Below are 56,530 nucleotides of genomic sequence, written 5' to 3'. Positions count from 1 at the left end.
CGTGCACGGCAAGACCGGCCTCGACGGCCCCGAACTCACCGAACCGACGATGGCGCTGCAGCCGGGCCATTCCGTCGACTTCATCATCGAGACGCTGCGCCGCGAGCCGGAAGGCACCGTGACGCTCTGCACGCTCGGGCCGCTCACCAATATCGGCATGGCCTTGCAGAAGGCGCCGGATATCGCACCCCGCATCCGCGAGCTGGTGATGATGGGCGGCGGCTTCTTCGAGGGCGGCAACATCACGCCGGCGGCCGAGTTCAACATCTATGTCGATCCTGAGGCCGCCGACATCGTCTTCCGCTCGGGCGTGCCGATCGTGATGATGCCGCTCGACGTGACGCATCAATTGCTGACCCGCAAGGACCGGGTGAAGCGCATGGCCGAGATCGGCACGGCGCCGGCACAGGCGATGGTCGAGATGCTGGAATTCTTCGAACGCTTCGATATCGAGAAATACGGCTCCGACGGCGGGCCGCTGCATGACCCGACGGTCGTCGCCTATCTGTTGAAGCCGGAGCTTTTCCAGGGCCGGGACTGCAATGTCGAGATCGAGGTCCGCTCTGAACTCACCGTCGGCATGACCGTCGTCGACTGGTGGCATGTGACGGATCGCAAGCCCAATGCCAAGGTGATGCGCCATGTCGATGCGGACGGTTTCTTCGATCTTCTGATCGAACGCTTCGCCCGCATCTGATCTTTGGTTTTCCTTCTCTCACAAGAGAGAAGGAAAACGACTTCAGGCGTCCTTCTCGTCGAAGACGGAATTGGTTTCGGCTTCGGCCGGCTTCGGGCCGCCCTTGGCGACACCGACCATGGCTGGGCGCAGCACGCGCTCGCCGATGGTGAAGCCCGCCTGCACGACCTGGACGACCGTGTTGTTCGGCACTTCCGGGTTCGGCACCTCGAACATCGCCTGATGGAAATTCGGATCGAACTTCTGGCCGACCGGCTCCAGCTTGCGCACACCATGGCGCTCGAGCGCCGACAGCATGGCACGTTCGGTCATCTCGACACCTTCGATCAGCGTGGTCAGGCCGGCATCGGCAGTGGCCTTGGCCTCCGGAGAGATGGCATCCAGCGCCCGGCGCAGATTATCGGAGACGGCGAGCATATCGCGGGCGAAACCGGCGACGGAATAGGACTTGGCGTCCTTGACCTCGCGCTCGGTGCGGCGGCGCAGATTGTCCATCTCGGCGGCAAGGCGCAGATAGCGGTCGCGCAGGTCGCTGTTTTCGGCTTTCAGAAGCTCAAGCGGGTCTGGCTGGGCGGTCTCTTCCTGCACTGTATCGTTCTCGACGTAGGCGGCGGCGTCGGCTGCGGCATCGGCCGCAGTTGCGTCAGGTCCGTTTTTCGTCGTTTCATCGGTCATGACGGTCTCCGGTTGGTGTCTTCAGATGCGCCCGATATCGAGGTTTGACCGAAAAAAATCAAGTCTGCGTGACAAAGAAGAGAAAATTCCGCGCCTTCTTCGGCGACGTTCTTAAAGCGGATTGCGCGAAAGGCGGGAGACGAGCTGGGCGGTGTAATCCACCATCGGCACGATGCGGGAATAATTGAGCCGCGTCGGGCCGATGACGCCGACGGCGCCGACGATCCGGTCGTCCTCGTCGCGATAGGGCGCGACGATCAGCGACGAGCCGGACAGCGAGAAGAGCTTGTTTTCCGAGCCGATGAAGATGCGCACGCCCGAGCCGCTTTCGGCCAGATTGAGGATCTCAATCAAGCTGTCCTTCTTTTCGAGATCGTCGAACAACATGCGCAGCCGGTCGAGATCCTCGGCGCCGCCAAGGCCTTCGAGCAGGTTGGCGCGGCCGCGAATGATCAGCTGGGCGGGCTTACCCTCATCAGGGCTGCCGGCCCAGACGGCAATGCCGCGCTCGACGAGATCGCGCGACAGCGCATCGAGCTCGTGTCGGACATCGTCCTTGAGCCTGCTCAATTGTTTGCGCAGCTCCGGCAGGGTCTGGCCGGACATGTGCGCATTGAGGAAATTCGCCGCCTCCGTCAGCTGCGAGGAGGTGACGCCGGCCGGCAGCTCGATGATACGGTTTTCCACCTGGTCATGATCGCCGACGAGCACGGCGAGCGCCTTTGTCGGCTCGAGCCGGATGAACTCGACATGCTTCAGCACTGGATCGCTTTTCGAGGTGATGACGAGGCCGGCGCCGCGCGAAATGCCCGACAGCATGCGGCTCGCCTCGTTCATCATCGATTCCACCGGATTGCCGCCGCTTTCCGCCCGCACCTGGCGGTCGATATTGGCGCGGTCCTCGGCGGAGAGATCGCCGACCTGCATGAAGGCATCGACGAAGAAGCGCAGGCCGATCTGGGTCGGCAGCCGGCCGGCGCTGATATGCGGCGAATAGATCAGGCCGAGCTCTTCGAGATCGCTCATGACGTTGCGCACCGAGGCCGGCGACAGCGACATCGGCAGGAGGCGTGACAGATTGCGCGAGCCGAGCGGTTCGCCGCTTTCCAGATACCCTTCGACGATGCGGCGAAAGATTTCCCGGGAGCGCTCGTCCAGCACGGCAACGGCATCCGAAACCGACGTCGACCTGATGCCCATGAACCTCTCGAACCCAAACTGATGATGCTTCCGAAAATATAGTCAAACTCGCCGCCGTGGCAAAAGGGAATTTGCAAATGGGCGCCGCCAATCGTAGAAGCGGTCAGCAACTCCAGGAGATAAGAATGCGGCCTTCAGGCAGAAAAACCGACCAGATGCGCAAGGTCTCGTTCGAGCGCAACTTTTCCAAGCATGCGGAAGGCTCCTGCCTGGTGAAGTTCGGCGATACGCATGTGCTCTGCACCGCAAGCCTCGAGGACAAGACGCCGCCGTGGCTGCGCAATACCGGCAAGGGCTGGGTGACGGCCGAATACGGCATGCTGCCGCGGGCGACCGGCGAACGCATGAAGCGCGAGGCCGCGGCCGGCAAGCAGGGCGGCCGCACCCAGGAAATCCAGCGGCTGATCGGCCGGTCGCTGCGCGCCGTCGTCGATCTGCAGGCGCTCGGCGAACGGCAGATCACCCTCGATTGCGATGTCATCCAGGCCGATGGCGGCACGCGGACCGCATCGATCACCGGCGGTTGGATCGCGCTTTACGATTGCCTGAAATGGATGGAAAGCCGCAACATGATCAAGGTCGACCGGGTCCTGAAGGATCATGTCGCCGCCATCTCCTGCGGCGTCTTCGCCAGCCAGGCGGTGATCGACCTCGATTACCTCGAGGATTCCTCGGCTGAGACCGATGCCAATTTCGTCATGACCGGCGCCGGCGGCATCGTCGAGATCCAGGGCACGGCCGAAGGCACGCCGTTTACCGAAGAGGAATTCACCTCGCTGATGGGTCTTGCCAAGAACGGCATCGGCGAACTCGTCGCCCTGCAGAAGCAGGCGATTGCGGGATGAACCCCATGCTGGAAGGCATGCTGGAAACGGCGCTCTATGCGCGGGATCTCGATGCGGCGGAGGTCTTCTACGAAGACGTTCTCGGACTTGAAAAGATCACCCGTGCGGCCAACCGGCATGTCTTCTTCCGCTGCGGCCCCGGCGTGCTGCTGATCTTCAACCCCGAGGAAACGGTAAAGCCGCCGGCGCCCAATGCCCTGCAGGTGCCGCCGCACGGCACGAGCGGCGAGGGCCATGCCTGCTTCCGGGTCGCCGGCCGCAATATCGATGCGATGGCCGAACGGCTGAAAGCGGCAGGTGTGGCGATCGAATCCGAGGTGCATTGGCCGAACGGCGGCCGCTCGATCTATTTCCGCGATCCGGCCGGCAACAGCCTGGAATGCGCGGAGGCCAAAATCTGGGGCATCGAACAGGATATCTGAATGCGCAAGCTTGAAACGAAGACCATCGTCGTCGCCAGCCACAATGCCGGCAAGATCCGCGAGATCCAGGAACTGATCGGGCCGCTCGGCTTCACCGCCAAATCGGCGGCCGAGCTGAATTTCGTCGAGCCCGACGAGACCGGCACCAGCTTCGAGGAGAATGCGACGATCAAGGCGGTCGCCTCGGCCAGTGCCGCCGGCATGCCGGCGCTGTCGGACGATTCCGGCCTGGTGGTCGACGCGCTCGGCGGCGATCCCGGCGTCTACACCGCCAATTGGGCGGAAAGAGCCGACGGCACGCGTGATTTCGACATGGCGATGGCGAAGGTGGAAAAGGCGCTGCAGGAAGCAGGCGCCACGACGCCTGAACAGCGCACCGCGCGTTTCGTCAGCGTGCTCTGCCTCGCCTGGCCGGACGGGCATACCGAACTCTTCCGCGGCGAAGTGGAGGGCAATGTCGTCTGGCCGCCGCGCGGCACGCAGGGCTTCGGCTACGATCCGGTCTTCCAGCCGGAGGGCTACGGCGTTACCTTCGGCGAGATGAGCGGCGAGGAAAAACACGGCTGGAATTTCGGCAAGCCGCAGGCGCTGTCGCACCGGGCGCGCGCCTTCAAACTCTTCGTCGAAACCTGCCTGGAGGCATAAGATCTGTTCGTGGGCAATTTCGATACGCCAGGCTCCTCGCGCGATGCGACGCTGCTGCCCGATACCGGCGAGCCCGGCTTCGGCGTCTATGTCCATTGGCCCTTCTGCGCGGCGAAGTGTCCCTATTGCGACTTCAACAGCCATGTGCGCCACCAGCCGGTGGATCAGGAGCGCTTTGCCGCCGCCTTCCTGAAGGAGACGGCGGCGGTGCGGGCGATGAGCGGGCCGAAGACGGTGACGAGCATCTTCCTCGGCGGCGGCACACCCTCGCTGATGCAGCCGGAAACGGTTGCCGCCATTCTCGACGGCATTGCCCGGCACTGGCACGTGCCTGATGGTATCGAGATCACCATGGAGGCCAATCCTTCCAGCGTCGAGGCCGAGCGCTTCCGCGGCTACCGGGCGGCCGGCGTCAATCGCGTCTCGCTCGGCGTGCAGGCGCTGAACGACCGGGACCTGAAATTTCTCGGCAGGCTGCATGACGTCGCCGATGCGCTGAAGGCGATCGTCCTCGCGCGCGACATTTTCCCGCGCATGTCCTTCGATCTCATCTATGCCCGGCCGGACCAGACGGTCGAGGACTGGGAAAGGGAGCTGAAGCAGGCGATCGCCTATGCGGTCGATCATCTGTCGCTCTATCAGCTGACCATCGAGGAAGGCACGCCCTTCTACGGCCTGCACAAGGCGGGCAAGCTGATCGTGCCGGATGGCGAGCAATCGGCCGTGCTCTATGAGGCGACGCAGGAGATCACCGCGGGTGAGGGCATGCCCGCCTATGAGGTTTCCAACCACGCCCGGCCGGGTGCGGAAAGCCGGCACAATCTGACCTACTGGCGTTACGGCGATTATGCCGGCATCGGGCCGGGCGCGCAAGGCCGGCTGACGCGCGGCCGCGAAAAAATCGCGACGGCGACCGGGCGCAAGCCGGAAGCCTGGCTCGACATGGTCGAGCGCGACGGCCACGGCATTCTCGACGAGGAGCGGTTAGGCTACGAGGAACAGTCCGACGAATTGCTGCTGATGGGGCTGCGGCTCAGGGAAGGTGTCGATCTCGCCCGCTGGCAGCAGCTTTCCGGCCGCGAGCTCGATCCGAAGCGGGAAGAGTTTCTGCTCGAACATAAATTCATCGAGCGGATCGGCAATTCACGGCTGCGCTGCACACCGGCGGGCATGCTGATCCTCGATTCCGTCGTCGCCGATCTCGCCTGCTGATATCGGACAACGGATTGTTTCCGGCGCGGCGATGACCTTACCGCCGCGCCGAAATCATCTTCAGCCGTGATTGGTAGCACCCGCCTTGAACAGGCTGCCGGTCGGCGTCTTCAGGAACATCTCCAGCGGAATATGCTCCTGATGCAGGAAGCCGGTCGCCGGCAGCAGCCCGTCACGGACCATCTCGATGACGGCGACGACGGAGGCCGACGTCGTCCAGGCGATCGCCGTGCGGCGCGCGCCGGCAATCTCGATCGGATAATAGGCGCGCACGAATTCCTTGCGGCGCAGGCTGCCATTCTCCGTCCCCTCGGCGGCGACGTGGACATAGACGACGTCGTCTTCGACGGGCGGCTTGGCATTGGTCAGAATCTCGCCGGCGAGTGCGCGCTTGTCGCGCATCAGAAGCTCATGGAAGAAGAAGTTCATCAGCTCCATATGGCCGGGATAACGCATGGTCTTGTAGTCGAGATTGTCGATCTTGCCGAGCATGGTGTCGCACATGGTGCCGAGGCCGCCCGAGGTGGTGAAGGCTTCGAGCTTGACGCCGCCGACATAGATGGTCTCGTGCCATTCCATCGGCGAGACCAGCTTGCGCACACCGCCCTCGATGACCTCGCAATCGTTCAGATATTCGTTGACGACGCCTTCCGGCGACCAGTTGAAGGCATAACCGAGAAGGCCGGTCGGATGCTGCGGCAGGGCGCCGACGCGCATGCGGATCGAGCGGCAGCGCTCGAAGCCGTCGGCAAGGCTTGCGCCGACGATGCCGACGAAACCCGGCGCCAAGCCGCATTGCGGCGCCATCAGGCCGCGGGCCGTCTTCGACAGTTCGATGATGAAGTTGGTTGTGGGAACGTCTTCGGTCAGATCGAAATAATGGATGCCGGCAAGATGGGCGGCGCGGGCCAGTTCGATGTTCAGATGGTAAGGAAGGCAGGAGAGCACCGCCTCGACAGTGGAGAGCAGTTCGCCAATCACCTGAGCGTCGGAAATATCGCCGGTGCGGCACTTGAACGGCAGATCGCCCAGCGGCAATTGCGCATCGACGCCGATGACGTCGAAGCCGCCTTCATGCAACAGCGTCGCCGCCAGCCGTCCGACCTTGCCCAGGCCGACAACGGCAATCTTTTTGAAACTCATGCATATCCTCCCACGCGCCCGCTTCGGCGCTTTCATTTTGTCCGATGCGCGCCGCTCCAAATCGGACGTGCACGGCATGGCCGGAGGTATAGAATAAAAAGCTTATAAAGGAAAACGGCCGGAATCGCTCCCGGCCGCCGAATGTCCTCGAAAATCCACCGCTTATTCGTTGATCAGCCGCTTCAGCAGCTCGATTTCGTGCGAAAGCTTGGTGTCTCCCGATATCAGCTCCTCGATCTTGCGCACGGCGTGCAGCACGGTCGTGTGATCACGCCCGCCGAAACGGCGGCCGATCTCGGGGAAGGAGCGCGGCGTCAGCGTCTTCGACAGATACATGGCGATCTGGCGCGGCTTGACGATGACACGGGTGCGGCGATTGGAGACCAGTTCCTGGCGCGAGACATTGTAGTGCCTGGCGACGATGCGCTGGATATCCTCGATGCGCACACGGCGCGGCTCGCCGGAGCCGACGAGATGGGCGAGTAGTTCGTCGACGCGCTCGATCGACAGGTTCGGCTCGAAGGAGCGGCGGAAGATCAGCTGGTTGAAGGCGCCTTCGAGTTCGCGGCCGCTGGCCGTGATGTTGCGGGCGACGTGCTGCAGCAGATCGGCCGGAATTTCGAGCGACGGATCCTCCAGGCGGGCGGCCGCAAGGCGCCGCTTGAGGATTTCGAGACGCATTTCGTAATCCGGCGCATCGAGTTCGATCGCCACACCGCCCTGCAGGCGCGAGCGGACGCGGGGGTCGAGCGATTCCAGCTCCCAGGGCGCGCGGTCGGCAGCGACGACCACCTGCTTGGCGCTGTCGAGCAGCATGTTGAGGAGATGGCAGAATTCGTGCTGGATCATCTTGCCCTGCAGGAACTGCATGTCGTCGATGATCAAGAGGTCGATGTTGCGCAGCGAATCCTTCAGCGTCAGCGCGTCGTTGTCGCGGATCGCGGTGGCGAAGCGCCACATGAAATATTCCGCCGTCAGATAGACGACGCGCAGAGCCCGCGGGTTCTGCACCGCCGCATTGGCGATCGCCTGCAGCAGGTGCGTCTTGCCGAGCCCGACGGTCGAATGGACGAAGAGCGGATTGAAGCGCACGGCGCCCGAACCGGCCTCAGCAATCGTCTTGGCAGCCGCAAGCGCGACGCGATTGGAGCTGCCTTCCACGAAGGTTTCGAAGGTGAAACGGCTATCGAGCGGCGAACCAAAGAGCGGCGAACCAAAGCTTGCCGGCCTTGCGGCGGCAACAGCCGAAACCGTCTGCTGGACGGCCTGGCCGGCCGGCTGGGCGCTTGGCTGGCGGCGCATCTGCGCGGGAGCAGCCGGCTCGGGCTGGACCACCTCGTCGGCGGCCTTCATGCCGCTGCGCGTCGCCGTGCGCACCAGGATTTCGATCTTCAAGATTTCCGGATCTTCGGCCTGGAACAGACCGGTGATGAGATCGAGATAACGATTGTTGATCCACGACTTCAGGAAGGTCGTGGGAACCGACAGGCGAACGACGCTCTTCGATACCGAATGCAGCTTCAACCTGGCAAACCAGCTGGCATAGACATCAGGGCCGACCTGGGCCTTCAAGCGCGCGCTGACGCGCTCGAACAAAATGCTCTGCTTCATTTCCGCCTTTGCTTCCCCCATTTCCAGGCGAATGGAGCCGAATGCCTGCGGTGCCGCATCCCCGTTGTCGTGCCCGCCTGCCGTCATCGTATTCATCTGCATAATGCCGCCTTTCAATTCCACCGGGCGGCCTCCGCTAAAACAGCCGCCCGAGCATTCCCCGCCTTTGACGGGCTGGCGGCATCCTCATGAAGCCACTCGCCTGCCGGTTCACTCAAACATGGCGCAGAACACCGGTGCAGGTACCGCGTTCATGCGGCAACCTTCATCGGCTTCCGTGCCAGGCTGGCGGTCGATCCTCGTTTTCGGCCGACCAGCCCGAACGCAATATTACTATCCCTATCCGGCAGCCTCACGTTAAACGTGTGGTTGCCATAGGCACAAAACATCCCTGCCCCGTAACAGCCACGTTACGGCTCAAATCCGTCGAGTGCTTGAAAAAACGGAAGCGCAAGGCTCCGTAACAAATGGCACAAACTTATCGCCCTGCCGACGTGGCAGTTAAGACCGAGCCTCTGCAGGTGATGTCCGCGCCCTTTGTTGGAAGCCATTTAGGCAGGATCAAATGGCAAGATCAACGATGAATTTTACGCAAAATTAAGATGCGGCCATTGACTCCGCCCGGCCTTTTCGGGCGTCACACCAGCGTCAAAAAAGAATCGCTTTTGAATCAAGGAGATTCCCCGTTCGGGCTATTTTGACACGCAAAGAAAGAAAAAAAATAAAAATCTTCTTGACTCGCCCAGGGTCCCCGGAGCGCAGGCCAGAGTCGCGCAGCGCGAAAGCATCCTTGCGCAAGCCATTGTTTTTTAAGGACTTTTCCTGTCATGGCGCTGACACGAAACAGTCGTGCGATTAACCATGAAGACGCCAATCAGCGGAATCGAAAAAGCCCGGTAAAATTACCGGGCTAATCATAACGAGGAGGTCGTTAACGGAAGATTACGCGGTCGCGGTGACCGAAAGAGCCTTCACACGAGCGGCCAGGCGAGAGACCTTGCGCGATGCCGTGTTGGAGTGCAGCACGCCCTTGCTGGCGGCGCGGGCAAGCTCCGGCTGAGCGGCCAGGAAAGCGGCCTTCGCCTTGTCGGCGTCACCGGATGCGATAGCCTCTTCGACCTGGCGAACGAAAGTGCGAACGCGCGAGCGACGAGCCTTATTGACGTCGGTACGGCGGGCGATCTTGCGGGTCGCTTTTTTCGCCGAAGTTGTATTGGCCATGGATGCCTCTCTCAAGAATTCGAACAAACTCCGCCATTACCGCGGGCCCTGCGGCCACAAAATCCAGCAATGCGGGAGCAATCGCGGAAAACCAGAGCGGCTTTCCGAACCGTGGGCGGGCATATAACCCTAAAGCCGGCCCACGTCAACGCGGATTTTCAAGCTTTCCAGCCGGAAGCACCGAAAACCATTCAACGGTGCTGAAAGGCAGGTTTGCGCTTCTCGACAAAGGCCGCCATGCCTTCTTTCTGATCATCGGTGGCAAAGAGACTGTGAAACAGGCGGCGCTCGAAGCGAAGCCCCTCCTCCAGCGTCGTCTCGAAGGCACGGTTGACCGCCTCCTTGGCCATCATCACCGAGGGCTGCGAAAGCGAGGCGATCTTTTCGGCTGCGGCAAGAGCCTCGTCGAGAAGACGCTCGGGCGCCACCACACGCGAAACGAGTCCCGATCGTTCGGCCTCCGCCGCATCCATCATCCGGCCGGTCAGGACAAGATCCATCGCCTTCGCCTTGCCGACGGCGCGCGTCAGCCGCTGCGAGCCGCCCATGCCGGGGATGACGCCGAGGGTGATTTCCGGCTGGCCGAACTTCGCCGTCTCCGAGGCGATGATGAAATCGCACATCATCGCCAGCTCGCAGCCGCCGCCGAGGGCAAAGCCGCTGACGGCGGCGATGACCGGCTTGCGCGCCTTGGCGATGTCGTCCCAGCCGCTGATGAAGTCACTCTTATAGATGTCGGCGAACTGGAGCGACTGCATCTCCTTGATATCGGCGCCGGCGGCAAAGGCGCGTTCGGAGCCGGTGATGACGATGGCGCCGACCGCCTCGTCGGCATGGAAGCCGGCGTAGGCCGCCTTCAACTCCTTCAGGACGGTGGAATTCAATGCATTCAGCGCCTGCGGGCGGTTCAGCGTGACGAGGCCGATATTGCCTCGGGTTTCGACGATCAGTGTCTCGTAAGCCATGCTGGTCTCCCGGTTCTCTCTTATTTCTGGCAGGCGGCGCAATAGAAGGTGGAGCGACCCGCCTGGACGATACGGGCGACCGTACCGCCGCAGCCGGGCGTGCCGCAAGCCTGACCTTCGCGATCGTAGACGGAGAAGGAATGCTGGAAATAGCCGAGCGATCCGTCCGTCTGGATATGGTCGCGCAGCGACGATCCGCCGGCGGCGATCGCATCGGCGATGACGTCGCGGATCGAGGCGACGAGCAGGCCGAGCTTTTCCTTCGGCTTGCCGCCCGGCGTCACCAGCGTGCCGGCGGCGCGAATCGGCGAAAGATGCGAACGCCACAGCGCCTCGCAGACGTATATATTGCCGAGACCGGCGATGTTCTTCTGGTCGAGAAGCGCGCTCTTCAAGGGCTGCGCCTTGTCGCGGAAACGGTCGGCGAGATAGGCGGCGCCGAGATCGTTTCCCGTCGGCTCCGGGCCGAGATCGCGGAAGAAGGGGTGGGCGGCAAGATCGGCACGTCTTACCATATCCATGAAGCCGAAACGGCGCGGGTCGTTATAGACGACGCGGCGCGGGCCGCCCGAGCCCTCGAGATGAAAGACGACGTGATCGTGCTTCTCGTCCTTGGTGCGGGCATGGTGGAATTCGCCCGGCATCGCCGAGGCCGCACCCTCCTCGATGCGGAAGGAACCGGACATGCCGAGATGGGAAATCAGCGTATTGCCGTCGTCGAGATCGACCAGCAGATATTTGGCGCGGCGGCCAAGCCCGATAATGGTGCGGCCGGAAACCCTGTCCGCCAAGGCATCGGGAAAGGGGAAGCGCAGATCCCTGCGGCGCAGCTCCAGCCTTGCGACGCGAGCCCCCTCCATCGCCGGCGCCAGCCCGCGTTTGACCGTTTCGACTTCTGGCAATTCCGGCATCTTAACCCATCTATATCGAACGTGTTTCAACCGAGGACGATGTGCGCTATAGCGCCAGTGAGCCGCGGAGAGCGCGGCCCAGTGATAACGTCGCGCGCGGTCTTTCGCTATGGCCGCCGTGTCCGAATCTTGAAGGAACGGAGCAGCCTGATGTCAGAAAGCCGCACTTCCGCCGATGGCGGCATGGAGACCTCCTACGGCTTTCGCGAAGTGCCCGGCGGCGAGAAGCAGGGCATGGTCAACCAGGTGTTCCACAAGGTCGCCAAACGCTACGACATCATGAACGACGTCATGTCGATGGGCATGCACCGGGTCTGGAAAGATGCGATGATCGCCGCGCTCAATCCGCGCAAGGAACCGGGCTACAAGGTGCTCGACGTTGCCGGCGGCACCGGCGACATCGCCTTCCGCATCGTCGAGGCTTCGGGCCGGCAGGCGCATGCCACCGTGCTCGACATCAACGGCTCGATGCTCGGCGTCGGCGCCGAGCGGGCGGAAAAGAAGAAGCTTTCCGGCAATCTGACCTTCGTCGAGGCCAATGCCGAGGAACTGCCGTTCGAGGCCGCCAGCTTCAACGCCTATACGATCGCGTTCGGCATCCGCAACGTGCCGCGGATCGATGTCGCGCTGGCTGAGGCCTATCGCGTGCTGAAGCGCGGCGGCCGGCTGCTGGTGCTCGAATTTTCCGAAGTCGACATGCCGTTGCTCGACAAGATCTATGACGCCTGGTCGTTCAACGCCATTCCGCAATTCGGCAAGGCGATCACCGGCGATGCCGAACCCTACCAGTATCTGGTGGAATCGATCCGCAAGTTCCCGAACCAGGAGAATTTCGCGGCGATGATCCGCCAGGCCGGCTTTTCGCGCGTCAGCTACACCAATTATACCGGCGGCATCGCCGCGCTGCATTCCGGCTGGAAGCTCTGAGGGAATGAAGAAAAAAGAGACGAACCTCCGTCACCGGGGCATTCCTGCATGAGCACTTTCGGAGCCTATTTCCGCCTTTGGCGCGTCGGCTGGGTGCTGGTGCGTGAGGGCGTCGTCTCGGCGCTTCCTTCCGAAGGCCTGCCGCCTTCGGTCGCGCTCGCCAAATCCTTCGTCACGATTTTCGAGCGAAGCAAGGCAAAGCATCAGAAGCGCAGCGACCGATTGGCGCAGGCGGTCGAGCGGCTCGGTCCTTCCTATGTGAAGATCGGGCAGTTCCTGGCGACGCGGCCGGATGTCGTCGGCGTCGAATTCGCCAACGACCTGTCGCAGCTGCAGGACCGGATGGCCTTCTTTCCCTCGGCTGCCGCAAAGGCGAATATCGAAGGCTCGCTCGGGCGGCCGATCGGCGAACTCTATGCAAGCTTCGGCGAGCCGATCGCCGCAGCCTCGATCGCCCAGGTACACCCGGCCGAAGTCGAGACATCGCAGGGCCGCAAGAAGGTCGCCGTCAAGATCGTGCGACCCGGCGTGCGCCAGCGTTTTGCGCACGACATCGAGGCCATGTACCTCGTCGCCCATATGCAGGAGCGCTTCATGCCGTCGAGCCGGCGGTTGCGGCCGGTCGAGGTGACGAAGACGCTCGAACAGACGACGAAGGTGGAGATGGATCTTCGCCTGGAGGCGGCAGCGCTTTCGGAGATCGCCGAAAACACCGACAGCGATCCCGGCTTCCGCGTCCCGAAGGTCGACTGGGAGCGCACGGGCCGCGACGTCATCACCATGGAGTGGATCGACGGCACGAGAATGTCTGACGTCGAGGGGCTGCGCGCGGCCGGCCACGATCTCAACCTGCTCGCCGACACGCTGATCCAGTCGTTCCTGCGCCATACGCTGCGCGACGGCTTCTTCCATGCCGACATGCATCCGGGCAATCTGTTCGTCGATGCCGGTGGCATGATCGTCGCCGTCGACATGGGTATTGTCGGGCGGCTCGGCAAGAAGGAACGGCGGTTCCTCGCCGAAATCCTCTACGGCTTCATCACCCGCGATTACATTCGCGTCGCCGAGGTGCATTTCGAGGCGGGCTATGTGCCCGGCCACCACAATGTCGAGAGCTTCGCCCAGGCGATCCGGGCGATCGGCGAGCCGATCCATGGACAGCCGGCCGAGACGATCTCGATGGGCAAGCTGCTGACGCTGCTTTTCGAAGTGACCGAACTCTTCGACATGGCGACACGGCCGGAATTGGTGATGCTGCAGAAGACCATGGTCGTCGTCGAAGGCGTGTCACGCATGCTCAACCCGCGCTTCAACATGTGGAAGGCCTCCGAGCCCGTCGTCGGCGACTGGATTCGCAACAATCTCGGGCCGAAGCGGATCGCCACCGATCTCAAGGACGGGCTGAAGGCGGCGGTCAAGCTTGCCGAAGCCGTGCCGGAAATTTCGGCGAAGACCGAAAAATTCCACCATCAGCTTCTGCATATGAGCGAGCACGGCCTGCGTTTCGACGAGGAGACGGCCGAGGCGATCGGCAAGGCCGAAGCACGGCACAACCGCTCGGCCAGAATCGCGCTGTGGGTCATCGCATTGACGCTTCTCTATATTGCCTGGATGCTGAGCTGACCGCCTCCCGATAGCATGCTGTGTTCGGCATTTAGGATATCCCATGTGACGGAGGGCTCGCTTAGTCTCACCGTTAGAGCATGATGCCGAAAAGTGTGAGCGGTTTTCGGGCGACATCATGCTCTGGCTCTTTAATTTGGAACAGGATTCAAATTTTCGGCCGAACCGGCCTAAAATCATCCTGTTCTAGGAGATCTGGCACATGCAGCACGAACGCCCCGGCATCGAACTTTCCGGACGACCGCTCGGTTTTGCCGAGATGGTGACCATCGGTGCGGGCAAGGCGGCGATTTCTGCTTCGGCAACCGGCATGGCCCGCATCGCCATCGCCCGCGAGATCGTCGAGGATGCGATTGCTTCGGGCATGCCGGTCTACGGCTCGACCACAGGTGTCGGCGCCATGAAGGATGTGGAGTGGTCGGCCGACGAACTCGACACCTTCAATCTCGGCCTGGTGCGCGCCCATCATTTCGGCACCGGCACGCCGTTTTCCTGCAACGTCGTGCGCAACGCCATGGCGATCCGCGTCAATACGGCGCTGACCGGCCAGGTCGGCTGCACGCCGGAGCTGATCGAGGCCTATATCAGGATGCTCGAGGCCGATCTCATTCCGGTCGTGCGCCGCACCGGCTCGATCGGCTGCGCCGATATCGGCCTGATGGGGCAGATCGGCGCAGTGCTGACCGGCGTCGGCGAAGCGGTCTATCGCGGCCAGCGGATGCAGGCGGCCGACGCCTTCCGGGCGGCAGGGCTGGAACCGGTGCGGATGGCGCCGCGCGACAGCCTCGCCTCGCTCAGCGTCAATGCCGTGAGCTTTGCCGCGGCGGCGGAAACGACACGCAATGCGGCGGCCTCGATCCGCGTCCTGCTGGCGACGGCGATGATGGCGGCCGGCGCGCTCGGTGCCTCCCGCGATCCCTGGAAGGCCGTCCGCCATGTCGGCACAGCGCGCGAGGCGCTGATCGGCGCCTGGCTCTGCAATGCGTCGGAGGACTGGAACTGGCCGGTCGCGACGCACGTGCAGGACCCCCTCAGCCTGCGCATGATCGCCCAGGTGTTCGGTGCCGTCATCGAAAACCTGCTGTCGACCGGCCACAAGATCCTTGCCGCCACCGGCCGCTCGGACGACAATCCCGTGGTGGTGGAAGGCAGGGTGATGACCTCGGGCGGGTCGCTGCCGCTCGACGTGACCATCCTGCTCGAATCGGCGGCGCTGTGCATGGCGCATGCGGCACGCAACGCCTTCAACCGCTGCGTCATTCTCGGCAACGGCCAGCGGCGCGACCTGCCGGTCAATCTGGTGCCGCCGGGTCGGATCGCCACCGGCTTCGGGCCGATCATCAAGCTTGCCGGCGAGATCTTCTCGCGCGTCCTGTCGATGTCCGGTCCCGTTTCGGCGCAGTCGCTGGTCGTGGCGGCCGGCCTGGAGGACGAGGCGGCCTTCCTGCCGCTCGTCATCGAGCGCTTCGAGCGGCAGATGCAGGCGCTGAAGCGGCTTGCGGCACTCGAGGCGCTGCTGTCGGCCCAGGCAATCGACATTCTCGGAGACGAACCGAAGGGCGTCGCCGGCATGCTTTATCAGGTCGTGCGCAAACACGCGGCTTTTTATACCGTCGACCGGCCGCTTTCGGCCGAGGTGGAGGCGATCGAGGAAGAGCTCGGATCGGACGATTTTCTGGCAAAATTGACCGAGCAGGTGCCGATCGCTTCGTTCGACGACTTCTTCGCACTCGGCTCGCCGGAGCCCATCGAGGAGCGGCTGGCCAGCTGAACAGGATGATGTCAGGCGCCAGGGCCTGAAAATTGGGATCCTGTTCTACATTAACCAGTCGGGGCATGAATGCAGTGCGAAAGCAGCTCGCGCTTTTGGCGTCCTGCCCCGGCCGGCAACAGTCTGACTTCATTCTAGGAGGAACGGCATGGACTTCGATCTCGTTCTGCAGGGCACGGTGGTGCTGCCGGACTGCATTCTCGAAGAGGGCTATGTCGCCGCCCGCGACGGCAAGATCGCCGAGGTCGGCCTCGGCGTGCCGCCGGCGGCGCGTGAACGGCATCTGCTCGGCAAAGCGCTGATCCTGCCCGGCGCGATCGACGCCCAGGTGCATTCGCTTTCCCAGAAGAACCAGGAAGACTTCATCTGGTCGACGCGGTCGGCAGCGGCCGGCGGCGTGACAACGATCGTCGACATGCCCTATGACGAGGGCGATCTCGTCTGCTCGGCGGCGGCGGTCAAACGCAAGATCGACCATGCCGGGCAGCAGGCGCGCGTCGACTTCGCGCTTTACGGCACCGTCGATCCTGAGGAAGGCCCGGCGCGGATCGGCGAGATGGTCGAGGCGGGCGTCGCCGCCTTCAAATTCTCGACGTTCGGCACCGATCCCAAGCGTTTTCCGCGCATCCCCCCGGCCCTGCTCGACGCCTGCTTTGCCGCCATCGCACCGACGGGGCTGACAGCAGGCGTGCACAATGAGGACGACGAGGCGGTGCGCAGCTATGTCGCGCAGGTGAAGGCGCGCGGCATCACCGACTGGCGGGCGCACGGCCTGTCGCGGCCACCGATCACCGAACTCCTGGCGATGCACACGATCTTCGAAATGGGTGCCGCCACCGGCTGCCCCGCGCATGTGGTGCATTGCTCGCTCGGGCGCGGCTACGATATCGCCCGCGCCTATCGGCGTGACGGCTTTGCGGCGACGGTCGAATGCTGCATCCATTATCTGACGCTCGACGAAGAGAACGACGTCAAGCGCCTCGGCGGCAAGGCGAAGATCAATCCGCCGCTGCGGCCACGCGCCGAGGTGGAGACGCTCTGGCGGAAGGTGGCCGACGGCGATGTCTGGCTGGTTTCGACCGATCACGTCAGCTGGTCGGAGAACCGCAAGACCAATCCCGACATGCTCGCCAACGCATCCGGCGTGCCGGGCCTCGAGGTGATGGTGCCGCTTTTCGTCAAAGGCGCGATCGAGCGCGGCATTCCGCTGACTTGGGCGGCCAGGCTGATGGCGGAGAATCCGGCGAAGCATTTCCGGCTCGACCATATCAAGGGGGCGCTGACGCCGGGCAAAGATGCCGATATCACCGTGCTGGAACCGCGCGACAGCATCTATGATGCATCGGCAAGCGGCAACAATGTCGTCGGCTGGAGCCCCTATAACGGCATTGCCCTGCCCTGGACGGTTGCGGCCACCTACCTGCGCGGCGAAAAGATCGCCGAGGGCGGCAAGGTGCTGGCCAAACCCGGCACCGGCCGGTTCGTCCGACCGCCGTCGCGCCACGTCATTGCGGGAGCCGGTTCATGAGCCGCAATCTTCCCGTCAATGCCAACAGGATCGCTGAGGATATCGAGGCGCTGGCCGCGATCACCGAGCCGGGGCATCCCTGGACGCGGCGGGCCTTCTCGCCGCTCTTTCGCGAAGGCCGCAGCTATCTCGAAGCGCAGATGAAGGCGGCCGGACTGGAAACGCGGATCGACGCGGCCGGCAATCTGATCGGCCGGCGCACCGGCCGTAAACCATGGCTCGGCACGATCATGCTCGGTTCGCATTCCGACACGGTGCCGGACGGCGGCCGCTTCGACGGCATTGCCGGCGTGATCGCGGCGCTTGAGGTGGCACGAGCGCTCAGCGACCAGAGCATCGAACTCGATCACGATCTGGAGGTCGTCGATTTCCTCGCTGAAGAAGTCAGCATCTTCGGCGTCTCCTGCATCGGCAGCCGCGGCATGACCGGGCAATTGCCGGAGGCCTGGCTTTCGCGCGTCAGCGGCGATCTCGATCTTGCCGGGGGCATTGCCCAGGTGGGCGGCGAGCCGGGTGTGCTGGCGCAGCAGAAGAGGCCGGATATTGCCGGCTTTCTCGAGCTGCACATCGAGCAGGGGCCGGTGCTCGAAGCCGAACGGAAGGATATCGGCATCGTCACCGCGATATCAGGCATCACCCGCATCGAAATTGCCGTCGAGGGGCGAGCCGACCATGCCGGCACGACGCCGATGGACCGGCGGGCGGATGCGCTGGTGGCGGCATCGCAGCTGGTGCTCGACATTCGCAACGCCGCCGCCGAACTTGCCAGAACGCCGGGGCATTTTGCGGCGACGGTCGGCGAATTCAGGATCGAGCCGAATGCCGCCAATGTCGTGCCGTCGAAGGTCGTGCTGCTGATCGACGGGCGCGCGGAAATCCGCGCCGACATGGAGGCCTTCTGCCGCTGGCTCGACGGCCATGTCGAAAAGCTGGCGACCGCCTATGGCGTGAGGATCGAGGCGCCGAACCGGGTATCCGACAATCTGCCGACGCCGGGCGATGCCGGGCTGCTTTCGACGCTCGAGGCCGCCTGCGAGCGCGTCGGCGCAAAACATCGGCGCATGGCCTCGGGCGCCGGACACGACACGGCCTGGATCGCCAAGGTGGCGCCGGCGGCCATGATCTTCGTGCCCTGCCGGGCAGGCCGCAGCCATTGCGCCGACGAGTGGGCCGACAATGACGACATCGCGCTCGGCGCCGCCGTGCTGTTCGAGGCGGTGCGCGAGATGGACACGGATTCGAAGCGGGAGAAGGCCGATGGGACGCATACTGGTTGAGAAGGACGTCGAAGCCGCCGTCAAGGGCGGCTCCGTCTATGCCGCCGGCGGCGGCGGCTGGGCCGATCACGGGCGGATGCTCGGGCTTGCGGCCGTCAATGCCGGCAAGCCGGAGCTGGTGTCGATCGACGAGCTGCGGGACGAGGACTGGATCGCGACGGCTGCCGCCATCGGCGCGCCGGCCTCCACCACGCCCTGGGAAATGCAGGGCATCGATTATGTGAAGGCCGTGCAACTCCTGCAGGAGGCGCTGGGCGAAAAGCTTTCCGGGCTGATCATCGGCCAGAACGGCAAATCCTCGACGCTGAACGGCTGGCTGCCCTCGGCGATCCTCGGCACCAAGGTGGTCGATGCGGTCGGCGATATCCGCGCCCATCCGACCGGCGACATGGGCTCGATCGGCATGGCCGGCTCACCCGAGCCGATGATCCAGACGGCCGTCGGCGGCAATCGCGCCGAAAACCGGTATATCGAACTGGTGGTGAAGGGGGCGACGGCGAAGATCTCGCCGGTGCTGCGCGCCGCCGCCGATCAATCCGGCGGCTTCATCGCCAGCTGCCGTAACCCGCTCAGAGCCTCCTATGTCCGCAGCCATGCGGCACTCGGCGGCATCTCGATGGCGCTTGCGCTCGGAGAGGCGATCATCGCGGCGGAGAAACGCGGCCGGTCCGATGTCATCGACGCGATCTGCAAGACGACGGGCGGGCATATCCTCGCCGAAGGCGTCATCTCTCGAAAAGACGTCGTCTACACCAGGGAAGCCTTCGACATCGGCACGGTCACCGTCGGTTCGGGGGCAAATTCGGTGACGCTGCATGTGATGAACGAATATATGGCGGTGGACGACGCCGATGGCGGCCGGCTTGCCACCTTCCCCGCGGTGATCACCACGCTGTCGCCCGAGGGTGAGCCGCTCAGCGTCGGCCAGCTTAGGGAAGGCATGTCCGTCTTCATCCTGCATGTGCCGAAGGATATCATCCCGCTGTCGGCAAGCGTGCTCGATCCCACCGTCTATCCCGTCGTCGAAAAGGCGATGGGGATCGAGATCGCCCGCTATGCTTTGGAAACGAAGGCCTGAGCCATGACGCGCGATCCCGGCCTCGAAGAACTGCTGCGCGAGGAACTCGGCGACCGGCCGGGGCTTACCGAAAAATCCATGTTCGGCGGCCGGGCCTTTCTGCTGAACGGCAATCTGCTTTGCGGTGCGCGCAGTGACGGCATGCTGATCCGCCTCGGCAAGGGCAATGACGGCTGGGCGCTGGCCCTGCCCGGCGTGATCCAGATGCTCTCCGGCGAACGGGTGATGCAGGGCTGGGTGCGGGCGACGGCCGAGGTTTACGGCGACGATGCGCTGAGACGGCGTTTGCTCGATGGCGCGCTCGCCTATGTGGAATCGCTGCCGGAGAAGTAAAGACTGAGCTTTTCCCCTTCTCCCCAATGGGGAGAAGAGAAAGAGCAGAGACGCAAAAAGGAACCCACGATGCCGAAAGCCAATCCGCGTCATCCGAAATTTCCGATTCCCGGCGGGCCGGAGCTGCGCGCCAGGGGCTGGCGGCAAGAGGCGCTGCTGCGGCTTCTGGAAAACGTCCTGTCGGTCGGCGAAGACCCTGACAATCTCGTGGTCTATGCCGCGCTCGGCAAGGCGGCCCGCAGCTGGGCGGCGCATAAGGGCATCGTCAAGGCGCTGACCGAGATGGAGGAGGACCAGACGCTGCTGATCCAGTCCGGTAAGCCGATCGGGCTGGTGAAGACGCATGCCAGGGCGCCGCTCGTCATCATGGCGAACTGCAATATCGTCGGGCAATGGGCGAAAGCCGAGGTATTCTACGAGCTGCAGCGCAAGGGCCTGATCTGCTGGGGCGGACTGACGGCGGGCGCCTGGCAATATATCGGCAGCCAGGGCGTCATCCAGGGAACCTACGAGATCTTCATGCGCATTGCCGAGCGGCGCTTCGGCGGCGATCTCGCCGGCCGCTTCGTGCTGACGGCCGGTCTCGGCGGCATGGGCGGGGCGCAGCCGCTCGCCGGCCGCATGGCGGGCGCTGCGATCCTCTGCGTCGACATCGATCCGGAGCGCGCCCGCAAGCGCCAGCAGATCGGTTATCTCCAGGAGATCGCGCCCGATCTCGATACCGCCCTTGAAATGATCGATGCGGCGGTGAAGGACAGGCGGGCGCTCTCCGTCGGCCTCGTCGGCAATGCGGCGGAGGTCTATCCCGAAATCGCAAGGCGCGGCATCGTGCCCGATATCGTCACCGACCAGACCTCGGCGCACGATCTGGTCTATGGCTATGTGCCGAAGGGCATGAGCCTCGATCAGGTGAGAGAACTGCGCGACGATGGCCAGGGGCAGTTGATGGCGGCAAGCCGCGCTTCGATCGTCGATCATGTCACGGCGATGCTGGATTTCCAGAAACGCGGCTCCGAGGTCTTCGACAACGGCAACCTGATCCGCACCCAGGCGAAAGAGGGCGGCGTCACCAATGCCTTCGACATTCCGATCTTCACCGAGGCCTATCTGAGGCCGCTCTTTGCCCGGGCGATCGGCCCCTTCCGCTGGATGGCGCTGTCGGGCGAGGAGAGCGATATCGCCCGCACCGACGATCTGCTGCTCGAGATGTTTCCCGACAACAAGATCATCACCAACTGGATCCGGTTGGCCCGCGAGCACGTTCCCTTCGAGGGGCTGCCGGCCCGCATTGCCTGGCTCGGCCACGGCGAACGCACGATGCTGGCGCGGCGCGTCAATGCGCTGGTCGCAGGCGGCGAACTGAAAGGTCCCGTCGCCTTTTCCCGCGACCATCTCGATGCCGGCGCCATGGCGCATCCCAATATCATGACCGAGCGGATGAAGGACGGTTCGGATGCGATCGCCGACTGGCCGCTGATCGATGCGATGATGCTCTGCTCGTCGATGGCCGATCTCGTCGTCGTCCATTCCGGCGGCGGCGGCTATGCCGGCTACATGACGAGCTGCGGCGTCACCGTCATCGCCGACGGCACCGAAGCCGCCGACGAGCGGCTCGACCACGCGCTGACCAACGACACCGCCTTGGGCGTCATGCGGTATGCTGACGCGGGCTACGAAGAGGCGCTGGATGAGGTGGTGAAGAAGGACGTGCCCTATATCCGTCTGGATTGAAATGTAAGTCGAATTGCTATATATCATTGTCATATCTCACCGAGGGCCGTGACATGGAAACCGCAAAAATCTTCTGGTCAGGGCGTTCGCAAGCCGTCCGCTTGCCGAAGGAATTCCGCTTTGATGGCGAGAGTGTCACCATCCGGCGCCAAGGGCGTGCGATCGTTCTCGAACCGATTTCCGACAATTGGGATTGGCTGGCTGACGTGATCGGTCCGGTCGATCCCGACTTCGCGACAGCAGCAGAAGAGCAGCCTGCGCAACAGGAACGACCTGACCTCGACTTCTTCAAATGAAGTACCTGCTCGATACAAATGCCGTCATTGCCTTGATAAAGGGCAATGACCGCCTCATCGCCGAACTGCGCAAGCACACACCAACGGATTTCGCCATGCCGGCGATCGTCGCGCATGAACTCTTTTACGGCGCTTACAAAAGTCTGCATATCGATGAGAATCTGGCGCGGATCGATGCGCTACAATTCGCCATCCTGGAATTTGACCGGAACGACGCGCGCAAGGCCGGAGAAGTTCGCGCAGCGCTGCGAGCATCGGGAACGCCCATCGGCCCCTATGACGTCCTGATTGCCGGGCAGGCCGCTGCGCGCGGCCTCGTCCTGATCACCCGCAATCTGAGGGAGTTCGAGCACGTGGCGGACCTGCAGGTAGAGAATTGGGAAGGCTCGCCTTGATCGGTTTATCCAGGCGGCGCATCAATCGATCAGATTGGAAACCTCGATGAGATTGCTGTCAGGATCTCGGAAATAAACCGAACGCAACCGTCCGGTGGCGCCGGTGCGTTCGACCGGACCTTCCTCAATCACAATGCCCGATGCCCGCAGATGGGCGATGACGTCGACAATCGGCGTTTCGGCGATGAAGCAGAGGTCGCCGGAGCCGGGGATTGGACGTCTGGCCTTGGGTTCGAATTCGTGGCCGGCCTGATGCAGATTGATCTTCTGGCGGCCGAATTTCAGTGCCTTGCGGCCCCCCGCGAAGGTTTCGACCGACATGCCGAGGATGCGGGAATAGAAATCGCAGGTGGCTGCGATATCGGCGACGGTCAGCACGAGATGATCGAGACGGTCGATGCGGATCATGCTTTTTCCCTTGCAAGACGCTGCGCGGCACAGGCGGAGATAAAGGCGAGCGTCAGCAGGACAAGGGTGAAGGCGACGACGGCGGCCCAGCCGTTGATTGCCCAGAACCAGCCACCCGCCGAGCCCATGAGGCTGGAGCCGACATAATAGGCGAGCATATAGAGCGACGAGGCGTGGCCTTTGGTGCCATGCGCCAGCCTGCCGACGAGGCCGCTGGCGATGGAATGGCTCATGAAGAAGCCGGCCGTCAGCACGATAATGCCGAGGATGATCGCTGGCAGCGCGAGGGAGAGCGTCAGCGCGCAGCCGGCGGCGGTCAGCGCCAGGCCGAAGAGCAGCACAGAGAAGTGCCCGATCCGGTCTCCGATGAGGCCGCCGATCGAGGCGGCGCCGATGCCGAAGAGATAGACGGTGAAGATCAGGCCGAGTTCGGTCTGGTTGAGGCTATAGGGCGGCGCCACGAGACGGAAGCCGGCATAATTGTAGATCGTCACGAAGGAGCCCATCGCCAGGAAGGCGATGGCGAAGACGAAGGGCAGCGCCGGATTTTTGAGATGACCGAGCCAGGCCTTCGCATGAAAGCGCGGATCGAAGCCCGGCCGGCGGACGAAATTCCTCGACCGCGGCAGCAGGGCGATGAAGCCGAGCGCCGCGGCAAGGCCGATGGCGCCGATGAGGAACAGCGCCGGCCGCCAGCCGAGATATTCGGCGAAGATGCCGGTCAGCACGCGGCCGGACATGCCGCCGAAGGCCGTGCCGCCGACATAAAGGCCCATGCTGGCGCCGAGGCCGCGCGGATCGATCTCCTCGGCGAGATAGGCCATGGCGACGGCAGGCACGCCGCCGAGAACGAAGCCCTGCAAGGCGCGGATGACGAGCAGCAGATGCCAGTTCGGGGCAAAGGCGGTGGCGATCGCCAGCAAGGCTGCACCGAGCAGCGATATCGACATCAGGCTGCGGCGGCCGAGGCCCTCCGAGACGGCAGCGGCGCAGATGATGGCGACTGCCAGGAAGCCGGTGGAGAGCGACAGCGACAGCGAGCTTTCGGCCGGACTGACGGAAAATTCCTGCGAAAAGATCGGCAGCAGCGGCTGCACGCAATAAAGCAGCGAGAAGGTGGAAAAGCCGGAGAGGAAAAGGGCCAGGCTGGCGCGGCGATAGGCGCCGGTGCCGCGGGTCAGATAGGACCTCTGTCCCGCGATCGCGGTTTCCTCAGGGCGCTTTGCTGCATAGGCTGGCTTCGGCATGGATCCATCCTTCCAGCCTCCGATCTAGTCAGCGTCCCTTCATTTGTCCAATATATGGAAACGACGATTTCAATATGTTTTGGAGATGGCCATGGAGCTGCGGCACCTGAGATATTTCCTTGCGGTGGCGGAGGAACGCAATTTCACCCGCGCCGCAGGCAAACTTGGCATCGGGCAGCCACCGCTCAGCCAACAAATCCGCGACCTGGAAACGGAAGTGGGTGCGGCGCTGTTCCACCGCGTGCCGCATGGCGCAGAGCTGACGGCGGCAGGTGCAGCGTTTCTCGGTGAGGCAAAAGCGGCGCTCGCGGCAGCGGAGAAGGCGAAGCTTGCCGCGCAAAGCGCCAATCGCGGCGAGACCGGTCGGCTGTCGCTCGGCTTCACCGCATCCTCCGCCTTCAATCCCGTGGTCAGCACCACGATCCGCCGCTTCCGAGCGCGCTGGCCGGAGGTGCAGCTGTCGCTGACGGAGATGAACACGCTGGCGCTGATGCAGAAGCTGGAACGCGGCGAGTTGGACGCCGCCTTCATGCGCCCGAGCCTCGAAGACCCCGCCGGCATCCGGCTGCGTCGGCTTGAAGATGAACCGATGGTGATCGCCCTGCCCGCCAGCCACCGGCTGGCACGGCATCGCAGCCTGCCGCTTGCGGCCCTGGCCGACGAACCTTTCATCCTCTTTCCCAGGCTCGTCGGATTGAGCCTTTACGACGATGTCGTGCTTGCCTGCCGTAAGGCGGGATTCGAGCTCACCGTGGCGCAGGAGGCGCCGCAGATTTCCTCCGTCGTCAATCTGGTGGCGGCCGATCTCGGCGTGTCGATCGTGCCGGCGTCGATCTCGCAGATCAAACTTCAGGGTGTTGTCTACACGCCGATCGAGGGGCCGCCGGCCATCGCGCGCCTGGCGCTGGCGATGCTGAGGACGCATCGCTCGCCGGTTACAGAGAACCTGATGAGCCTGCTCAGTGATGAATGACGTCGCAAGGCAGAACAGGAGCGTCCGTACTCGATTGCATGTTCTGCGCCAAAGGCTTAGGGTCGAGGCCGGGCAAAAAAAGGCGACGGGTAGAAAGCCATGGCTCTCAGCGGCAAACGCATCCTCCTCATCATCTCAGGCGGCATCGCCGCCTATAAGAGCCTGGATCTGATCCGCCGGCTGCGTGAGCGCGGTGCGAGCGTTCGTCCCATCATGACCAAGGGGGCGCAGGAATTCGTCACGCCGCTTGCCGTCGGTGCCCTGGCGGCGGATCATGTCTTCATCGATCTGTTTTCACGGCAGGACGAACAGGATGTCGGCCATATCAGGCTGGCGCGCGACTGCGATCTCGTGCTGATTGCGCCCGCCAGCGCCGACCTGATGGCGAAGATGGCGAACGGGCTTGCCGACGATCTCGCCTCGACGGTGCTGCTCGCAACAGCGAGGCCGGTGCTTGCGGCTCCGGCGATGAACCCGAGAATGTGGGCACATCCGGCCACCCGGCGCAATGCGGCGAGGCTGAGGGACGATGGCGTTCGCTTTGTCGGGCCGATGGCCGGCGAGATGGCGGAGAGCCAAGAGGCCGGGCTCGGCCGGATGGCGGAGCCGCTTGACATCGTCGCCGCCGCCGAAACCATGCTCGATGACGGGGAAAAGCCGCTGAAAGGCCGCAAGGCGATCGTCACATCAGGACCGACGCATGAACCGATCGATCCGGTGCGTTACATCGCCAACCGCTCCTCCGGCCGGCAGGGCCATGCGATCGCCGCAGCCCTTGCCAAGCTCGGCGCCGAGGTGACGCTCGTCTCCGGGCCGGTGACGATCGCCGATCCCGTCGGCGTCCACACCATCCATGTCGAGCGGGCGGAGGAAATGCGTGATGCCGTGCTGGCGGCGCTGCCGGCCGATATCGCCGTCATGGTGGCGGCGGTGGCGGACTGGCGCGTCGCCTCGGCCGCCGATCAGAAGCTGAAGAAACATCCGGGCGAATCCATTCCGACGCTGGCCCTGACTGAAAATCCCGACATCCTCAAAACCGTCGGCCATCACACGATGCGGCCGAAACTGGTGATCGGCTTTGCCGCCGAGACGCAGGATGTGGAGAGCAATGCGAGGGCGAAACTCGAGCGCAAGGGCGCCGACATGATCGTCGCCAACGACGTTTCTCCGGCGACCGGCATCATGGGCGGCAGCCGCAACAGCGTCAGACTCATCCGTCACGACAGTGTCGAGCGGTGGCCTGACCTGGCGAAGGAAGAGGTTGCCGAAAGGCTGGCGGCGCTGATCGCCGAGCGTTTCCGCGGATAGTTATAGCATGTCTCGCAAAAGTGTGCAGCGGTTTTGCGATAAAGACATGCGTGAAAACAAAGACCTAAAGCGTGAAAAGCGAATCTGAAAGATCGCGACACGCTTTAGAAAATCGCTTTCGATTTTCGACGACGACTATGCGGAGACGGCCAAAGGCTGCAACTTGGCGACGCTCCGATTTTCCGGCCGGAAATCCGCGACGTCGATGCCGTTTTTGCCGACGGTGACGGCGCTGCCATCGGGAATTTCCGCCCAGGCGTCGACATCGTCGTTCAACGGCTCGGAGACGAGGCAATAGCCGGCGCCGACCGGCGAGGCATAGAGCGTCGGCGCCTTGCGATCGGTGGCGTAGCGGATCGCATAGAGCGTATTGCCGTCGGAGAAGGCGGCGGTAAAGCGCAGCAGGATCGAGCCGATGATGTTCTCGGCCAGGTTTTCGACGAAGCCGACCATAGCAGACATCGCGGCGATCGGCGCCTCGCGCAGGCCGAACTGCAGCGCCAGCAGGAACATCAGCTCGGAATCGGTCGTGCCGCTGCGGACATTAAACAACTCGTCGTCGAGCATCGCCTCCATCGGCCGGCGCAGGCGCTCGAAGCCTGAAATCTGGCCGTTATGCATGAAGGACCAGGTATCGTGGGTAAAAGGGTGGCAGTTGTCGCGGCGCGTGCCGCCGCCTGTGGCGGCGCGGACATGGGCGAGGAAGAGCGGCGAACGGATCTGCCGCGCCAGGCTCTTCAGATTGCAGTCCGACCATGCCGGCAGGATATCGCGGTAGCGGCCGGGCTCGGGCCTGTCGCCATACCAGGCGATGCCGAAGCCATCACCATTGGTCGCCGTCTTGGCGCGGGTAGCGCAATGGGACTGCTCGATCAGCGAATGGGCGGGCGAGGATACCAGCTCCTCGAGATAGAGAGGGTCTCCGCGATAGGCTGCCCAGCGACACATGGCTTTTGCTCCGGGACCCGCCGCCGCTTCGGCGGGAATGCTGAAATTGTCGAACGTCAAGGCTAATAACAGCTTAACGCGCGGCGGGTTTGCAAGCGCAAGGTGACGGTTTCGTGGCGCCCGGCGCCTTCAAATTCAGCAAAGCTCTGTGTTTTTTTGTGAACGGTCGGATCCGCCGAGGCCGGACATTGACGGGGATTTCTGCTTGCATCTCGAAAGAATCAGCCTACCTTGGGTCTATCAGCAACAGAACGAAAGGAAGGTGATCCAATGTCTAATGAGATTTCGGACCTCGTAACGGGCATGGAAGAGGTGATGAAAGCGAGGCAGCCCTCGCTCTAAAACCCGCCTTCCTGGGGCTGCTTTGACAGTCCAGGCCAGTTCGAGGCCAAACTCATGGAAAGGGTCGCTGAGGCGGCCCTTTTTTATTGCCCGGATTTTGCTTTGACGAGAAGAAGAAAGTCCATTACTCATAAAGTCATCCGATGACTTTATGAGTGGCTCCATGCGTGCGATCAGCAGGACAAATCTCGCCGATGAGGCGATCGAGGCGATCCGCGGCGACATCCTCGGCAAACGCTGGGCGGTCGGCGATAAATTGCCGAATGAAGCCTCGCTGTCGGCCATGCTCTCCGTCAGCCGCGGCACGGTGCGCGAAGCGGTACGCGTCCTCGTCTCCCAGGGCTATCTCGAAACGCGGCAGGGGTCGGGCACCTATGTCCGCTCGACCAGCGATGCCGGACGGCCGCTGACGATGGCGCGGCGCGCCAGCCTGCGAGACCAGTTCGAGGCGCGCCTGGCGCTCGACGTCGAGGCCGCCCGGCTGACGGCGATGCGCAAGACGCCGGAGACGGTAACGGAGCTTCGCCGGCTGCTTGCCGAGCGCGGCACCTATGACGGCGGCGACAAGGCCGGCTTCATCGAGCGCGACCTCGCCTTCCATAAGGCTGTCATCGCCGCGTCGGGCAACCGGGCGATGGTCGAGATCTACGATTTCTTCTCGGCCTCGATCGCTGAGACCATCGCGGCGACGCTGGGGAAGGATATTCCCGAACCGGATATCCAGGCGCATGCCGATATCGTCGACGCGATCGAAACCGGCGATCCCGACAAGGCGGATGCGGCGGTGCGCCGCTTCATGGCGCCGGTTCTCGTGGCCCTCGACCGGATGATCCTGTCATGAATGCGCCTTCCAACGATCTCACCGCCACGCTCGACCCGGCCGACGAACTGCTGATCGACGCCGAAGCCGGCAGCCTGCCGCTGCCGCAGGCGACACCGGTGGGCGGTGCCGCAGATCGTTTCCTGCTCGGCGCCAGCCTCGTGCTGATCGCCTTCAACCTGCGGCCGGTCTTTTCAAGCGCCTCGGCGCTTCTGCCCGAAATCCGCTCGGAACTTGGTCTCACAGCGCTCGGCGCCAGCCTGCTGACGACGCTGCCGGTCGTTTGCCTCGGCGCCTTCTCGCCGCTGGCGCCGCGGCTTGCCCAGCGCCTCGGTTCGGAGCGTACGCTGCTCGGCGTTGTGCTGCTTCTCGCCCTCGGCACTGCATTGCGCGGGTTTTCCTCCGTGCCGCTGCTCTTCATCGGCACGGCGCTCGCCGGCGCCTGCATTGCCGTCGGCAACGTGCTGCTGCCGGGGTTGGTCAAGCGGGATTTCGCCACACGCACCGCCTTGATGACCGGCTTCTACACGATGGCGCTCTGCGCAGGCGCGGCAAGTGCCGCCGGGCTGACACTGCCGCTCGAGCACGCGCTCGGCGGCTCGCTTGCGGGTGCGCTCGCCATCTGGGCGCTGCCGGCGCTCGCCGTCGGCCTGATCTGGCTGCCGCAGGTTCTGCGCAGCAGCGGCCAGGCAAGACGAAACGGAACCCACGTCAAAGGCCTCTGGCAGGACCGGCTTGCCTGGCAGGTGACGCTCTTCATGGGGCTACAATCGGCGCTCGCCTATTGCGTCTTCGGCTGGCTGGTTCCGATCCTGCGCGAACGCGGGCTCGACGGCGTCACCGCGGGGGTGATCGTTTCACTGTCGGTGATGGTGCAGGCCGCATCCTGCCTTGTTGTGCCGCATATCGCCGTGCGCGGCCGCGATCAACGGCTGATCAATGCCGGCCTCTGCGGCGTCGCCGTCGTCGCCCTGCTCGGCCTGCTCTTCGCGCCGCTGTCGACGGTCTGGCTCTGGGCTTTGCTGCAGGGCATCGGCCAGGGCGGGCTGATCGCGGCGGCGATGACGACGATCGTGCTGCGCTCGCGCGATCCCGATGTCGCCGCCCATCTTTCCGGCATGGCGCAATGCGTCGGTTATCTGCTTGCCGCCGTCGGCCCGCTCATCGTCGGCCTCATTCGCGGCTGGACCGGCAGCTTTTCCTGGTGTGCGCTTCTCTTCGTCGCGCTCGGGCTCGCGGCCGCGATCAACGGCTGGAAGGCCGGCCGGCCGCTGGAGGTGAATGTGCGCGCGATCGAGAAGGCATCCTGAGCCGCTCGCTCACGCGCTCACCTGCTCACTCAGTTGCTCGCTCACCGGCCCATCACCATCTCTTGATGCCGGTCGCCTGCTGCGGATGCTACGCTATCTCAACCCGCATGCCGCGCCGGAGGAGACATTTTGCGTATACAGCCCCTGTTTCTGCTGGCCGCGCTTGCGGCGTCGCTGCTCCCTGCCCTCTCTCCGGCACAGGACGGCGGTCAACCGAAGGCGAATGTCGAGCGCAGCGTGCGCGAGGGCGTGCTGAAGCTGCTGCCGGCTGATTCCGTCACCGAACACGAACTGACGATCGGCGGCCGGAAGATCGGCTATACCGCAACCGCCGGCACGCTCGATCTCTTCGGCCAGGACGGCGCCCGGACCGGCGCGATTTTCTACACCGCCTATGTCGCGAAAGACGCGGGGGCCGACCGGCCGTTGACCTTTGCCTTCAATGGCGGGCCGGGGGCGGCTTCCGCCTTCCTGCATCTCGGGCTGGTCGGACCGAAAGTGCTCGATTTCGGGCCTCAGGGACGCGACGGCGCCAACGCGAAACTGGTCGACAATCCCCAAAGCTGGCTCGATTTCACCGACCTCGTGCTGATCGATCCGATCGGCACCGGCTGGAGCCGGACGGTCAAGGCCGACGACGCTTCCAACTATTACAACGTCAACTCCGACGCCCAGAGTATCGCCAAGGCGATCGCACTCTATGTCGCGCACAACAACCGGTCCAATTCGCCGAAATATCTTCTCGGCGAAAGTTATGGCGGCTTCCGCGCCGCCAAGGTCGCCTCGGTGCTGCAGGAAAGCCAGGGCATCGTCGTCGCCGGCGCGGTCATGCTTTCGCCCTTGCTCGAAGGCCAGCTGATGTTCAACGCCGATCAGTTCGCGCTCGGCGCAGCACTTGAGCTGCCGTCGCTGGCGGCCGCCGAACTCGACCGGCACAACGCCTTTGACGAAGAGAAGCAGCGCGAGGCGGAAACCTTCGCGCTCGGCGACTATCTGACGACGCTCGCCGGCCCACCGCCGACAGGGAGCAGTGCCGCCGCCTTTTATGGCAGGATTGCCGGACTGACGGGTATCCCTGAGGATATCGTGGCGCGTAACCGCGGCTTCCTCGGCAATTCCTTCGTCAAACATTCGGATGGCGGCAGCGGCGCGGTGATGAGCCCCTACGACGCTTCCTTTGCCGCCCCCGACCCCTATCCGGAATCGGATTACGACCGCGGCGACGACGCCATCCTAGACGGTTTCACCCGCGCCTATGGCGGCGCCTTCGCCGACTATGCCCGCAGCCAACTCGGCTTCAAGACCGAGATGACCTATTCGCTGCTCGACGGCGATATCAGCCGGCGCTGGGAATGGAGTGGCGGACGCGGCGGCGGGACGCGCTTGCAGGCCAGCGCCACCGACGACATCAGGCAGTTGCTCGCCTCCAACTCTGCATTTCATCTGCTGATCGCCCATGGCTACAGCGATCTGGTGACGCCTTACGGCGTCAGCCGCTACGTCGTCGACCATCTGCCGCCTTCGCTCACCGGCGGACGCGTCGGGCTGAAGCTCTATCGCGGCGGCCATATGTTCTACACGAATGCCGACCAGCGGGCCGCCTTCACGGCGGATGCCAAGGCCTTTTATGCCGAGCGGCCGGCGGCCCCGCCGGCAGATTGAGGACGGGCCGATGCATATATCAGGAGGATGCCATTGCGGCGCGATCCGCTATCAGGCGGAGATCGACGCGGAGCGGGTTTCGATTTGCCATTGCACCGATTGCCAGCAGCTGACGGGTTCGGCCTATCGCGTCACCGCGCCGGCGCGATCGGAACGCTTCACGCTGATATCGGGCGAACCGCGCGAATACAGCAAATATGGCGACAGCGGCGGCCTCAGCCGGCAGTTCTTCTGCCCGACTTGCGGATCGCCGCTCTACCGCACCAATGGTAAAGGCAGCGCCGTCGGCATCCGTCTCGGCAGCATCGACCAGCGGCGGGAACTGATGCCGACGAAACAGATATGGTGCCGCTCAGCCTTGCCCTGGGTGGAGAATATCGAACCGCTGCCGCGGTTCGACGGCGAGGATTGAGAGACATTCCAACGCCGCCCGTCTGAAAAGACGTGGCGCGCGACAATCGAGGGCGCCATTTCCGACCGGCTCTCGATGATACCTGCTCTGCTCATTCGACCTCGTTTGGCTTTGTCTCGTCGCAACCGGACACCCGCCTCGAATGCTCGACCAGGCGCCGCGCCACAAGTCCGCCGTTGGACTTGCGTCGAAAGGTCAACACAATGTATTCATTCATGAAAAGCAGAAAAATCGCCATTAAAAATCAATACAGATCCTCCGTTAGCTCGAACTGGCTAAGTGAAATTTCCCCCAACTTATAGTATAAAGAAACTGGAGGGGAATTCTAGCACCGCGTTTGGTAGGGGTTGCACAGCCACAAATGTATTTCTTCTGAATTTTACAAACTCTGTCTTGCATTAATGAGAATGTAAACTTCGGAGTTGCTGTTATGACATCCTCTATACATAGACTTTGGTCTTAATCAACGGCGGACTTTGGTCTTAATACCCTCCAATTGAGACGGACTGTCCCTCTCCATCGGCGAGACAATCGCGATCGATGGGAGCTGCAAGTCCGATGCGCAAGCGGTGGACCTGCCGGGTGCATTCGGCATCCGGGGCCCGCCCCCCTGCGACTTAACCGAGGGAGAATCTCCATGGCACTCGACATCACAACCCAGGACCTCGTCATCGACGAGACCGCCACTTTGCAGGACGACGATATCGATGCGTCGCTTGCGCCGCATAGCACCAACACGACGCTGCAATATATGTTGGGCCGCGATGGCTCGGGCGGGCTAGCCTCACCGGAGGTCGCCTTCCAGTCCAACTTCGTCGTCGCCTCGGCGAGCGCAGGGGAAACCATCACCTCGGTGATTCTCACCCAGAACGCTTCCGGGACGCCGTTTTCCACCACGGTCGGCGTCAACAGCGGCATTCGCACGGTCGATGGCAATTATATCTGGCTGTTCCAGGACCCGACGCATGCAAACGTCGTGATCGGTGTCATTGGCACTTCCGACCCGGATGCCGAGCCCGCCGAGAACGGGGCACTTGCCTTTTCGCTCGCGCTGATCAGCACCAGCCCCACCAATGCCGACCTGTACACGGTCCAGTACGTGCCGTTGCTTCATCCCGACGCAACCAACGCCGACGACCGCATCGATCTGACCAATAAGGTGTTCGCTTCGGTCACCGGAACCTCGGTGGTCAATTTCAGCCAACTTGGCGACGCCCCTTCCGGACACAACAACTGGTATATTCTCGACGCCGATGCAGCCAGCCCGCAGAAGATCCTGGTCACGGCGCACGACAATGGCGTGCAGGCGGAAGTCAATGTCAGCACGCAAGGCCTGGGCGTCGCCTCTCAAGACGTGCGCTTCGGCCGCGAGCTTCAGATCGACCTGATCAGCGGCGGCACCCAGAGCGCGGGCAAGGACTTTACCGACACGCCGATCGCGCCCGACTACGGCTCACACCTCGAGAACGTCTCCAGCGCCGGTTTCTCGATCTCGCAATCGACCCCGACCGGCACCGTCGCCGACATCGAGATCCACGCCTATAATAACGACGACAATGTGGAAGGCGCTGACTTCCCCACTGACGACAACGATAACGAGATCAACATCACCGGCGTGACGTTCAAACTGAACGGTGAGACAAAAACGGCGGCAGAGCTCGGCATCACGGTCAATCTCAACGGCAACGGACTGATCCTCGAGGATGTCGGCGAGGGCGTGACGGTCGATTTCACCACTGCGGGCGGGGCAGGCGGAACCTTCGATCGCTTCACCATCAAGAATATCGACACCGAGAAGGACTTCTTCGACGTCAAGGAAGTGCATTTCGGCGGTGAGGTCAGCAACGCTCATAACGAAGAGGTTGGCTCCTTCATCAACTTCGACGATGACGGGCCGACGATTACCGCAACCGGCACCCCGCCGAACCTGACGGTCGACGAGACCATCCTGGCGACCAATGCCACCGGCGACTTCTCGACCTTCTTCACCTCAAATGCCGGGGCCGATGGCGACGACATCACCTATTCGCTCGGCATCAGCCAGGTCACCAATGTCAGCGGCCTCACCGATACCGCAACCGGCCAATCGGTGCTGCTCTTCCTCGAAGGCGGCAATGTCGTCGGCCGCGCCGGCGCTGGCGGTCCTGTTGTCTTCACCGTCAGCGTTAATGCTGCCGGCGTCGTCACCCTCGACCAGGCTCGGGCAATCATCCACGCCGATGCCAGCGACCCGGATGACAGCCGGACCCTGGCTGCCGACGACCTCATCACCCTGACGGCGACCATCACCGACAATGACGGCGATCCCGCCCCGGCCACGCATAATATCGGCCAGAACCTCAACTTCGAGGATGACGGGCCGGCGATCACGGCAACCGGCAGTCCGCCGAATCTGACAGTCGACGAGACCACCCTGGCGACCAATGCCACCGGCGACTTCTCGACCTCCTTCACCTCAAATGCCGGGGCAGATGGCGACGACATCACCTATGCGCTCGGCATCAACGCGCTCAACAATGTCAGCGGCCTCACCGACACGGAAACTGGTCAATCCGTGCTGCTCTTCCTCGAAGGCGGCAGCGTCGTCGGCCGCGCCGGGGCCGGCGGTCCTGTTGTCTTCACCGTCAGCGTCAGTGCTCTCGGCATCGTCACCCTCGACCAGGCACGGGCAATCATCCATGCCGACGCCAGCAACCCGGATGACAGCCGGACTTTGGCTGCCGACGACCTCGTCACGCTGACGGCGACCATCACCGACGGCGACGGCGATCAGGCCACCGCCACCCACAATATCGGCCAGAACCTCCACTTCGAGGATGACGGCCCGACGATCACGGTGCCGTTTGACGGCGACCCCGGTACCGCAGGTATTCAGCACGAAACCCTGGCCAACGCGCTCAACGCTTCGGCTAGCGGCGCCTTCGGCTACAATATCGGCGCGGATATTCACCCGGCTGCCTTCTATACGAATGGCTCCGACTTCGTCGATCAAGATCTCGTGGCGGCCGGCGTCCAGATCGGACTGACCGGCACGATTACCGGCGGCGGCAGCGGCAGTCTCCTCAGCTCGAATGTGACGCTGGCGTCGGAGAGCCTCACCTCCGCAACGTTCAACTTCACCTTCACCTACGACAGGGATCCGGCGGCCGGCGACCAGATCGGCACGGCAGGCGGCACCCTCATCTTCGACAAGGCGGCCGACACCTATACCATCACCCTGTCAGACCCGCTGGAAGGCTTCAGCTTCGACATTCTGCATACCAGCGAGCTCCTGTCCAAGGAGCCGACGAGCAATACCGGCCATCCGCAAATCGTGGTGGAACTGCTGCAGGAGGATGACCCGGACACATCACCTGATGAAGACTTCTACGTGCAGTTCACCGGCAACTTGGTCAACAGGGCCAACCCATTCCGCTTGACGAACGATGGCGAGGGCACGTCCGCTGACTCCACCTTCACCGTCGGCGGTCACGAGATGGTGAGCAACAGCAATGAGACGTGGGTCTCTGCAACGCAGAGCACCAACGGCGTCGCCGGCGACACGATCCAGAAAGACGAACTGCTGACCTTGCGGTTCTTCAGCAGCAATGTCGGCATCGCTACCGAGGCCACCACCCCGACGGCGACTGCCGGCGCGATGGCCATCAAGTTCGACGGTATCGGCAACAGCGAAGACCTGATGCTGATCCTCAACCTGATCGATTTGAACGGCGCCGACAACATCGCCGGCAACAGCGACGACAATGCCACGATCACGCGGGCCATGTATGTGTCGAACGCCGACATCTACAAGACCGGCCAGGTCCCGGCTCCCTACAGCAGCGAGTTCACGCTCGACAATAATGACGGCCTCGTGATCGTCGAGCAGAACGACTACAATGCGGCCGACGAAGACTACGTGCTGCAGGGCGCGCAGATCATGCAGTCGGGCAACGGGATCACCGGCAACAATACCGCGATCGACCTCAACAGGGTGACCGGCGCCAACGGCGGCAGCAATGCGACCACCGGTCTGGTGAACTTCGACGCCACCGACAACGACGTACTGAAGATCACCGACATCGGCTTCACCTCCACCGTGACCCAGACGCCGGACGCCAACCTCGACTTCGCCTTCCAGGTGGTCGATGCGGACGGGGACCAGACGGAGATGCAACACATCCTCGTCGACGTCGCCTGACGTGTCACCAACGGGGGCAGCATCCGCTCCGCTGCCCCCGTCATGCATTGCACAGGGTGTCATCTCGAGTACCAGAGATAGAAAAGATGAAAACCAAACAGCCGCCCCCGGCGCTTCAGGTGGTGATGAAAGAAGCCAGACGGGCCATCCGGCCGCTTATCTGGTTCAGCGGCGGCATCAACGTGCTGATGCTGACCGGGGCGCTTTACATGCTGCAGGTCTATCACCGCGTCTTGTCCAGCCACAGCCTCGAGACGCTGCTGATGCTGTCGCTGATGGCGGCAGGCGCACTTGCGGCCATGGCGGGGCTGGAGGTGGTGCGCGGTCGCCTTCTGGCAACCGTCGGAGCGTGGATGAACGCGCGGCTGGCGCCCGTTCTGCTGACGGCATCGGTGGAATACGCCGCCTCGGCGCCCGGCCAGGCCAATGCCCGCCCGCTGCGCGACCTCGATCAGGTCCGGAATTTCTTCACCAGCCCGAGCATCTTCCCGATCCTCGATGCGCCTTGGGCGCCGCTGTTTTTCGCCGCCATATTCTTCATGCATCCCTGGCTGGGCTGGCTGGCGCTGTCGGGCGGAGCGGTGCTGTTTGCGCTGGCCCTGCTCAACGAATGGCTGACACGCAAGCCGTTGACCGAGGCGACCAGCGCACAGTCGCGGGCCTACACCCAGGCCGAGGCAGCGATCCGCAACGCCGAGGTCGTCCAGGCAATGGGCATGCTGAAGCCGCTGCTCGAGGGCTGGAAGGTGCAGCAGGACGAGGCAAACAGGGGCCAGGTTCTTGCCGCCAACCGCGGCGGGATCATCTCGGCCATCGCCCGGTGCCACCGGCTGGCGCTGCAGATGGGGATATTGGGCCTCGGGGCCTATCTCGTCCTGCAAAACGAGGCTTCCCCGGCGATCATGGTCTCCGCCTCCATCCTGATGGGCCGCGCGCTATCGCCGGTCGAGCAGGCGATCGGCACGTGGAAGGCGACGGTCGGCGCGCGGGCCGCCTACCGGCGTCTCACCGCCGTCGCCGGCCAGCACCCCGAGGCCACGCCGGTTCTGGCGCTGCCGCGGCCGACAGGCCGGTTCGAGGCCGACAACATCGTGCTTGCCCGACAGGGCAGCGAACATATTCTGAAAGGGATCAACTTCCGTCTCGAACCGGGTGAATCCATGGCTTTGATCGGCCAGAGCGGGGCCGGCAAGACCAGCCTGGCACGCATACTGGCCGGGGCCTGGCGCCCTTCCGGCGGGCGGGCTTTGCTCGATGGCATGGATGTCGCCCAATGGGCGGCGGAGGACCGCGGTCATCATGTCGGCTATCTCCCGCAGGACATCGAGCTTTTCGCCGGGAACGTCTGCGAAAATATCTGCCGCTTCGCCACCGTCAGTCCCATAGTCTTCGACAAGGCGGTCAAGGCAGCGCGGCTGGCGGGCGTCCACGATTTGATCAAAGGGCTGCCGAAGGGTTACTTGACCGAGATCGGCGAATCCGGCGCGGTGCTGTCGGGCGGACAGCGCCAGCGCATCGGCCTGGCGCGGGCGCTCTACGGCGATCCGGCGCTCATCATCCTGGACGAGCCCAATTCGAACCTCGACCGAGAGGGTGAGGAGGCCTTGATCGCAGCGCTCGGCACGGTCAAGGCGGCGGGCACGACCGTTATCCTGATCGCGCACCGACCGAACATCATGGAAACCGTCGACAAGATCCTGGTCCTCAACCGCGGCCAGCAGGACCTGTTCGGTCCGCGCGACCATGTCTTCAATGAACTCGCCGCACGCGTCCGCAAGGTCGCGCAGATGCCGACGATCGTGGCGAAGCAGCAAGGAACGAAACAGCCATGACGGACATGAAGGTCGTCCCGTTACCGGTTTCGCCCCCGCCTGCGCCAGTCCCCCTGCGTCTGACAGGCGTAACGGTCACAGGGTTCGCGATCATCTTCCTGTTCTTCGGCATGGCCGGGGGCTGGGCGACACTCGCCCCGCTGGACAGCGCCGCGGTGGCGCCTGGTGTCATCAAGGTTGCCGGCGACCGCAAGCTCATCCAGCATCTGGAAGGCGGCATCATCGCCGATCTGAACGCCGCCAATGGCGATATCGTCAAGGCGGGCAAGGTGCTCATCCAGCTCGACGGCACGCAGGCGAGGACGAAGCTCGATCTGCTCCAGAACCGGATCGCAACGCGTGAGGCGCTGGCCGCGCGTCTGCGGGCCGAGCGGGACGACAAGGCCGAAATCGAGTTCGATCCGGCCTTGCTGGCAAACCCGACCCGGTCGGCAAAGGACGCGGTGGCCGCGCAGCGCGATGTCTTCGCGGCGAAGCACCACAATTTGAAGGACGAGCGGGAAATCCTCAGCCAGCGCCGTCGTCAGACCCAGGAAGAGATCACGGGGCTGGAGCATCTGATCGTCACCGAGGACAAGCAGATCGAGGTGTTCGAGGGGGAAACCAAGGACCTTGAAAGTCTCCTCAAACGCGGCCTTGTCACCCGGGAGCGATGGCTGCTGCTCAGACGGCAGCAGCGGGAGGTCGAGGGCGAACGTGCGACCAATGTCGCGGCCATTGCCCGCGCCAAGAGCGCCATGGCCGAGATCGACATGCAAATCCTCAATCTCAGCACCTTGCGGCTGAACGAGGCGGTCGAAGAGCTAAGCAAGGTCGAGGCGGAACTGTTCGACCTCAGGCAGGAGGAGCGCGCCGCCAAGGACGTGCTTTCCCGCACCAATGTCGTCGCACCGGTTGACGGCATCGTCATGGACCTGAAGGTCCACACAGCAGGCGGCGTCGTCAAACCCGGCGAGACGTTGATGACGGTCGTGCCGCTCGGGCAGCAGCTCGTGGTCGAGGCCATGGTCAGGCCGGAGGATGTCGAGACGATCGCGCCCGGGCAGCGCGCACGCGTCAGCTTCCCGGCCTTTGCCCGCTACAACCTGCCGCCGCTCGAGGGCGTCGTCGAGATCGTCTCGGCCGACCGGATGGTGGAGGAGCGCAGCGGGGCGCCCTATTTCGCCGCAACCGTGCTGATCGACAAGAGCGAACTTGCCAAGCTGGAGGGCCGCAAGCTCATGCCCGGCATGTCGAGCGAAGCGTTGATCCGGACGGGTGCCCGCACCGTGCTTTCCTATCTGGCCGAGCCGATCACGCAGAGTTTCCGCCGCGCGCTGCGGGAAAAATAGCTGGAGTCGAGGATCGAGGAACACTGACGGCGAAACGCCGCCAGCTATTCCTGTGCCGGCAGATCTGGCCAGCTATCCGTGACGCCAGCCTGCACCGGACGCTCGAGATAGGTGGAAAGAGCGATATAGCTGCGGGTGCCGGTGACACCGGGAACGGCATGGATCTGCGCCAGAAAAGCCTCCAATGCCTGCGGGCTTGCGGTTCGGACCTTGAAAAAAACGCTGGCGTCACCCGCGACCGAATGCATTTCCTCGACCTCGGGAAAACGCAAGACCTGCGTCAGCCGCTCGCTCTTGCCCCAGCCCGCCGCCTGCACGAAGGCAAGCAGCGGCTTGCCAAGGGCTGCTCCATCCAGCGCCGCATGAACGCCTTTGATGGCGCCCGATTGCTTGAGCCGGCGCACGCGCTCATGAACGGCCGGCGCCGAGAGGCCGACCGATTCGCCTAGCCTCTGATAGCTCTGGCCGCTGTCGGCGGCGAGCGCGGCTAATATTTTTCGGTCGAAAGCATCGATGACCGGCGGCTGCGGACGCTTCGGCCGAAGATCGTCTGTATTTTTTCCCATTCGGCAAATCTCCTTTCTGCCGAAGAATAATCAGCGATATTGGTGTTCCTCAATAGATCATTCGGAAAAGAGGCGGAGTCGATGGAAATGATTGAGCGCAATCCAGCCACCGGTATCTACCCGGCAAGCCCCGATTACATCCATGCGCTAGAGGTCAGACATCCCGCCAGGCTGCTCTTCGTCAGCGGCACGATGGGCCTCGATGAAAGGGGAATGGCGGCGGACGGCCTTGAAGGGCAGCTGGATCTCATCTGGTCCAACCTCGGCACCATCCTCGCATCGGCCGATATGACGGTGGACAATATCGTGCGGCTGACGAGCTATCTCCGCGACGGCGCCTTTGTCGAGGCAAACCAGAACGCCCGTCTTCGCGCGCTTGGCGGCCGCGCCGTGCCGACCACGGCGATCATCGTCGAAACGTTGCGCGACGACTGGCTCGTCGAAATCGAGATCGTCGCCGCCGGCTGAGGGCCAGGGCCATCGCACCCGAAGCTGCGATGGCCACACGATTCAGGCCGCCTGTTTCAACAAGCCGAGCGCCTCGGTCAGATCGACCTCGCCGAGGAAAGCGCCGCTGCTTTTTGCATCCTGCCGATGCTCGATCGCATGGGCGAAGCGCACGGCCGGCTCCTGCTGCATACGCTCATAGAGGCGATGCAGGCCGGGAAACTGGCTGCGGTCGACGACCTTGTGAAAATCGTTCCAGCGGGCGATGCCGACGAAATAGGCATCGGCCAGGCTCGGGCCGTTGCCGAGAAGCCATTCGCGGCCAGCAAGCAGATGCTCCAGCGTATGATGCGCCTTTTCGACCGCGGCGGTGCCGTAGGCCGTAAGCGCCTGTTTCTGCTGCGGCTCCAGCGGGTGTTCCAAGGCATACCAGAGCGGACCGAAGGCTGCGAAGAAACTGGTATTGAGGAAGGCGAGCATCTGGTTCTGACGATCGAAATCCTCCGACCCCTGCGCAAAGCCCAGACCGCTGCCGATCGCACGGGCGCCGATATGGTTGAGGATCGCCATGCTTTCGCAGATCGTCCTGCCATCCTCGAGCAGCAGCGACGGCGTCTCGCCGACTGTATTGATCCGCCTGTATTCATCGGTGGAAACCACTTCCGGCATCTCGACGCGGCAGAGCCGATAAGGCAGGCCGGACCATTCCAGTGCGACGATCGAGCCGAAGGAGCAGCCCTCCGGCACGCCGTAAAACAATATGGGTGACATCAGTCGTTCCTTTCAGAATTGAACCCGTTTGGACAGGATCAATGTGAAGACGTGGACGATCATGCGGTAGAGGCTATAATTGCATCGCAATGTCCACATGTCTGGAAGATGGCAATGGCGCTTTTCAACCTCAACGATCTGCATCTCTTCGTCCAGGCCGTCGACAGCGGCAGTTTTACCGCCGCCGCGAGACATCTCGGCATGCCGAAATCGACGGTCAGCAAGCGGGTCGCGGAGCTGGAGCGGCGCCTCGGCGTGCGGCTGATCCAGCGCACGTCACGCAGCTTCGCGCTGACCGAGCTCGGGCGCGAATTCTTTCAGCATGCCCAGGCCTCGATCATCGAGGCTGACATGGCCGAGGGCATCGTGCGGCGGCATCTGGCCGAACCTGCCGGCAGCGTTCGCCTGACGGCCTCGGTGCCGACGGCGCAGTTCACCCTGACGGAGCATCTGCCGGCGCTGGCGGCCCGCTATCCGAAGCTCCGGCTCTCCGTGCACGTGACGGACCGTTTCGTCGACATCGTGCAGGAAGGCTTCGACATCGCACTGCGAAGCCATCGTGCGCCCCTGCCGGATTCGGCGCTGGTGCAGCGCAAGCTCGCCCGCCACCCTTTCTTCATTCTCGCTTCGCCCGATTATATCAGCGCCCATGGGCAACCGCGCCGGCCGGAGGAGCTGGCGGAGCATGCAACGATCTTGACCAGCCTGACGGAAAATCAATGGCGGCTCACCTCCGATGGCGGCGACGAGGCTCTCGTCACACTGCAGTCGGTCATGGCGGCGGATGAGCCCTATGTGCTGATGGAAACGGCGGCGGCGGGGCTCGGCATTACCTGCCTTCCGACATCGGTCTGCCGGAAGGCGCTGGCCGAAGAGCGGCTGGTGCGGGTGCTGCCGGAATGGACGGCCGGCAGCATCGAGACGACGATCCTGATGCCGCATCGGCGCGGCCAGCTGCCGGCGGTGCGCGCCGTCGTCGATTTCCTGGCGGAACGGCTGACCGGATGATGATCACGCCGCCTTGGCGGCGTGATATTCCTTGATGGCGACCATCTTGATCGCCGGATAGCGCTCTGCCTCGTAACGCAGCGAGAAGGCGTCCTGGGCGAGGAAGACGGGATCGCCGTCGAGATCGCGGGCGATATCGCCGCGTTTGACGGTGAGGAATTTTTCGAGATCGGCCGATTGATCGGCGGAGATCCAGCGGCAGACGGAGAAACGCGACATTTCGAAGGAGACCGGCAGGCCGTATTCGGCCATCAGCCGCTCCTTCAAGACATCGAGCTGCAGGGCGCCGACGACGCCGACGATCGCCGGCGAGCCGTCTTCCGGCGAAAACAGCTGGACAACGCCTTCCTCGGCCATCTGCTGCAGGGCTTCCTTGAGCTTCTTCGCCTTCATCGCGTCTTCCAGGCGCACGCGCCGAAGGATCTCCGGCGAGAAGTTCGGCACGCCCTGGAAGACCAGCGATTCGCCCTCGGTCAGCGTATCGCCGATGCGCAGCGTCCCGTGATTGGGAATGCCGACGACGTCGCCGGCATAGGCGGTATCGGCGAGCTGGCGCTGCGAGGCGAAGAAGAATTGCGGCGCCGTCAGGCCGAGCTGCTTGCCGGTGCGGGCGAGCCGCGCCTTCATGCCGCGTTCGAGCTTGCCGGAGCAGATGCGGGCAAAGGCGATGCGGTCGCGGTGGTTCGGATCCATGTTGGCCTGGATCTTGAAGACGAAGGCCGTCATCTTGTCGTCGGTCGCGTGCACCGTCCTGGTGTCGGCCACCTGGTCGCGCGGCGGCGGCGCGAATTCGCCGAGCGCGTTGATGAGGTCGCGAACGCCGAAATTGCGCAGCGCCGAGCCGAAGAAGACCGGCGTCATATGCCCTTCCAGAAAGGATTCGCGGTCGAAGGGGCGGCAGGCCTCGATGGCCAGCTCCGTTTCGTCGATGAAGGCCTGGCGCTCGTTTTCCGGCAGCCTGTCGGCGACCGTCCGCGGACCATTGACCGGCGTCGTCTCGACTTCGGTGTCGGAGCCGCGGGCGGTGCTGTTGGCGAGATGATAGGAGCCGCAGAAGGTCTTCGAGCGGCCGATCGGCCAGGTGATCGGCGCCGTATCCAGCGCCAGCTTCTCCTCCACCTCGTCGAGAATCTCGAAGGGATCGCGGCTTTCGCGGTCCATCTTGTTGATGAAGGTGATGATCGGGATATCGCGCATGCGGCAGACTTCGAAGAGCTTCAGCGTGCGCGGCTCGATGCCCTTGGCGGCATCGATGACCATGACGGCAGCATCGACGGCCGTCAGCGTGCGATAGGTGTCGTCGGCAAAGTCCTCGTGGCCGGGCGTATCGAGGATGTTGAAGACATTGTCGTTATATTCGAAGGTCATCACCGAGGTGACGACGGAGATGCCGCGCTCGCGCTCGATCTTCATCCAGTCGGAACGCGTCTGCATGCGATCTTTCTTCGCCTTGACTTCGCCGGCAAGCTGAATGGCGCCGCCGAACAGCAGCAGCTTTTCGGTGAGCGTCGTCTTGCCCGCGTCCGGGTGGGCGATAATAGCGAATGTGCGGCGGCGGGAGACCGCCTCGGCGAGACTTTCGGCCATACTATGAATCCTGTGGAATTGCCGCGTATCTAACGATTAAAGCCCGGCATTGCAATTGACCTCGGCGCTGCGGGCGCAAAGTAATGGGCCATGACCATTCATCACGACACGCGCCCGACGCTGAACCTCATCCGCCTGGCCAATGGCGAAGGCCTCGACCTGCCCGCCTATGAAAGCAAGGGGGCGGCCGGCATGGACTTGCGCGCCGCCATCGACGGCGATGCGCCGCTGACGCTTCTGCCCGGCAAACGGGCGCTGGTGCCGACCGGCTTCATTTTCGAGATCCCCGAAGGGTTCGAAGGCCAGGTGCGGCCGCGCTCCGGCCTTGCCTTCAAACATGGCATCACCTGCCTGAATTCACCCGGCACCGTCGACAGCGACTATCGCGGCGAAGTGAAGGTGCTGCTCGCCAATCTCGGCGAAGAGGCTTTTGTTATCGAGCGCGGCATGCGCATCGCCCAGATGGTGATCGCGCCGGTGACCCAGGCGCGGGTGGCCGAGATCACCGCGGCAAGCGAAACCGCGCGCGGCGCAGGCGGCTTCGGCTCCACCGGCGTGTGATGGCAAAGGGCCTCGACAGCGCAGGCCTGACCTTCCGGCAGGAGTATTTCGGCGATGCCGCCGGATGGGCGGCGCTTGTCCGCCTGCTCCGGGATATTTTCGGCATCGATATCGGTCCGCTGCAGCAGCTTGGCGGCCCCGATGCCTCAAGCATGCCATTCGGCTGGTTCGATGCCGAGGGCGAGCTTGCGGCCAATCTCTCGGCCTTTGCACTGCCCTTCGTTCTCAATGGCAGAATCGTCCATGCCGCCGGGCTGCAATCGGGCGCGGTGCGGCCGCAGTGGCGCGGCCGCGGGCTCTATCGCGATCTGACGGTGAAGGCGCTCGACTGGTGCGAGCGGCAGGGCTTCGAGGCCGTCATCCTCTACACCGATAAGCCGTCGCTCTACGAAGCTTACGGATTTCGCGCGATACCACTGAACCGATATGAGGGAACGGCACCTGCCCCCGCGATTGGCGCCACACCCGCTCGGCCGCTTTTGCCGGCGAATGCGGACGATCTCGCCCTGCTGCAATTGCTGCTGAAAGCACGCAGCCCGGTTTCGACGACGCTCTCGGTGACCGCAAATGCGGCGATGTTTCTCATTAACACGCAGCTCGATCCCGATGTCCGCATCAGCTTCCTGGAAGGCTGCCAGGCCGTCATCGCCTGGAAGATGGATGGGACAGGCCGCTTCAGCCTTCTCGATGTCGTGGCAGCGGAGATCCCGTCGCTTGCCGCGATTCTCGGCGGCCTCGACATTGCCTCGGCGACCGTCGAAGTGCTCTTCCGTCCCGACAAGCTCGGCTGGACGGGCGCGCCGCAGCCGTTTGAAAGCGGCACGGTGCTGATGCTGCGCGGGCTCGGCGACGCCGCCCCGCATTCTCCGGCGATGCTCTCGCCGATGGCGGATTTCTAAGCTGTTTCGTCGATCTATTTCCCACGTGACAGCGGCGGCAGGCGGCGCTTGACCGGCGAGGCTTTGATCATCGCGGTGTTGGTCTCGGCGCGTTCGGCGACCCTGTCCAGGAGGCCGTCGAGTTCCGCCATCGAGCGGATGACCAGGCGGGCGATAAAACAATCCTCGCCGGTCACCTTGTCGCATTCGACGATTTCAGGAATTTCCTGAATGAGGCGCTCGACGATATGCAACTGCCCCGGCAGCGGCCGCACGCGGACGATCGCCTGCAGGGGATAGCCGACCGCGGCGGGATCGAGATCGATGGTGAAGGCCTTGATGACGCCGCGCTCCTCCAGCCGGCGCAGGCGCTCGGCAGCACTCGGCGAGGAAAGCCCCACCTGCTGCGCCAGCTCCTTCAGCGAGATCCGGGCATTGCCGGCCAGCGCTTCGAGAATGGCCTGATCGATTTCATCAAGCGGCTGGGCATCGTTAGGCATGACCGCGTCTTTCCCTTTTATTATTAGGCTGCAGCGATGAAGTCCATTTTTATCCTTATATAATTTCGCTTGTCGCCGCAATATTATCACCCCAGCAAAACGGAGGCGATCATGAGCGGCGACATCAAAAGAGGCACGGCGGAGATGACGGCAGCGATGCTGATCTCGGGGACGATCGGCTGGTTCGTCGTCATGTCGGGCCAGCCGGTCAGCGGCGTCGTTTTCTGGCGCTGCCTGTTCGGCGCGCTCACCCTGCTTGTCATCTGCGGCGCGCTCGGGCTGCTGCGGCCGGGCATCCTCACGCTCCGCACCTTCGCCATCGCCGTGCTCGGCGGTATCGCCATCGTCGTCAACTGGCTGCTGCTCTTCGCCTCCTATTCGCATGCGACGATCTCGATCGCTACCACCGTCTACAACACACAGCCCTTCATGCTGCTGGTGCTCGGCGCGCTGTTTCTCGGCGAGAAGATCACCGCCGCCAAGCTGTTCTGGCTGACGCTCGCCTTTGCCGGCATGATGGCGATCGTCCAGGCAAAACCGGGTGGAAGCGGCGATACGTTCGCGAGCTACGGCCTCGGCATCCTGATGGCGCTGGGCGCGGCTTTCTTCTACGCGCTCGCAGCGCTTGCCGCCAAATGGCTGAAAGGCACGCCGCCGCATCTGATCGCGCTGATCCAGGTCGCGACCGGCATGCTGATGCTGGCGCCGATCACGGATTTTTCGCAACCGCCCGCGGATGCCGGAAGCTGGGCGATCCTCATTTCCATCGGCGTCGTCCATACCGGGCTGATGTATGTGCTGCTCTACGGCGCCATCCAGCGGCTGCCGACCCATTTGACCGGGGCCTTGTCCTTCCTCTATCCGATCGCCGCGATCCTCGTCGACCGACTGGCCTTCGGCCACGCGCTGCAGCCGATGCAGATCGCAGGCGCCGCCATCATCCTCTTTGCTGCGGCCGGCATGAATCTCGGCTGGACGCCGCGCTGGCTGCGGCCGCGGGCGCTTCAGGGCTGACGAAAGGCGGGCGGGCACAGGGCGGCAGGCATTTCTTCTGGTGATGGACCCATCAACGCCGGCCGATTGATGGCGCGGCTGACCGGATATAAAACACCGGGAAAGAGGAGCCACCCATGAGCCTTGCCGCCTTGCTTGCCTATGCCGGAGCGCTGTTCATCGCAGCCGCCATTCCCGGACCCGGGATTACCGCCATCGTCGCCCGCGCGCTCGGCTCGAACTTCCGCGAGACCTTCTTCATGGGTCTCGGCCTGGTGCTCGGCGATATGACCTATCTCACCGCCGTCATTCTCGGCCTTGCCTTCGTGGCGCAGACTTTTACCGAGGTCTTCCTCGTCATCAAGATCGCCGGTGCCCTCTATCTCGCCTATATCGCCTGGAAACTCTGGACGGCGGGGCTGCTGCCGCAGGACATCGCGGCGAAGAAATCCAGCAATATCGGCCTGTCCTTTCTTTCCGGCCTGCTGGTGACGCTCGGCAATCCGAAGACCATGCTCTTCTATGTCGCGCTGGCGCCGACGCTGATCGATATCGGCAATATCAGCCTCAGCGACTATGCGATGCTGCTCGCCGTCACCTTCGTCGTGCTGATTGCCGTGCTCGTGCCCTATATGCTGCTCGCCTCGCGGGCCCGCACGATGCTGAAACAGCCGCGCGCCCTGCAGACGCTGAACCGGGTTGCGGCCGGCATCCTGGCCGGCACGGCCGCCTTCATCGCCACGCGGGCGGCCTGAAATAAACATCCGCCAAGAAACGGTTTTCAAAGCTTTTTTTCTCCGCGTCCGGCTCCGCCGGCATCAACGCGGGCTGGCCTCATTCGGCCTTTGCCCCTATTCTCCTTTCGATTTCAGGGACCGAAGTCCAAAGGGAGGCACCCATGTCGCACAAGCCCGGCCGCGGCCGCATCTATTCCTCGATCACCGAGACCATCGGCAACACGCCGCTCGTGCGCTTCGCCAAGCTGGCGCGGGAAAAGGGCGTGGTGGCCAACCTGATCGGCAAGCTCGAATTCTTCAATCCGATCGCCTCGGTCAAGGACCGCATCGGCGTGGCGATGATCGAAAGCCTGGAAGCGCAGGGCAGGATCACCCCCGGCAAGTCGGTGCTGATCGAGCCGACCTCCGGCAACACCGGCATCGCGCTCGCCTTCGCCGCCGCCGCCAAGGGCTACCGGCTGATCCTCACCATGCCGGAAACCATGTCGGTCGAGCGCCGCAAGATGCTGGCGCTGCTCGGCGCCGAGCTGGTGCTGACCGAGGGCGCCAAGGGCATGAAGGGCGCGATCGCCAAGGCCGAGGAGCTGGCGGAATCGCTTCCCGACGCCATCATTCCGCAGCAGTTCGAAAACCCCGCCAATCCTGAAATCCACCGCAAGACGACCGCCGAGGAAATCTGGAACGATACCGACGGCACAGTCGACATCCTCGTCTCCGGCATCGGCACCGGCGGCACGATCACCGGCGTCGGCCAGGTGCTGAAAAGCCATAAGCCCGAAATCCAGATCATCGCCGTCGAGCCCGCCGATTCCCCTATCCTCTCCGGCGGTAATCCCGGCCCGCACAAAATCCAGGGCATCGGCGCCGGCTTCGCCCCAAAAATCCTCGACACCGGCATCTACGACGAGGTCGTCACCGTGACCAACGACGAGGCCTTCGAACAGGCCCGCCTGGTCGCAAGGCTGGAAGGTGTGCCGGTCGGCATCTCCTCGGGTGCGGCACTGACCGCAGCGATCAAGGTCGGCGTCCGTCCGGAGAATGCCGGCAAGAACATCGTCGTGATCATCCCGTCCTTTGCCGAGCGTTATCTCTCGACGGCGCTGTTCGAGGGGCTGGGGAGCTAAAGCTGGCTGTGGCCGGGCCTTTCCGCCGGCAATTTATCCTGCAGTATATCGGGGCGCTTCGGCGCCCTTTCTTTTGTGCCGTCACCTGCGTTCCAACCGAAGTGGGACGAAAGTTCTGTGGTAGTCCGCAATGACGATGGTCGATGTCCACCTGAGCTCGTTGAATGCAAGTGTTTGCCAACCTTCGCCATGACTTCCGCCAGCGTCGCGGTCAAACGCGTCAGCTCGGTGTGCTCGCTCGTCCGCTCCGGAGCATAGCGCGAAATGAGGTACTCACGCTTTGCTGTCATTGCCTCGAGATGCTGGGCGGTCTTTTTTCTCAGTTTGAGTTTGTCAACGAACGTTGGCTCCGCGAGGTCGTGCAGCCGTCCTCGTATATCCTCTGGAGCAACGCCCTCATGGCGCAGGAAGGCATTTAAGTAGAGTTCGATAGCGTGAATGGCGCACATTCGAGCCGGGGCAATGGATAGTGCAATTTGCTTCTGACCCTTCCTGAATAGGAGTTTGGAAGCGCGAGAGTAGGCATTCGCCAAGTCTAGAACCTCCAATGGGTTGGCATTTGAGCCCGGATATTCGTTACTCATCTACATCCCCGGCAGCCTTTCTCATCCGTCACCTCCGACCGACCATGTCGAACGGACAGACATTCTTCCCGAAATTTTTTCAGCCGGATCTAATATTGTAAAGTGCGACGAAGTGAGGAGAGGCCGTTACCCCTAACGGATAAGCAACACAGAGGGATACTTCATCGTCCGAGGCAGCTGGAATTTCGCTGAGGGCGACCATCAGCGCCAGCGCGCTCGGCAGATTGGTGAGGGGCCCTGAGGACCAATGCGTCAAAATATCTGCGCGCATCCGCGCTTCTTCTCACGCTGCCGCCGTCAACCTCTCCCCCGCGATCCTGTAGGAGATCGCCTCAGCCAGATGCAGGCGGCCGACCGTCGGTTTGTCGTCGAGATCGGCGAGCGTGCGGGCGACCTTGAGGACGCGGTGGTAGCCGCGGGCGGAGAATTTCATTTTTTCAGCGGCGTCGCGCAGGAGCTGCAGGCCGGCGGCGTCGGGTTCGGCGAGTTTTTCGATCATCGCGGTGGAGCAGCGGGCATTGGTGCCGATGCCCTTGGCGCCGGCGGCTTCGAAGCGCTGCTGCTGGAGTTCGCGGGCGCGGGCGACGCGGCGGGCGACGTCGGCGCTGGCCTCAGCGGCCATCGGGCGGATCAGATCGGCGGCGGAGACGGCGGGCACGTCGATGCGGATATCGATGCGGTCCATCAGCGGGCCGGAGATGCGGGCCTGGTAATCGCTCATGCAGCGCGGGCCGCGGGCGCAAGTATGGCCGGGCTCGCCGGCCATGCCGCAGCGGCAGGGGTTCATCGCCGCGATCAGCTGGAATTTGGCCGGATAGGAGACGCGGTGATTGGCCCGCGCAATAACGCATTCGCCGCCTTCGAGCGGCTGGCGCAGCGCATCCAGCGCCTGCGGCGTGAATTCCGGAAACTCGTCGAGGAAGAGCACGCCGTGATGGGCAAGCGAGGCCTCACCGGGACGGGCGCGGATGCCGCCGCCGACCAGTGCGGCCATGGTGGCGGAATGATGCGGGGTGCGGAAGGGCCGGCGGTCGGAGAGCTTGCCGCCGGTGAGCTGGCCGGCGATCGAATGGACCATCGACACCTCAAGCAGTTCGGCGGCCGAAAGCGGCGGCGGATCGACGGCAATCTTGCCGCCAGCATCGACTTGCCGGAGCCGGGAGGCCCGACCATCAGCAGATTGTGGCCGCCGGCGGCCGCCACCTCGAGCGCCCGCTTGGCGCTTTCCTGGCCCTTGATCTCGGCGAGATCCGGCAGATTGGCGGCATTGGCGCGGATCGATGCTTCCGGCCGGGTGAGGACCTGGGTGCCGCGGAAATGATTGGCAAGGGCGATCAGGCTGCGGGGGGCGAGGATATTGACCTCGGCGCCGGCCCAGGCGGCCTCGGCGCCGCTTTCGGCCGGGCAGATCAGCCCCTTGCCGAGCGCATTGGCGCCGATCGCGGCCGGCAGCGCGCCCGAGATCGCGGCGATGGTGCCGTCGAGATTGAGTTCGCCGACGACGACATAATCCGACAGCGCATCTGCGGGAATGGCGCCGAGTGCCGCCATCAGGGCAAGCGCGATCGGGAGATCGAAATGCGAGCCTTCTTTCGGCAGATCGGCGGGCGCCAGATTGACGGTGACCCGCTTGCCCGGCAGCGACAGGCCGGAGGCGTGAAGGGCGGCCTGCACCCGCTCGCGGCTTTCGGCCACCGCCTTGTCGGGCAGGCCGACGATCTGCATGCCGATCTTGCCGGGAGCGACCATGACCTGGACCTCGACCGGCACACCTTCGATGCCTTGGAATGCCACCGTACTGACACGCGCGACCATAAACCCGTCCCCCTGCCCGCCAACGCTTATACCGCCTGCAACCCTTCAGGGCCAGCGGTTGCAATCTGGCATGGAAGCAAGAATAAAACAAGAACAATCAAGGAACGTAGCCGGATATATCCTGTGACCGGGGTTGTACCCGATCACAGCAGGGGCATGGGTCGCGGGGGATCAGCCGCGCTTGCGCTCGATCGCATCCCAGAGCAGGCCTGCGATATCGGCGCCGCCGAATTTTTTCACTTCGCGGATGCCGGTGGGAGAGGTGACGTTGATCTCGGTCATGTAATCGCCGATCACGTCGATGCCGACGAGCAGGAAGCCGCGCTCACGCAATGCCGGGCCGATCCGTTCGCAGATTTCCTTTTCGCGCGGCGTCAGCTCGGTCGCCTCGGCGCGGCCGCCGACATGCATGTTGGAGCGGCTGTCATGCTCGGCCGGGACGCGGTTGATGGCGCCGGCGAATTCGCCGTCGACCAGGATGATGCGCTTGTCGCCCTTGCGCACGTCGGGCAGATATTGCTGGGCGATGAAGGGCTCGCGGAACATCTGGCCGAACATCTCCAGCAGCGAGGAGAGATTGCGGTCGTCGCGGGTCGAATGGAAGACGCCAGCGCCGCCATTGCCGTAGAGCGGCTTCAGGATGATGTCGCCCATCTCGTCGCGGAAGCGGCGGATTTCGGCCGGGTCCTTGGTGATCAACGTCTTCGGCATCAGGTCGGAAAATTCGGTGACGAAGATCTTCTCCGGCGAATTGCGCACCCAGGCAGGATCGTTGACGACGAGCGTCTTCGGGTGGATGCGCTCGAGCAGATGCGTCGAGGTGATATAGGCCATGTCGAAGGGCGGATCCTGGCGCAGCAGCACCACATCCATGGTGGAGAGATCGACACGCTCGGGCGCGCCGAGCTCGAAGTGATCGCCCTTGACGTCGCGCAGCAGCATCGGCTCGACGCTGGCAAAGAGCTTGCCGTCGCGGAAGCTCAGCCGGTCGGGGGTGTAATGGAAGAGCCGGTAGCCGCGCGCCTGGGCTTCCAGGCTCATGGCGAAGGTGGAGTCACCTGCGATATTGATGCCGGCGACATGATCCATCTGGACCGCTACATTGGTGATCTTGGCCATTTCCGTCCCTCGCTGAATGCCGGACAGATGTAGGTCGGCCCGGTATCAAACGCAACGGTCAATCAAGGCCTGCCGCCGCCACCATTGGTCAGGCGGCGATCCCCTGGTTGCCGTTGTTGCGCAGCAGGTTGCGCAGGCGATAGGCGATCGCCAGGGGCTTCGGGAAGGGCTTGCGCAGGAAGGCGACCTTGCGGACGTAATTGTCGACCCGCCAGCTTGCCCAGGTTCCGCCGGCGAAAAAGGCGACGTCGCCGGCGCACAAGGTTCGTTCAGTGCCGTCCTCGGCGGTGATATGGACCTCGCCTTCGAGGATCATCACCGTCTCGTCCCAGCCGAAATACCAGCGGAATTCGCCCGCCGTGCAGTCCCAGATCGCCGTCAGCGAGGCCTCGTCATGGCCGCGCGAATGTTCGGCGGTGCGCGCTTGCGGGTTGCCGCTGACGATCCAGTCGGGATTGATCGGCGTGGATTTCAGCGGCAGCAGGTCGCTTGCATGCGCGATGAAGGATTTCCCGGCCGGCTTCGCCACGGCATAAGGCACCGAACGCACGGCCATGGCGACCGCACTTGCAAACATCAGCTTCCAGGCCATGAAACAACCCCCAATCATTACCCCTAAAGATCTTTGTTTTTATGCATGTCGTTATCCCGGAACCGCGGCGCACTTCCGGGCGACATGCATTGCGATTGCGATAACAGAGAGTCGTAAGAAGCTGGTTCAAACCGGAACTACAATTTTAACGATCCGAAAGCCCGCCGGACCGGGAATGACTAAAAAGCGTCCTGAAAATGGCGCGGCAGACGGCCGGGCGTGACCGCGACGATATCGTAGCGCTGGGAAAGACGGGCCTGATCCGCCTGGCGGGCTAGCCAGAGATCGCTTGCCGCCCGTATCCGCTTCTGCGCGGCGGCGGAGACGGCGTCGACGGCCGCAGCCTCGCCATGGCGGGCCTTGACCTCGACGAAGACGGCGAGATCGCCCTTGCGGGCGACGATATCGATCTCGCCGAGCCGGGTGCGGTGGCGCAGCGCCAGGATGCGATAGCCTTTCAACATCAGGAAGACGGCGGCGACATATTCCGACATCAGGCCGCGGCGCAGCGCCTTTCTTCTGATGGCGGTGAGGTCGTTATCGCCCATCGGCGCCCTTCATTTCCAAGAGGCGCTGATAGAGCACCTTGCGCGGCAGGCCGGTGAGACGGGCGGCCTCGGTGGCGGCCTTTGCCGTCGGCATCGACTTCGAGAGATCGGCAAGCACGGCCTCGACGTCGGCCTCCGGCGTTTCCACCGGCTGCGGCGGACCGACGACGAGAACGATCTCGCCCTTGACGTTGTCCACCTCTTGATAATGCGCGGCGAGCTCGGCCAGCGTGCCGCGGCGGAATTCCTCATAGGTCTTGGTCAGCTCGCGGCAGACGGAGGCCGGCCGCGTGCCGCCGAGCACATCGGCGGCAGCGATAAGCGTGGCGCCGATGCGATGCGGCGATTCAAAGAAGATCAGTGTCGCGGGGGCAGCGGCGAGTTCACCGAGACGGTCGCGGCGGGCCTTGTCCTTGGCCGGCAGAAAACCGGCGAAGAGAAAGGCGTCGTTCGGCAGGCCGGAGCCGACAAGGGCTGCAAGCGGCGCCGAGGCGCCGGGGATGGGGACGACACGATAGCCGGCGGCGATCGCCTGCTGCGCCAGCCGGAAGCCGGGGTCGGAGACCAACGGCGTGCCGGCATCCGACACCAGCGCCACTGACCGACCGGCCTCCAGCGCCTGAATGAGGCGCGGCCCCGCCTCATCGGCATTGTGCTCGTGATAGGCGAAAGGGCGGTTCTGGATGCCGTAGCGGTCGAGCAGAACGCGGGTGACGCGCGTATCCTCGCAGGCGAGAACGTCGGCGCCGGCCAGCGTTTCCAGCGCGCGCAGCGTGATGTCGCCGAGATTGCCGATCGGCGTGGCGACGAGATAGAGCGCCGGCTCCAGCGGCCGCGCCGGCACCGCCATATTGTGCAGGCGGAAGCTTCGCCGCGTGGCCGCCTCCGCCGTCGTTTCCTCGTTCATGCCGTTTGCTTTCGTCCCGCCATCGTCGAACCCTTATGGGGGAACCTTTATGGGCGAGCCGCACCGCTTCGGCAAGGGTTCGGATTTCTGTGAGGATTGCTCCGGAAAACCTGAAATGCGGGCCTTCCACCGCCCATGCCTCTTGCAAACCGGTGCTGAAGTCTGCCATTTTGCCCGTCCACTCCCCCGACCTCAATCGGGAAAGCATTCTTCGGGTGCTCGATGCGCCCGGACAGTCACGGTCGAAAGCGGTAGCATCCCATGCGTATTACTATTGAGCGGTCAAACCTGTTGAAATCGCTGAACCACGTCCACCGCGTGGTCGAACGTCGCAATACGATCCCGATCCTGTCCAACGTACTGCTCAAGGCCGACGGCCAGAACCTCGACATGAAGGCGACCGACCTCGACCTCGAGATCACCGAGGCGACGCCGGCGAGCGTCGAGCAGGCCGGCGCCACCACCGTTCCCGCCCATCTTCTCTACGATATCGTGCGCAAGCTGTCCGACGGCTCGGAAGTGCTGCTGGCGACCAGCCCCGACGGCGGCTCGATGACCGTGCAGTCCGGCCGTTCGAAATTCTCACTGCAGTGCCTGCCGGAATCCGATTTCCCGGATCTGACCGCCGGCACCTTCACCCATTCCTTCAAGCTGAAGGCGAGCGATCTGAAGATGCTGATCGACCGCACCCAGTTCGCGATTTCGACGGAAGAGACGCGCTATTACCTCAACGGCATCTTCTTCCACACGATCGAGAGCAAGGGCGAGCTGAAGCTCAGGGCGGTCGCGACCGACGGCCACCGGCTGGCGCGCGCCGATGTCGATGCGCCCTCCGGCTCCGAGGGCATGCCCGGCATCATCATTCCGCGCAAGACGGTCGGGGAACTGCAGAAGCTTGTCGACAATCCGGAAGCGATTGTCACGGTCGAAGTTTCCGACGCCAAGATCCGCATGACGATCGGCTCGATCGTGCTGACTTCGAAGCTGATCGACGGCACCTTCCCTGACTATCAGCGCGTCATTCCGACCGGCAACGACAAGGAAATGCGCGTCGACTGCACGAGCTTCGCCCAGGCCGTCGACCGCGTCTCGACCATCTCATCCGAGCGCGGCCGCGCCGTGAAGCTGGCGCTGTCCGAGGGACAGCTGATGCTGACCGTCAACAATCCCGATTCCGGCAGCGCCACGGAAGAAGTCGCCGTCGGCTACGACACGGATGCGATGGAAATCGGCTTCAATGCCAAATACTTGCTCGACATCACCGCGCAGCTTTCCGGCGAGGAAGCGATCTTCCTGCTGGCCGATGCCGGCTCACCGACGCTGATCCGCGACACGGCCGGCGACGATGCGCTTTACGTGCTGATGCCGATGCGCGTCTGACGGGAACGAAGGCCGCCTGCCGTTGTTTTCCTCCTGTCAAAACGGGAGGATCTCCTCATGAAAAAGACGGGAACGGTGCGCATCGGCATATCCGGCTGGACCTATGCGCCCTGGCGCGGCCAATTTTATCCCAAGGGTCTGCCACAGAAGCAGGAGCTTGCCTACGCCGCCCGCCACTTCCCGTCGATCGAGATCAACGGCACCTTCTACAGTCTGCAGCGGTCGACAAGCTTCGGCCGCTGGCGCGACGAGACGCCGGAGGATTTCGTCTTCGCGGTCAAAGGCCCGCGCTTCATCACTCATATGAAGCGATTGCAGGAGATCGAGACGCCGCTTGCCAATTTCTTCGCCTCCGGCCTGTTGCGGCTTGGCCCCAAGCTCGGGCCTATCCTCTGGCAGTTTCCGCCGAACATGGCCTTCGACCCTGCGCTTTTCGAAACCTTCTTGTCGCTGCTGCCGCGTGACTGCGATGCCGCGACCGCGCTTGCAAAACGCCATGACGGCCGCCTCAAAGGGCGAGCCTGGCTCGAAAGCGACGCCGATCAGCCGATCCGCCACGCGTTCGAAATTCGCCATGACAGCTTCCGCTCCCCCGCCTTCATCGAGATGCTGAGGCGTCACAACGTCGCGCTCGTTTGCGCCGATACGGTGGAGTGGCCGCTGTTGATTGATATCACCGCCGATTTCATCTATTGCCGCCTGCATGGTTCCGAGCAGCTCTATGTCAGTGGATATGAGGATGAAGCGCTCGATCTGTGGGCCGATCGCATTCGCGCCTGGGCAACCGGCGGGGAACCGGAACGTGCGACGCGGGTGCTTGCGCCGTTGCCGTCGCGCAAGAAGGGCCGCGACGTCTATCTCTATTTCGACAATACCGACAAGAAGCTGCGCGCGCCCGTCGACGCCGATCATCTCAGCGAAAGGCTTGCCGATCTCATGCCTCGTTCCGACCGAAAGGCCGCATGAGCTGTTGATGCCGATGTTCTTGTTGCGAAAATCCTTGTCGTGAGAGCGACAAGCAGCATATTAACACAGTCGATCAACATGCGGATGGGTGGAGAAGAATGCGCTTACGGGTCAAGGTGAAGGAACATTTCGGGAAGAGATTCGATGAGGAAATCCGCTTCTTCCGCG

Annotated in this window: 52 protein-coding genes and 2 pseudogenes (2 of these 54 running past the window's edge); 34 read left to right on the top strand and 20 right to left on the bottom strand. The window is 63.5% G+C overall.

From position 1 onward, the window contains the following. A protein-coding gene (locus CO655_RS23860) for a nucleoside hydrolase (RefSeq protein ID WP_097667069.1) crosses the window boundary here: on the top strand, positions 1 to 697 show its 3' portion. It extends 248 nt beyond the left edge of the window; 697 of the gene's 945 nt are visible here — the last part of the coding sequence; its start codon lies beyond the left edge, outside the window; its stop codon occupies positions 695 to 697. A gap of 42 nt (positions 698 to 739) precedes the next feature. Here CO655_RS23860 and grpE read toward each other — a convergent pair whose 3' ends face one another. Together grpE and hrcA are read right to left on the bottom strand one after the other, a co-directional pair. After that, positions 740 to 1,372, bottom strand: a complete 633-nt coding sequence (gene grpE, locus CO655_RS23855; RefSeq protein ID WP_097606839.1) for a nucleotide exchange factor GrpE — start codon at positions 1,370 to 1,372, stop codon at positions 740 to 742. 111 nt (positions 1,373 to 1,483) lie between these two features. Beyond that, positions 1,484 to 2,572 (bottom strand): heat-inducible transcriptional repressor HrcA, encoded by a 1,089-nt coding sequence (gene hrcA, locus CO655_RS23850; protein WP_010032692.1) that lies wholly within the window; start codon positions 2,570 to 2,572, stop codon positions 1,484 to 1,486. A gap of 125 nt (positions 2,573 to 2,697) precedes the next feature. Between hrcA and rph the strand changes: the two genes are divergently transcribed. The 4 genes from rph to hemW are packed head-to-tail and all read left to right on the top strand — an operon-like array spanning position 2,698 to position 5,696. Next, entirely contained in the window at positions 2,698 to 3,417 is a 720-nt protein-coding gene (gene rph, locus CO655_RS23845) for a ribonuclease PH (RefSeq protein ID WP_010024267.1), read from the top strand. Then, the gene (locus CO655_RS23840) at positions 3,414 to 3,839 is read left to right on the top strand and encodes a VOC family protein (protein WP_097667067.1); all 426 of its coding nucleotides are present in this window, start codon (positions 3,414 to 3,416) and stop codon (positions 3,837 to 3,839) included. Before rph ends, CO655_RS23840 begins: the two co-directional genes overlap by 4 nt. Next, positions 3,840 to 4,484 (top strand): RdgB/HAM1 family non-canonical purine NTP pyrophosphatase, encoded by a 645-nt coding sequence (gene rdgB / locus CO655_RS23835; RefSeq protein WP_097667065.1) that lies wholly within the window; start codon positions 3,840 to 3,842, stop codon positions 4,482 to 4,484. A gap of 9 nt (positions 4,485 to 4,493) precedes the next feature. Next, on the top strand, positions 4,494 to 5,696 hold the full coding sequence (gene hemW, locus CO655_RS23830; RefSeq protein WP_097667063.1) for a radical SAM family heme chaperone HemW: 1,203 nt from the start codon (positions 4,494 to 4,496) through the stop codon (positions 5,694 to 5,696). Between the two features lie 60 nt (positions 5,697 to 5,756). Here the strand turns inward: hemW and CO655_RS23825 are convergent, their stop codons facing one another. From CO655_RS23825 to mutM, 5 genes are all read right to left on the bottom strand, one after another. Next, positions 5,757 to 6,839 carry a saccharopine dehydrogenase C-terminal domain-containing protein gene (locus CO655_RS23825; protein ID WP_097606835.1) on the bottom strand — a complete coding sequence of 361 codons (1,083 nt, stop codon included), beginning with the start codon at positions 6,837 to 6,839 and terminating at the stop codon, positions 5,757 to 5,759. Between the two features lie 162 nt (positions 6,840 to 7,001). Next, complete coding sequence (gene dnaA / locus CO655_RS23820; protein ID WP_097579644.1) at positions 7,002 to 8,552, bottom strand: chromosomal replication initiator protein DnaA; 1,551 nt, start codon at positions 8,550 to 8,552, stop codon at positions 7,002 to 7,004. 840 nt (positions 8,553 to 9,392) lie between these two features. Continuing rightward, positions 9,393 to 9,671: a 30S ribosomal protein S20 gene (gene rpsT, locus CO655_RS23815; protein ID WP_064693542.1), complete on the bottom strand. Its 279-nt coding sequence runs from the start codon at positions 9,669 to 9,671 to the stop codon at positions 9,393 to 9,395. Between the two features lie 191 nt (positions 9,672 to 9,862). Then, a complete protein-coding gene (locus CO655_RS23810) occupies positions 9,863 to 10,636 on the bottom strand; it encodes an enoyl-CoA hydratase (protein WP_097606834.1) in 774 nt (257 codons plus the stop codon). Between the two features lie 20 nt (positions 10,637 to 10,656). Next, positions 10,657 to 11,547, bottom strand: coding sequence for a bifunctional DNA-formamidopyrimidine glycosylase/DNA-(apurinic or apyrimidinic site) lyase (gene mutM / locus CO655_RS23805; RefSeq protein WP_097579495.1), 891 nt, complete (start codon positions 11,545 to 11,547; stop codon positions 10,657 to 10,659). A gap of 150 nt (positions 11,548 to 11,697) precedes the next feature. Here mutM and ubiE point away from each other — a divergent pair, with 150 nt between their 5' ends. The 10 genes from ubiE to CO655_RS23755 all read left to right on the top strand — a co-directional run bounded on the left by ubiE (position 11,698) and on the right by CO655_RS23755 (position 22,506). Next, positions 11,698 to 12,474 carry a bifunctional demethylmenaquinone methyltransferase/2-methoxy-6-polyprenyl-1,4-benzoquinol methylase UbiE gene (gene ubiE, locus CO655_RS23800; protein WP_097667061.1) on the top strand — a complete coding sequence of 259 codons (777 nt, stop codon included), beginning with the start codon at positions 11,698 to 11,700 and terminating at the stop codon, positions 12,472 to 12,474. Positions 12,475 to 12,522: 48 nt separating this feature from the next. Then, positions 12,523 to 14,097, top strand: a complete 1,575-nt coding sequence (ubiB, locus tag CO655_RS23795) for a 2-polyprenylphenol 6-hydroxylase (protein ID WP_097667059.1) — start codon at positions 12,523 to 12,525, stop codon at positions 14,095 to 14,097. A gap of 202 nt (positions 14,098 to 14,299) precedes the next feature. Next, entirely contained in the window at positions 14,300 to 15,868 is a 1,569-nt protein-coding gene (locus tag CO655_RS23790) for an aromatic amino acid lyase (protein WP_097667057.1), read from the top strand. 148 nt (positions 15,869 to 16,016) lie between these two features. After that, positions 16,017 to 17,396 carry an amidohydrolase family protein gene (locus CO655_RS23785; protein ID WP_097667055.1) on the top strand — a complete coding sequence of 460 codons (1,380 nt, stop codon included), beginning with the start codon at positions 16,017 to 16,019 and terminating at the stop codon, positions 17,394 to 17,396. Then, entirely contained in the window at positions 17,393 to 18,673 is a 1,281-nt protein-coding gene (locus CO655_RS23780) for a Zn-dependent hydrolase (protein WP_097667053.1), read from the top strand. The genes CO655_RS23785 and CO655_RS23780 overlap by 4 nt, the downstream gene beginning before the upstream one ends. Then, on the top strand, positions 18,654 to 19,751 hold the full coding sequence (locus CO655_RS23775) for a DUF917 domain-containing protein (RefSeq protein ID WP_097667051.1): 1,098 nt from the start codon (positions 18,654 to 18,656) through the stop codon (positions 19,749 to 19,751). Before CO655_RS23780 ends, CO655_RS23775 begins: the two co-directional genes overlap by 20 nt. Before the next feature lie 3 nt (positions 19,752 to 19,754). Beyond that, positions 19,755 to 20,084, top strand: coding sequence for a TfoX/Sxy family protein (locus CO655_RS23770; RefSeq protein WP_097667049.1), 330 nt, complete (start codon positions 19,755 to 19,757; stop codon positions 20,082 to 20,084). A gap of 69 nt (positions 20,085 to 20,153) precedes the next feature. Beyond that, on the top strand, positions 20,154 to 21,815 hold the full coding sequence (locus CO655_RS23765; RefSeq protein ID WP_097667047.1) for a urocanate hydratase: 1,662 nt from the start codon (positions 20,154 to 20,156) through the stop codon (positions 21,813 to 21,815). Positions 21,816 to 21,868: 53 nt separating this feature from the next. Further along, the gene (gene vapB, locus CO655_RS23760) at positions 21,869 to 22,111 is read left to right on the top strand and encodes a type II toxin-antitoxin system VapB family antitoxin (protein WP_097667045.1); all 243 of its coding nucleotides are present in this window, start codon (positions 21,869 to 21,871) and stop codon (positions 22,109 to 22,111) included. Then, on the top strand, positions 22,108 to 22,506 hold the full coding sequence (locus CO655_RS23755) for a type II toxin-antitoxin system VapC family toxin (protein ID WP_010033526.1): 399 nt from the start codon (positions 22,108 to 22,110) through the stop codon (positions 22,504 to 22,506). The genes vapB and CO655_RS23755 overlap by 4 nt, the downstream gene beginning before the upstream one ends. A gap of 21 nt (positions 22,507 to 22,527) precedes the next feature. Here CO655_RS23755 and CO655_RS23750 read toward each other — a convergent pair whose 3' ends face one another. Further along, complete coding sequence (locus tag CO655_RS23750) at positions 22,528 to 22,914, bottom strand: VOC family protein (RefSeq protein WP_097667043.1); 387 nt, start codon at positions 22,912 to 22,914, stop codon at positions 22,528 to 22,530. Next, positions 22,911 to 24,161: an MFS transporter gene (locus CO655_RS23745; RefSeq protein WP_097667041.1), complete on the bottom strand. Its 1,251-nt coding sequence runs from the start codon at positions 24,159 to 24,161 to the stop codon at positions 22,911 to 22,913. The genes CO655_RS23750 and CO655_RS23745 overlap by 4 nt, the downstream gene beginning before the upstream one ends. 91 nt (positions 24,162 to 24,252) lie before the next feature. On the opposite strand from CO655_RS23745, the gene CO655_RS23740 reads away from it, so the two are divergent. Both CO655_RS23740 and coaBC read left to right on the top strand, forming a co-directional pair. Continuing rightward, positions 24,253 to 25,134, top strand: coding sequence for a LysR family transcriptional regulator (locus CO655_RS23740; protein ID WP_097667039.1), 882 nt, complete (start codon positions 24,253 to 24,255; stop codon positions 25,132 to 25,134). 99 nt (positions 25,135 to 25,233) lie between these two features. Continuing rightward, complete coding sequence (gene coaBC, locus CO655_RS23735; RefSeq protein WP_097667037.1) at positions 25,234 to 26,442, top strand: bifunctional phosphopantothenoylcysteine decarboxylase/phosphopantothenate--cysteine ligase CoaBC; 1,209 nt, start codon at positions 25,234 to 25,236, stop codon at positions 26,440 to 26,442. A gap of 135 nt (positions 26,443 to 26,577) precedes the next feature. On the opposite strand, the gene CO655_RS23730 is transcribed toward coaBC, so the two are convergent. Then, positions 26,578 to 27,390, bottom strand: coding sequence for a class II glutamine amidotransferase (locus CO655_RS23730; RefSeq protein ID WP_097606819.1), 813 nt, complete (start codon positions 27,388 to 27,390; stop codon positions 26,578 to 26,580). A gap of 505 nt (positions 27,391 to 27,895) precedes the next feature. Between CO655_RS23730 and CO655_RS23725 the strand changes: the two genes are divergently transcribed. From CO655_RS23725 to CO655_RS23695, 7 genes are all read left to right on the top strand, one after another. Further along, positions 27,896 to 28,573 (top strand): FadR/GntR family transcriptional regulator, encoded by a 678-nt coding sequence (locus CO655_RS23725; protein WP_097667035.1) that lies wholly within the window; start codon positions 27,896 to 27,898, stop codon positions 28,571 to 28,573. After that, positions 28,570 to 29,862 (top strand): MFS transporter, encoded by a 1,293-nt coding sequence (locus tag CO655_RS23720; protein ID WP_097667033.1) that lies wholly within the window; start codon positions 28,570 to 28,572, stop codon positions 29,860 to 29,862. Before CO655_RS23725 ends, CO655_RS23720 begins: the two co-directional genes overlap by 4 nt. Before the next feature lie 129 nt (positions 29,863 to 29,991). Further along, positions 29,992 to 31,524: a carboxypeptidase gene (locus tag CO655_RS23715; RefSeq protein ID WP_097667031.1), complete on the top strand. Its 1,533-nt coding sequence runs from the start codon at positions 29,992 to 29,994 to the stop codon at positions 31,522 to 31,524. 10 nt (positions 31,525 to 31,534) lie between these two features. Next, complete coding sequence (locus tag CO655_RS23710; RefSeq protein WP_097606961.1) at positions 31,535 to 31,936, top strand: GFA family protein; 402 nt, start codon at positions 31,535 to 31,537, stop codon at positions 31,934 to 31,936. Between the two features lie 637 nt (positions 31,937 to 32,573). Continuing rightward, positions 32,574 to 36,116 (top strand): DUF5801 repeats-in-toxin domain-containing protein, encoded by a 3,543-nt coding sequence (locus CO655_RS23705; RefSeq protein WP_097667029.1) that lies wholly within the window; start codon positions 32,574 to 32,576, stop codon positions 36,114 to 36,116. A gap of 86 nt (positions 36,117 to 36,202) precedes the next feature. After that, positions 36,203 to 37,948, top strand: coding sequence for a type I secretion system permease/ATPase (locus tag CO655_RS23700; protein WP_097606815.1), 1,746 nt, complete (start codon positions 36,203 to 36,205; stop codon positions 37,946 to 37,948). Beyond that, positions 37,945 to 39,279, top strand: a complete 1,335-nt coding sequence (locus CO655_RS23695) for an HlyD family type I secretion periplasmic adaptor subunit (RefSeq protein ID WP_097667027.1) — start codon at positions 37,945 to 37,947, stop codon at positions 39,277 to 39,279. Before CO655_RS23700 ends, CO655_RS23695 begins: the two co-directional genes overlap by 4 nt. 44 nt (positions 39,280 to 39,323) lie before the next feature. On the opposite strand, the pseudogene CO655_RS23690 reads toward CO655_RS23695, so the two are convergent. Next, positions 39,324 to 39,898: pseudogene (locus tag CO655_RS23690) on the bottom strand (Lrp/AsnC family transcriptional regulator). A 28-nt stretch (positions 39,899 to 39,926) separates the two neighbouring features. On the opposite strand from CO655_RS23690, the gene CO655_RS23685 reads away from it, so the two are divergent. Continuing rightward, positions 39,927 to 40,313, top strand: coding sequence for a RidA family protein (locus CO655_RS23685; RefSeq protein ID WP_097667023.1), 387 nt, complete (start codon positions 39,927 to 39,929; stop codon positions 40,311 to 40,313). A 42-nt stretch (positions 40,314 to 40,355) separates the two neighbouring features. On the opposite strand, the gene CO655_RS23680 is transcribed toward CO655_RS23685, so the two are convergent. Next, positions 40,356 to 41,063, bottom strand: a complete 708-nt coding sequence (locus CO655_RS23680; protein ID WP_097667021.1) for a glutathione S-transferase family protein — start codon at positions 41,061 to 41,063, stop codon at positions 40,356 to 40,358. 114 nt (positions 41,064 to 41,177) lie between these two features. Here CO655_RS23680 and CO655_RS23675 point away from each other — a divergent pair, with 114 nt between their 5' ends. Then, entirely contained in the window at positions 41,178 to 42,071 is an 894-nt protein-coding gene (locus CO655_RS23675; protein ID WP_097667019.1) for a LysR substrate-binding domain-containing protein, read from the top strand. A gap of 3 nt (positions 42,072 to 42,074) precedes the next feature. Here CO655_RS23675 and CO655_RS23670 read toward each other — a convergent pair whose 3' ends face one another. Next, entirely contained in the window at positions 42,075 to 43,658 is a 1,584-nt protein-coding gene (locus tag CO655_RS23670) for a peptide chain release factor 3 (RefSeq protein ID WP_097667017.1), read from the bottom strand. A gap of 90 nt (positions 43,659 to 43,748) precedes the next feature. Between CO655_RS23670 and dut the strand changes: the two genes are divergently transcribed. Next, a complete protein-coding gene (gene dut / locus CO655_RS23665) occupies positions 43,749 to 44,219 on the top strand; it encodes a dUTP diphosphatase (RefSeq protein WP_097667014.1) in 471 nt (156 codons plus the stop codon). Further along, positions 44,219 to 45,118 (top strand): GNAT family N-acetyltransferase, encoded by a 900-nt coding sequence (locus CO655_RS23660; RefSeq protein WP_097667012.1) that lies wholly within the window; start codon positions 44,219 to 44,221, stop codon positions 45,116 to 45,118. Before dut ends, CO655_RS23660 begins: the two co-directional genes overlap by 1 nt. A 14-nt stretch (positions 45,119 to 45,132) precedes the next feature. On the opposite strand, the gene CO655_RS23655 is transcribed toward CO655_RS23660, so the two are convergent. Further along, entirely contained in the window at positions 45,133 to 45,597 is a 465-nt protein-coding gene (locus CO655_RS23655; protein ID WP_009996823.1) for an Lrp/AsnC family transcriptional regulator, read from the bottom strand. Positions 45,598 to 45,708: 111 nt separating this feature from the next. On the opposite strand from CO655_RS23655, the gene CO655_RS23650 reads away from it, so the two are divergent. The 3 genes from CO655_RS23650 to cysK all read left to right on the top strand — a co-directional run bounded on the left by CO655_RS23650 (position 45,709) and on the right by cysK (position 48,451). Continuing rightward, positions 45,709 to 46,611: a DMT family transporter gene (locus CO655_RS23650; protein ID WP_097667010.1), complete on the top strand. Its 903-nt coding sequence runs from the start codon at positions 45,709 to 45,711 to the stop codon at positions 46,609 to 46,611. Positions 46,612 to 46,727: 116 nt separating this feature from the next. Next, positions 46,728 to 47,345, top strand: a complete 618-nt coding sequence (locus CO655_RS23645; RefSeq protein WP_097606805.1) for a LysE family translocator — start codon at positions 46,728 to 46,730, stop codon at positions 47,343 to 47,345. Positions 47,346 to 47,488: 143 nt separating this feature from the next. After that, on the top strand, positions 47,489 to 48,451 hold the full coding sequence (gene cysK, locus CO655_RS23640; RefSeq protein ID WP_097667008.1) for a cysteine synthase A: 963 nt from the start codon (positions 47,489 to 47,491) through the stop codon (positions 48,449 to 48,451). Here the strand turns inward: cysK and CO655_RS23635 are convergent. The 6 genes and pseudogenes from CO655_RS23635 to rsmI form a co-directional block, all read right to left on the bottom strand. After that, positions 48,448 to 49,035, bottom strand: a complete 588-nt coding sequence (locus CO655_RS23635; RefSeq protein ID WP_097667006.1) for a hypothetical protein — start codon at positions 49,033 to 49,035, stop codon at positions 48,448 to 48,450. The two genes, cysK and CO655_RS23635, sit on opposite strands and share 4 nt — an antisense overlap. A gap of 283 nt (positions 49,036 to 49,318) precedes the next feature. Then, positions 49,319 to 50,850, bottom strand: a pseudogene (locus CO655_RS23625) (YifB family Mg chelatase-like AAA ATPase). Positions 50,851 to 51,021: 171 nt separating this feature from the next. Beyond that, complete coding sequence (gene gshB, locus CO655_RS23620; protein WP_097667002.1) at positions 51,022 to 51,969, bottom strand: glutathione synthase; 948 nt, start codon at positions 51,967 to 51,969, stop codon at positions 51,022 to 51,024. Between the two features lie 88 nt (positions 51,970 to 52,057). Beyond that, on the bottom strand, positions 52,058 to 52,561 hold the full coding sequence (locus tag CO655_RS23615) for a cupin domain-containing protein (protein WP_097606799.1): 504 nt from the start codon (positions 52,559 to 52,561) through the stop codon (positions 52,058 to 52,060). A gap of 179 nt (positions 52,562 to 52,740) precedes the next feature. Further along, positions 52,741 to 53,109 carry a YraN family protein gene (locus CO655_RS23610; RefSeq protein WP_097606798.1) on the bottom strand — a complete coding sequence of 123 codons (369 nt, stop codon included), beginning with the start codon at positions 53,107 to 53,109 and terminating at the stop codon, positions 52,741 to 52,743. Beyond that, the gene (rsmI, locus tag CO655_RS23605) at positions 53,099 to 54,016 is read right to left on the bottom strand and encodes a 16S rRNA (cytidine(1402)-2'-O)-methyltransferase (RefSeq protein WP_097667000.1); all 918 of its coding nucleotides are present in this window, start codon (positions 54,014 to 54,016) and stop codon (positions 53,099 to 53,101) included. The genes CO655_RS23610 and rsmI overlap by 11 nt, the downstream gene beginning before the upstream one ends. Positions 54,017 to 54,277: 261 nt before the next feature. Between rsmI and dnaN the strand changes: the two genes are divergently transcribed. The 3 genes from dnaN to pmtA all read left to right on the top strand — a co-directional run. Continuing rightward, the gene (gene dnaN, locus CO655_RS23595) at positions 54,278 to 55,396 is read left to right on the top strand and encodes a DNA polymerase III subunit beta (protein WP_097666998.1); all 1,119 of its coding nucleotides are present in this window, start codon (positions 54,278 to 54,280) and stop codon (positions 55,394 to 55,396) included. A gap of 57 nt (positions 55,397 to 55,453) precedes the next feature. Continuing rightward, complete coding sequence (locus CO655_RS23590; protein WP_097666996.1) at positions 55,454 to 56,362, top strand: DUF72 domain-containing protein; 909 nt, start codon at positions 55,454 to 55,456, stop codon at positions 56,360 to 56,362. Between the two features lie 98 nt (positions 56,363 to 56,460). Then, a protein-coding gene (gene pmtA, locus CO655_RS23585) for a phospholipid N-methyltransferase PmtA (protein ID WP_097666994.1) crosses the window boundary here: on the top strand, positions 56,461 to 56,530 show its start. Its footprint extends 530 nt past the window's final position; 70 of the gene's 600 nt are visible here — the first part of the coding sequence; it begins with the start codon at positions 56,461 to 56,463; its stop codon lies off the right edge, out of view.

This window comes from Rhizobium sp. M1 (assembly GCF_002531805.1).
GTDB classification, from domain to species: Bacteria; Pseudomonadota; Alphaproteobacteria; order Rhizobiales; family Rhizobiaceae; genus Rhizobium; species Rhizobium etli_C.
Note: the sequence above shows the minus strand (reverse complement) of the source record. Positions and strands in the feature narration are given on the sequence as shown.

Bases quoted from the DNA above. Each gene is read 5' to 3' on its own strand.
- grpE (WP_097606839.1), bottom strand. From the start codon at position 1,372: ATGACCGATGAAACGACGAAAAACGGACCTGACGCAACTGCGGCCGAT.
- hrcA (WP_010032692.1), bottom strand. From the start codon at position 2,572: ATGGGCATCAGGTCGACGTCGGTTTCGGATGCCGTTGCCGTGCTGGAC.
- rph (WP_010024267.1), top strand. From the start codon at position 2,698: ATGCGGCCTTCAGGCAGAAAAACCGACCAGATGCGCAAGGTCTCGTTC.
- CO655_RS23840 (WP_097667067.1), top strand. From the start codon at position 3,414: ATGAACCCCATGCTGGAAGGCATGCTGGAAACGGCGCTCTATGCGCGG.
- rdgB (WP_097667065.1), top strand. From the start codon at position 3,840: ATGCGCAAGCTTGAAACGAAGACCATCGTCGTCGCCAGCCACAATGCC.
- CO655_RS23825 (WP_097606835.1), bottom strand. From the start codon at position 6,839: ATGAGTTTCAAAAAGATTGCCGTTGTCGGCCTGGGCAAGGTCGGACGG.
- dnaA (WP_097579644.1), bottom strand. From the start codon at position 8,552: ATGCAGATGAATACGATGACGGCAGGCGGGCACGACAACGGGGATGCG.
- rpsT (WP_064693542.1), bottom strand. From the start codon at position 9,671: ATGGCCAATACAACTTCGGCGAAAAAAGCGACCCGCAAGATCGCCCGC.
- CO655_RS23810 (WP_097606834.1), bottom strand. From the start codon at position 10,636: ATGGCTTACGAGACACTGATCGTCGAAACCCGAGGCAATATCGGCCTC.
- mutM (WP_097579495.1), bottom strand. From the start codon at position 11,547: ATGCCGGAATTGCCAGAAGTCGAAACGGTCAAACGCGGGCTGGCGCCG.
- ubiE (WP_097667061.1), top strand. From the start codon at position 11,698: ATGTCAGAAAGCCGCACTTCCGCCGATGGCGGCATGGAGACCTCCTAC.
- ubiB (WP_097667059.1), top strand. From the start codon at position 12,523: ATGAGCACTTTCGGAGCCTATTTCCGCCTTTGGCGCGTCGGCTGGGTG.
- CO655_RS23790 (WP_097667057.1), top strand. From the start codon at position 14,300: ATGCAGCACGAACGCCCCGGCATCGAACTTTCCGGACGACCGCTCGGT.
- CO655_RS23785 (WP_097667055.1), top strand. From the start codon at position 16,017: ATGGACTTCGATCTCGTTCTGCAGGGCACGGTGGTGCTGCCGGACTGC.
- CO655_RS23780 (WP_097667053.1), top strand. From the start codon at position 17,393: ATGAGCCGCAATCTTCCCGTCAATGCCAACAGGATCGCTGAGGATATC.
- CO655_RS23775 (WP_097667051.1), top strand. From the start codon at position 18,654: ATGGGACGCATACTGGTTGAGAAGGACGTCGAAGCCGCCGTCAAGGGC.
- CO655_RS23770 (WP_097667049.1), top strand. From the start codon at position 19,755: ATGACGCGCGATCCCGGCCTCGAAGAACTGCTGCGCGAGGAACTCGGC.
- CO655_RS23765 (WP_097667047.1), top strand. From the start codon at position 20,154: ATGCCGAAAGCCAATCCGCGTCATCCGAAATTTCCGATTCCCGGCGGG.
- vapB (WP_097667045.1), top strand. From the start codon at position 21,869: ATGGAAACCGCAAAAATCTTCTGGTCAGGGCGTTCGCAAGCCGTCCGC.
- CO655_RS23755 (WP_010033526.1), top strand. From the start codon at position 22,108: ATGAAGTACCTGCTCGATACAAATGCCGTCATTGCCTTGATAAAGGGC.
- CO655_RS23750 (WP_097667043.1), bottom strand. From the start codon at position 22,914: ATGATCCGCATCGACCGTCTCGATCATCTCGTGCTGACCGTCGCCGAT.
- CO655_RS23745 (WP_097667041.1), bottom strand. From the start codon at position 24,161: ATGCCGAAGCCAGCCTATGCAGCAAAGCGCCCTGAGGAAACCGCGATC.
- CO655_RS23740 (WP_097667039.1), top strand. From the start codon at position 24,253: ATGGAGCTGCGGCACCTGAGATATTTCCTTGCGGTGGCGGAGGAACGC.
- coaBC (WP_097667037.1), top strand. From the start codon at position 25,234: ATGGCTCTCAGCGGCAAACGCATCCTCCTCATCATCTCAGGCGGCATC.
- CO655_RS23730 (WP_097606819.1), bottom strand. From the start codon at position 27,390: ATGTGTCGCTGGGCAGCCTATCGCGGAGACCCTCTCTATCTCGAGGAG.
- CO655_RS23725 (WP_097667035.1), top strand. From the start codon at position 27,896: ATGCGTGCGATCAGCAGGACAAATCTCGCCGATGAGGCGATCGAGGCG.
- CO655_RS23720 (WP_097667033.1), top strand. From the start codon at position 28,570: ATGAATGCGCCTTCCAACGATCTCACCGCCACGCTCGACCCGGCCGAC.
- CO655_RS23710 (WP_097606961.1), top strand. From the start codon at position 31,535: ATGCATATATCAGGAGGATGCCATTGCGGCGCGATCCGCTATCAGGCG.
- CO655_RS23705 (WP_097667029.1), top strand. From the start codon at position 32,574: ATGGCACTCGACATCACAACCCAGGACCTCGTCATCGACGAGACCGCC.
- CO655_RS23700 (WP_097606815.1), top strand. From the start codon at position 36,203: ATGAAAACCAAACAGCCGCCCCCGGCGCTTCAGGTGGTGATGAAAGAA.
- CO655_RS23695 (WP_097667027.1), top strand. From the start codon at position 37,945: ATGACGGACATGAAGGTCGTCCCGTTACCGGTTTCGCCCCCGCCTGCG.
- CO655_RS23685 (WP_097667023.1), top strand. From the start codon at position 39,927: ATGGAAATGATTGAGCGCAATCCAGCCACCGGTATCTACCCGGCAAGC.
- CO655_RS23680 (WP_097667021.1), bottom strand. From the start codon at position 41,063: ATGTCACCCATATTGTTTTACGGCGTGCCGGAGGGCTGCTCCTTCGGC.
- CO655_RS23675 (WP_097667019.1), top strand. From the start codon at position 41,178: ATGGCGCTTTTCAACCTCAACGATCTGCATCTCTTCGTCCAGGCCGTC.
- CO655_RS23670 (WP_097667017.1), bottom strand. From the start codon at position 43,658: ATGGCCGAAAGTCTCGCCGAGGCGGTCTCCCGCCGCCGCACATTCGCT.
- dut (WP_097667014.1), top strand. From the start codon at position 43,749: ATGACCATTCATCACGACACGCGCCCGACGCTGAACCTCATCCGCCTG.
- CO655_RS23660 (WP_097667012.1), top strand. From the start codon at position 44,219: ATGGCAAAGGGCCTCGACAGCGCAGGCCTGACCTTCCGGCAGGAGTAT.
- CO655_RS23655 (WP_009996823.1), bottom strand. From the start codon at position 45,597: ATGCCTAACGATGCCCAGCCGCTTGATGAAATCGATCAGGCCATTCTC.
- CO655_RS23650 (WP_097667010.1), top strand. From the start codon at position 45,709: ATGAGCGGCGACATCAAAAGAGGCACGGCGGAGATGACGGCAGCGATG.
- CO655_RS23645 (WP_097606805.1), top strand. From the start codon at position 46,728: ATGAGCCTTGCCGCCTTGCTTGCCTATGCCGGAGCGCTGTTCATCGCA.
- cysK (WP_097667008.1), top strand. From the start codon at position 47,489: ATGTCGCACAAGCCCGGCCGCGGCCGCATCTATTCCTCGATCACCGAG.
- CO655_RS23635 (WP_097667006.1), bottom strand. From the start codon at position 49,035: ATGAGTAACGAATATCCGGGCTCAAATGCCAACCCATTGGAGGTTCTA.
- gshB (WP_097667002.1), bottom strand. From the start codon at position 51,969: ATGGCCAAGATCACCAATGTAGCGGTCCAGATGGATCATGTCGCCGGC.
- CO655_RS23615 (WP_097606799.1), bottom strand. From the start codon at position 52,561: ATGGCCTGGAAGCTGATGTTTGCAAGTGCGGTCGCCATGGCCGTGCGT.
- CO655_RS23610 (WP_097606798.1), bottom strand. From the start codon at position 53,109: ATGGGCGATAACGACCTCACCGCCATCAGAAGAAAGGCGCTGCGCCGC.
- rsmI (WP_097667000.1), bottom strand. From the start codon at position 54,016: ATGAACGAGGAAACGACGGCGGAGGCGGCCACGCGGCGAAGCTTCCGC.
- dnaN (WP_097666998.1), top strand. From the start codon at position 54,278: ATGCGTATTACTATTGAGCGGTCAAACCTGTTGAAATCGCTGAACCAC.
- CO655_RS23590 (WP_097666996.1), top strand. From the start codon at position 55,454: ATGAAAAAGACGGGAACGGTGCGCATCGGCATATCCGGCTGGACCTAT.